The following is a 55,814-nucleotide window of genomic DNA, read 5'->3' on the forward strand; positions in this document are numbered from 1 at the left end:
TGGCCCGGCCCGACCTGTACCTGCGCCGGATGGTCACCAACGAGCACCTCTCCTGGCGCCGCCGGTGGCACGTCCGGACGATCCGCCCGGCCGCCGACGAGGTCCTCGCCGCCCACGCCGACTCCCACGGCGACCACGCCCACGGTGTCGTCGAGGAGGACGCGATGTGGGGACACCTCGAGACGCTGCCCCCTCGACAGCGGACGGTGCTGGTCCTGCGGTACTACGAGGGCCTGAGCGACGCGGAGATCTCCGAGGTCCTCGGCACCTCCCCGGCCACCGTCCGGTCCCACGCCAGCCGAGCGCTGGCCACCCTGCGTGACACCGACCTCAGCACCCGAACGGAGAAGCGATGAGCCACCACGACGACGAGCTGGTCGCTCGGATCACCCGCGCCCTCCACTCGCGGGACGCCGACCAGCCCGACCCGGCGGTCGTCGCGTCGCGGCTCCAGGAAGCGCTCGCGCATGAGCCGGAGGCGACCGTGACCACCCTCGTGCGCCGCGGCGCGAAGGTCGCGGTGGCCGGTGCGGTCATCTCCACCCTCGCCGTCGGCGGTGCGGGCGCGGCGGCCGCCGCGAACCCGTACTCCGAGGTCGCCCGCGTGGTCGAGGGCGTCGCGCAGACGGTGGGGCTCGAGTGGTCGGCGATGCCCGACGGGTACACGCGCGAGCAATACGAGGCGTTCTGGGGCGCGGGCTACACGATCGACGATGCGTGGGCGCTCGCGGACCTGTGGAACCTCGACGTGACCGCGACCAAGGCGCAGGCCGGGCAGCTCCTCCTCGACGGGCAGACGCCCCCCGTCGCGCCCGGTGGGACCGTGCCCGAGGTCCTGGCGCCGGACCCGCAGCAGGAGGCGTACGACGCGTTCTGGGCCGCCGGCCACACGGAGCAGGACCTCGCCGAGCTCGTGGAACTGTGGCACACCGACTCCGCCGAGGCGAAGGCCCGGGCGGGCCGGATGGTCCTGGACGGCGAGCCGCTACCCCTGGACTGAGGTCTGCCGACGCTCCACGACCAGGGCCGCGATCCCCAGCACGATCGCGCCGATCTCCGAGATCGCCGACAGCCACACCGGGATGCCCACCCACTGCTCGTGCACCCCGAAGAACCCGCCGGGTGTCGTCGAGATGACGAACGCCGTCAGGGTGGCGACGCCGAACCCGACCGCGCCCAGCAGCGGGAGCCAGTGCCGCCAGACGAGCACGAGGACGCCGAGGACCAGGCCGCCGACACCGTTGAGCAGGAACGCCGGACCGACGACGTCGAGGGTGTTCATGCCGTTGGCCCACAGGTCGAGGTGGACGACCGCGGAGAGCATCACGCACGCGGACAGCAGGGCCCGCAGGACGTCGGACGTCGCCTGGGTGCCGGTGTGCCAGCTCATGGTCAGGCCTTCCCGGCGAGCACGGCGCCGTTGCTGACGTGCACGTCGACCTCGGGCAGCGGCGACGGTGCAGGACCGGACACGTTGGCGCCGGTCAGGTCGAACACCGACCCGTGGCAGGGGCACCTCAGCTCGTCGTCCTCCGGCGCGACCGTGCACTGCTGGTGCGTGCAGACGGCCGACAGGGCGACCACCGTGCCCGCCTCGGGCTGCACCAGGATGATCGGCTTGCCGTCGGCGTCCTTCGCGGAGATCGCCCCGCCCACCGGGATGTCGGACACCTGTGCCAACGCACCCCCGCTCGCCGCCGCGGGCGCCCCGTCGGACGGGCTCTCCGAGCCGCCGCACGCGGCCAGCACGCCCGCCGCGGCGACCCCCATGGTGACCAGACCCGCCCGGACCAGCACCTCCCGCCGGTCCAGGCAGCCGTCGCAGGAGTGAGGGACTGTCTGTGCTGTCGCTGCTGTGGCAGACATCGGGACCTCCGGGTCGGACCTGGTGGGGCTGACACCTGTGTCACGGTGCCGGGCCCGTCGAGGTTCACCCGGGTGCGGCACCAGTTCCAGGGTGCCCGCTCGGGGCGGGTTCGTCCTGGGCGCGGGACACGGCGGCCTCGTCGGCGATGACGGCCGTGACCCCGCCGACGGCTGTGACTCCCGCGGCGGACGCGGCGGCGTCGTCGTCGAACCGCCCCTGGATGCCCGACACGTTCCGCAGCGGCAGCTCCGGCAGCATGACCGTGAGGATCACGCCGAACACCATGATGAACGCGGCCAGGAGCAGGACGGTGTCCACCGACTGCGCGAAGCCGTCGAGGAACGGCTGCGCGAGCCGCGGGTCGAGGTTGTTGATGAACGACGAGTCGTCCAGCGACGGCACCGCGCCGCCGCCCTGCAGCATCGCGAGGACGGGCGCGTTGGCCGGGTCGGCCGCGACCGCGGGGTCCGCGACGGCCGCCTGGAACTCCGGTGTCTGCGAGGCGGTCCGGAACGCGGCCGCGATGTTGGAGCCGACCGTCGAGAACAGCACCGACAGGAACACCGCGGTGCCCAGCGTGCCGCCCATCTGCCGGAAGAACAGCGACGACGACGTCGCGACGCCCATGTCCCGGACCTCCACGGCGTTCTGCACGGCGAGCACCAGCGGCTGCATCGTGAAGCCCAGGCCGAGGCCGAACAGGATGGACACCGCGAACACGTACGGCAGCGTCGTGTCCGCCTGGAGGCGGGAGAAGAAGAGCGCACCGAGGCCCATGAGGACCGTGCCGACCACCGGGAACGCCTTGTAGCGGCCGGTCCGCGACGTCGTCTGACCGGCGACGATCGAGCCCGTCATGATGCCCAGCGTGAACGGGATGAGCGTCAGACCGGCCTCGGTGGGCGACTGGCCCTTGACGATCTGCAGGTACAGCGGGAGCGTCGCCAGGCCGCCGAACATGCCCAGACCGATCACGGTGTTGGCGGCGGCGCCCACGGAGAACGTGCGGTTCCGGAACAGCGACAGCGGCAGGATCGCGTCGGCCTTCGCGTACCGCTCGGCCAGGAGGAACGACGCGACCCCGAGCACGCCGACGACGTAGCAGGCGATCGACCGCGGGGAGTCCCAGCCCCAGATGCGGCCCTGCTCGGCGACCACCAGCAGCGGCACCAGCGCGACGACGAGCGCGAGCGCGCCCGGGTAGTCGATCCGGTGCTCGACGCGCCGCAGCGGCGGCAGGTGCAGGACGCGCGCGACGACGACGATCGCGAGGATGCCGATGGGCACGTTGATGAGGAAGACCCAGCGCCAGCCCGTGATCCCGAGGATGGTCTCCGCCCCCGCGAAGAACCCGCCGACCACGGGACCGAGCACCGACGCGGTACCGAACACCGCCAGGAAGTACCCCTGGTAGCGGGCACGCTCGCGGGGGGCGACGAGGTCGCCGAGGATCGTGATCGCGAGCGCCATGAGACCGCCGGCGCCGAGGCCCTGGACGCCGCGGTAGACCGCCAGCTGGTACATGGAGTCCGCGGTGCCGGACAGCAGCGAGCCCACCACGAAGATCGAGATCGAGATCAGGTACAGCGGCTTGCGGCCGTAGATGTCGGAGAGCTTGCCGTACAGCGGCGTCGAGATCGTCGCGGTCAGCAGGTACGCCGTCGTCACCCACGCCTGCAGGGACAGCCCGTGCAGGTCGTCGCCGATGGTCCGGATGGAGGTCGCGACGATGGTCTGGTCGAGCGCGGCGAGGAACATGCCGAGCATCAGACCGCCGAGGATCGTGAGGATCTCCCGGTGCGTCGGAGGCACGAACGTCTGCGGTTCCGCCACGGGGGTGTGCTGGGGAGGCATGAGACCTTCTCGACGGGGAATGATTGCGCAGGACAACTAACGTGACGCAACAACCGTGCACCCACGACGTGTTCCCCGCCACAGAGGCTTCCTCCCCGCTGCTCCGACGCGGATAAACGCTTCAGCAGGGCGGACGCCGCTCACCCGTCACAGCTACGGTGTCGGGATGCCCACGCCCGCGACCGGCCCGCTTCGCCTCGCGCGCGGTGCCGTCGTCGCCGTCGTGACGGTCGCGCTCGCGGCCCTCGCGCACGTGCTCGCCGGGGGTGCCCTCCCGCCGTTCGTGGTCGTCGTCAGCCTGACCGCGATCGTGCTGGCCGCCGCCGTCGTGCTGACCGGGCGCCGGCTCGGCCCCGTCGGAGCGGTCGCGCTGCTCGGTGCCGGACAGCTGGCGGTGCACTCGGCGTTCAGCCTGTTCACGTCCATGGCCTGCATGCCTGGGCCGACCGACCAGGCGTCGATGTTCGGGCACCAGCACCACCCCGGCATGGTCATGCAGTCGCAGACCGCCTGCACGGCGGTCGACCCGGCGCTCGCGCAGCCGCTGCTCGGCGCCTCCGCGATGCTCGTGCTGCACATCGCCGCGACCGTCGCGGCAGCCCTCGTGATCGTCGGCGCCGACCGCGCCCTCTGGTGGCTCGCCGCCTGGCTGCGTCCTCTTGTCGGCGGACCCGCACCCGTCGTCGTCGTCCCCCGCCCCGCGCTGCCGACACCCGCCGAGGTCCCCTGGTCCGGCCGAGACTGGTGGCGTGACGTCGTCCCCCTCCGAGGACCGCCCAGCTGGCAGTCGCCCACGGCACCACCTCGCTGATCTGTGCTGATCGGTCGTTGGCACGGGGCTCGTGCGCGCGCGCCCACCCCTCGACCACCACCTCACCTCAGGGAACAGCCATGTCATCGATCAGCCGTCTCGGCGCGACCACCCTCGTCGCCGTTGCCCTCGCCGTCCTGCCCGCCGCCGCCGCGTCCGCGCACGTCCGGGTGGTCCCCGAGCAGACCACCGCGGGAGGATGGACCGTGCTCACCTTCCGGGTCCCCAACGAGTCGGAGACCGCTGCGACCTCGCAGGTGTCGGTCGACCTCCCGACGGACACGCCGCTCCTGTCGGTCTCCACCAAGCCGGTCCCCGGCTGGACGGCGACCGTCGAGACCGCCCCCCTGCCCGAGCCCGTCGACTTCTACGGGACCGAGCTGACCGAGGCGCCGTCGCGTGTCGTGTGGACCGCGCAGCCCGGCGCCGAGGTCGTGGACGGGCAGTTCCAGGAGTTCGAGGTGTCTGCCGGGCCCCTGCCCGACGCCGGCACCCGCCTCGTCCTGCCTGCGCACCAGACCTACACCGACGGCACGGTCGTCGACTGGGTCGACGTCGCGGAGGAGGGAGCCGAGGAGCCCGCGCACCCGGCCCCCGAGCTGACGACGACGGAGGGTGCCGACGAGCACGTCACGGACGACGCCGACATCGAGGACGCCGCAGCCGTCACCACCGCCGCCCCGACGCCGTCGGAACCCGACACCCTCGCCCGGGTGCTCGGCGCGGCCGGCCTCGCCCTCGGCGTCGTCGCGCTGGTCCTGGCCATGGTCGGTCGCCGTCGCCGGAGCGACGTGTGAGGCGCACGTTCGCCGCGGCGCTCGGCGTCCTGCTGGGCCTGGCGGCGGTCGTCCTCGTGGCGCCCGCCGCCCAGGCGCACAACGTGCTGCAGAGCACCGACCCCGCGGAGGGCTCGACCGTCCCCGTCGTCCCCGAGCAGGTCACGCTCACGTTCAACGAGCCCGTGCTGATGGTCGGCACCACGATCATGGTCCACACGGCCGACGACGAGATGGTCAACATCGGCCCACCGCTCCTCGTCGACAACACCGCCGGCATCGCGGTCACGGGCGAGCTCCCCGCCGGCGAGTACACGGTCATCTACCGCGTCACCTCCGCGGACGGGCACCCGATCGAGGGGCAGTTCCGGTTCACCGCGGCGGAGGCCACCTCGTACGGGGTCGCGACGGCCGCGCCGACGATGACACCCACGCCGACCACCTCCGCCGAGGTCCAGGCGAGCGAGTCGGCGTCGCCCGGGCCGTCGGCGACCGTGACCGCCCCGCCCGTCGAGGAGGAGCGCATCTCCGGGACCCTCCTCCTCGGGATCGCTGCGGCGCTCGTCGTCGTCGGTGGCGTCGTCGCGTGGCTGCTGCTGCGGCGGCGCCCGGCCGGGTCGCCGACGGACCCGCCGTCGGGAGGCGTGCCGGGGCAGTGACGGACGTGCTCCCCGGGGTGCGCGTCTGCGGGCTCGGTGACGGACCTCTCAGGCCCGACCTCGCGACGGCCGCTGACGTCGCACCGGACGTGACCGACGGCATGTCGGGCCGGTCGCCGAACCGACCTACGCTGGTCAGATGACTGCGCCGGTGACGAGCGCCGGCCGCAAGGACGCCGGTGGGCCGGGGGTCGACACGCGTCGGCCCCCGAGCCCCTGGCGCGTCCTGGTGCTGGTGCTCGCCGCAGTCGCGGCCGCGCTGCTCGGCGTCGCGTTCTCGGGCGCCGCGCTGCCGGCCCTGATCCGCGACCCGGGTGCGCTCGTCCGCTGGGGCCTGCCCGCGACCGAGGTCCTCACCGAGCTGGCCGGGTCGGTGACGCTCGGTGCGCTGGTCCTCGCCGTGTGCGTGCTGCCGCGCCGGGCCGCCGTCGCGTCGACCCGGTCCCCTCGCGCGGGCGTCGGGACCGCCGACGGGCGGGCGTACCCGCGCAGCACGCTCCTGGCCGGGTTCGCCGCGGGCACCTGGACGCTCCTCTCGATCGTGCACCTGGTGCTCACCTACGCGAACGTCGCCGGGCGGCCGCTGGACTCGGCGTCGTTCGGTGCGGAGCTCGGCGTCTTCGTCACGCAGATCGACCTCGGCCGCACCCTGCTGCTGATCACGACGGTCGCGGCCGTCGTCACCGCCCTCGCGCTCGTCGTCACCACGCCCACCGGCGCCGCCTGGACGGCTGCGATCGTGCTCGTCGCGCTGTGGCAGCAGGCGCAGCTCGGCCACGCCGCCGGGGCCTCCGGGCACGACATCGCGACGTCGTCGATGGTGGTCCACCTGGTCGGCGCCGCGATCTGGATCGGCGCGCTCGCCGCCCTCGCCCTCCTGGTCCGGCGGGTCGGCACCGACCTGTCCGCGTCCGTCGCCCGGTACTCGGTCATCGCCGGCTGGTGCTTCGTCGCCGTCGCGGTGTCCGGGCTGGTCAACGGGCTGCTGCGCACCACCGGCTGGAACGACCTGACCACCACCTACGGCCTGCTGCTGCTGGGCAAGGTGGTGCTGTTCGGGGTCCTCGGCCTGCTCGGGCTCGCGCACCGCCGGACCGTCCTGCCGCAGCTCGCGGCGCGCACCACCGACTGGCTGTTCTGGCGCCTGGTCCTCGTCGAGCTGACCGTGATGGGGGCCGTCTCCGGGGTCGCCGTCGCGCTCGGCCAGACCCCGCCGCCCGTCCCCGAGGAGCCGCCCGCCGACCCGTCGCCCGCCTACCAGCTCACCGGGCACCCGCTGCCGCCCGAGCCGGTCGGCCTGCGCTGGGTCACCGAGTGGCGCTGGGACCTCGTGCTCGCGTCCGCGGCCGTCGCGGGGCTCGTCGTCTACTGGCGGTGGGTGCTGCGGCTGCGTCGCCGGGGCGACTCCTGGTCGATGGCCCGTGCCGCGTCCTGGACCGTCGGGATGGTCCTGTTCTTCTGGGCCACCAACGGCGGACCCGCCCTCTACGGGCACGTCCTGTTCAGCGCGCACATGGTCCAGCACATGGTGCTCGCGATGGTCGTGCCCCTGTTCCTCGCGCTCTCGGCGCCCATCACCCTCGCGCTGCGCGCCCTGCCCGTCCGCTCCACCCAGCTGCGCGACGACGACTCCCGTGGCCCGCGCGAGTGGATCCTCACCCTCGTCGACAGCCACGTCGGGCACTTCCTCGCGCACCCCGTCGTCGCCGCCGTGAACTTCATCGGCTCGATGCTGCTCTTCTACTACTCGGGTCTGTTCGAGTGGTCGTTGCGCAGCCCCGTCGGGCATCTCGCGATGGTCGTGCACTTCACCGCCGCCGGGTACCTGTTCGTCAACGCGCTCGTCGGCATCGACCCCGGGCCTCGCCGGCTGCCCTACCCGCAACGGCTCCTCCTGCTGTTCGCGACGATGGTGTTCCACGCGTTCTTCGGCGTGACCCTCGTGTCCGGCGAGTCCCTGTTCGTGGCCGACTGGTTCGGGCTCATGGGCCGCCCCTGGGGTCCGTCGGCGATCGCCGACCAGCAGCTCGGCGGCGCGATCACGTGGGGCATCGGCGAGATCCCGACCCTGGCCCTGGCCATCGGCGTCGCGCTCGCCTGGTCGCGCGACGACGACCGCACCGCCCGCCGCCGCGACCGCCAGGTCGACCGCGACGGCGACACGGAGCTGGACGACTACAACGCGATGCTGGCGGGTCTGGCCGACCGCGACACCCGCCCGTCGGCCTGACCCCGAGGTGCCGAACCGGCGGTGAGTGACGTCACGGGTGGCGTTCGCGTCACGAGGCGCCGATTCGCCCGCGTTCACCGAGGCGACCACAGCCCTCGGAACGGTGTGACCACTCGCAGACGACGCAGCCGGTCGGTCGTGGGCGGCTATCGGCGGTGGACTTGACCTGTGCGAGCGCTCGAACCGATACCCCGGTCCCTCATGGCGCTCGCGTTCCGAGAGGAAGGCCTCCTGTCGGCGGTCCAGTGCGACGAGGTGGGGCTCGGCGCTGGGCGCCGCGGTCGACTGATCTCCCGGGGCGAGTGGTCTCGAGTGACCCAAGGTGTCTTCGACACCGCGCCACGGCGCGATCGGCGGCGTGATGCGGACCATCGACGCCGGCGCTCCGCTTGGATCGGGCTACTCGCCTACGGACCCGATGCCCTCGCTGTCGGCTCGTGCGCCCTCGTGCTCCTCGGCGCGGCTGGTCTGCCCACGGACATCACGCCCGAGGTCGCGCTGCCTGGAGGCTCGCGTCGACAATCTCGCGACGGCGTTCGCGTCCGTCACTTCGCTGGGATGGAGCTCGCCCACGTCGGGTCTCGATCCGTGGCGGCGCTGGAGTCCGCCCTCGTCCAGGCGTTGCCCGACCTCCCGCGTCGACATGGAATCGCGGTCCTCGACGACGTGCTGCGTCGAGGCATGCTGACGTCGAGCGGGCTCGTCCGGGTGCGCGACGGCCTGTGCGGCCGACGCGACGCTCGTCGTGTGCGCGGGTGGTTCGACCTCGTCGACGCACGATCCGAGTCGCCGCTGGAGACGTTTGCGCGGCTGGAGTGCGTGGACGGTGGGGTCCCGCCGGACGAGCTGCAGGTCGAGATCCGGTCGTCGAGCGGCGGATTCCTCGGTCGCGGCGACCTGGGGTGGCGCCTGCCGTCGAGTCGGTGGCTCATCGCGGAGATCGACGGCCGCGAGTTCCACGAGAGGACCGACGCGCTGTTGCATGACCGGCACCGCCAGAACGCACTCATCCTCAGCGGCCAGGTAGACCTGCTCAGGTTCACGTCAAGGGACGTGGCAACCCGCGGCGCACTCCCGACAGCGATCCGCCGTGCGCTCGCCCGGTGAACCGGCGATCGGTACTGCCTGAGCACCGTCTGACGACACCGAGCGCCGGTTCGTCACCAGGACATTGCGCATCGGTGGGTGATAGGACGTTGCGCATGACCTTTCTTGATCTTGAGCAGTACGTTGCCGTCCCTCGGGTGAGCGGGTTGGTGCTGTCGCCGGACGGGTCGCGGTTGGTGACGAGCGTCGCGACGCTCGATGCCAAGGCGACCAAGTTCGTGACCGCCCTGTGGGAGGTGGACCCGACCGGGGAGAAGCCGGCGCGGCGCCTGACGAGGAGCGCGAAGGGGGAGGCCAGCGCCGCGTTCACCCAGGACGGGGACCTGCTGTTCACCAGCGCGCGGCCGGACCCGGACGGCACGGCGGACGACGACGAGCCCGTCCCGGCGCTGTGGCTGATGCCGCGCGACGGTGCGGAGGCGCGCGTGGTCGCTGCCCGTGCGGCAGGGCTGGGCGGGGTGCAGGTGGCCCGCGACGCGGACGTCGTGCTGGTCGGCTCGGACGTCCTGCCGAGTGCGACCGACGCGGAGACCGACGAGAGGCTGCGCAAGGCCCGCAAGGAGAAGAAGGTCGCGGCGATCCTGCACGACGGCTACCCGGTCCGGTTCTGGGACCACGACCTGGGGCCGGAGTCGCCGCACTGGTTCGTCGCGGACATCGGCACGGACGTGGTCGCGCCCCTGGCCGGGGCGAGGGACCCGCGGCTCACGCTGACGGACGTGACACCGGGCGCCCGCTCGGCGCTGGTCGAGCAGGCCGCAGCGATCAGCCCGGACGGCCGCACGGTCGTGACCGGGTGGAACCAGCCGCTCGCGCGCGGGGCGCAGCGGGGACGCCTGGTCGCGGTGGACGTGGCGTCGGGCGAGCACCGGGTGCTCGTCGACGACCCCGTCGCGGACCTCTGGTCGCCGGCGATCAGTCCGGACGGGCAGTGGGTCGCCTACGCGCGCGAGTCGCTGTCGACGCCGCACGACGCCCCCCGCGTCACGCTGCAGCTGGTCGCGCTGGCCGGCGGGGAGCCCCGGACGCTCGTCGCGAGCTGGGACCGCTGGCCGCAGCACCCGGTGTGGCTGCCGGACAGCACGGGTCTGCTGGTCACGGCCGACGACGACGGCCGCGGGCCGGTGTTCCGGGTCGACCTGGCATCGGACGAGGTCACGCGGCTGACCAGCGACGACGCGACGTTCACGGACGTGTCGGTGAGCCCGGACGGGTCGGTCGCGTTCGCGCTGCGGTCGTCGTACGCGGCGCCGTCGCACCCGGTGCGGATCGACCTGGAGACCGGTGCGACGACGGCGCTGCGTAGCCCGGCCGCGACGCCCGAGCTGCCCGGCACGCTCACCGAGGTGGAGACGACCGTCGAGGACGGTCGGCGCGTCCGCGGATGGCTGGCGCTGCCCGAGGGTGACGGGACGGCGCCGCTGCTGCTCTGGATCCACGGCGGTCCGCTCGGGTCGTGGAACGCGTGGTCGTGGCGGTGGAACCCGTGGATCCTCGTCGCGCGCGGCTACGCGGTCCTGCTCCCCGACCCGGCGTTGTCCACCGGCTACGGGCAGGACCACGTGCAGGCCGGCTGGGGAGCGTGGGGCGCGGCGCCGTACACGGACCTGATGGCGATCACGGACGCGGTCGTGCAACGGGACGACATCGACGAGACGCGGACGGCGGCCATGGGCGGGTCGTTCGGCGGGTACATGGCCAACTGGGTGGCGGGGCACACGGACCGGTTCCGGGCCATCGTCACGCACGCGAGCCTGTGGGCGCTGGACCAGTTCGGGCCGACGACGGACGCGGCCTACTACTGGGAGCGCGAGATGACCGCGGAGATGGCGCTCGAGAACTCACCGCACCGGTTCGTCGAGAAGATCGTCACGCCGATGCTCGTCGTGCACGGCGACAAGGACTACCGCGTGCCCATCGGCGAGGGGCTGCGCCTCTGGTACGAGCTGCTCGCCAAGAGCGGCCTCCCCGCCGACGAGGACGGCAGGACACCGCACCGGTTCCTGTACTTCCCCGACGAGAACCACTGGGTGCTCACCCCGCAGCACGCGATCGTCTGGTACCAGGTCGTCGAGGCGTTCCTGGCGGAGCACGTGCTCGCCCGGACGGGTGAGAACGCCCCGGTCTACCCGGAGATCCTGGGGTAGAAGCGCTCTCAAGATGCGAGGTCGCGCGGTCGGGGCCAGACTCGCCGGTCGAGGCCGAGCGACCCGCGCCCGGCTCGACGGAAGGACCGACTCATGGGTATCGGAGGCGGAATCGCCCTCATCGTCATCGGCGCGATCCTCTCGTTCGGCGTCAGCGACGCCATCGACGGGGTCAACCTCACGGTGATCGGCTACATCTGCATGGGTGCGGGTCTCATCGCGCTCATCCTGGCGATCGTGCTCAACAACCAGCGGGCCAACACGTCGCACACCGCGGTCGTCGAGCAGCGCACCACGCCCAACGCGCCGCCGGCGCAGGCCGCCCCGGCCGCTCAGCCGGTCCAGCCGGTGCAGCAGCAGCAGCCGCCGGCCGCGCCGCCGGCCGTCTGACGCAGCACGCCGAGAACGCCCCCTCCCCTCGGGAGGGGGCGTTTCTCATGTCACGCCTCCAGCGGTCCCCGGACGATCGAGTCGCCGGAGTGCGCGGGGTCGCCGTCGAACTGCTCCTCCGACACGTCGACCACGGAGAACTGGTCGAGGTCCAGGCCCGCGGGCAGGTCGAACCGGCCGGACGCCCCGGCGAGGGTGCCCACGCTGACCAGGCCGCTGACGTCCGGCTTGAGCAGCCAGACCTCACGGAAGCCGTCCTCCGACGACTCGCTCTGGTCCAGGTCGACCACCAGCACGCGTGAACCGTCGGAGAGCGTCTCGACGACCGCGGACCCGGTCGCGTCCCAGCCGGGCAGCGGCTCGAGGACCGCGGAGGCGATCACCGTGACGGGGTCGGGCCGGTTGGCGACCCACCACGTCGCACCACCCCCGAGCACCAGGCCGACCGCGGCGGCCGCGGCGATCCAGCGGCCGGCACGCGGGCGACGCGAGTCGAGGGAGACGACGGGTGCGACGCCGTCCTCGGACGACAGGGCCGGCGTGACGGGAGCGGGCGACGCGACCGGCGATCCGGCTGCACCCGCCAGCCCCAGCTCTGCGGCGACCCGGTCCCACACCTGCGGCGCGGGCGCGACGAGTGCGATGTCGGCTCCGCCGGACCGGGCGAGGCCGACGACGTCGGTCAGCGACGCGAGCTCGTCGGCGCAGCGCTCGCACTCCTCGACGTGTGCGAGGTCGGCAGTCGTGCCGGCGGTCTCGCCGAGGGCGAGGAGCGCGAGCAGGTCGTCGTCAACGTGGGACTCATCGAACGGCACCGTCCACCTCCCATCGGGTCCGCAGCCGGGCAAGACTGCGCCGGACGTGGCTCTTGACCGTGCCCAGCGGCAGGTCGAGCCGGTGCGCGATCTGGTCGTGCGTCAGGTCGTCGTAGAACGCGAGCCGCAGGATGGTGCGCTGCGGGTCCCCGAGCCGGTCCAGCTCGTCGGCGACGACGACCCGGTCGACCACGCGGGTGTCGACGGACGGCACGGGCCGCTCGGCGGCACCGGCGACGGACTTGTCCCGGAGCCGACGGTCGCGGGCGCGCTTCTCGTGCGCGTCTGCGACGACGTGCCGGGTGATGCCGAGGATCCACGCGGGGAGCCGGGCCTTGTCCGGGTCGAACCGTTCGCGGCTGCGCCACGCCTCGACGAACACCTGCTGGGTCACGTCCTCCGCGTCGGTGACGCTGCCGAGCGAGCGGAGCGCGACGGTGTGCACGAGCGCGGACCAGCGCCGGTACGCCTCGGCGATCGCGGTCTCGTCACCCTGCGCGAACGCTGCGCCGAGCTCCTCGACGTTCTCGCCGTCGGGGTCGAGCCGGTGCGCGGGGCGCGACGAGTCAGCAGACCCGGGCGCGGGTGCGCTCACGGACGGCTCCTCCCTCGTCGGCTCCCCGATGACGGGGGCGCTCAGCAGCGTAGTCATGACTACCCACTGATCGGCTCGGCAGTGACGACGACGTTGTCCGTATAGTGCCCGATGTCGCGGCGGAACGTGCCGCCGCAGGTCACGAGCACGAGCCGCGGCGCGCCGGACCGGTCGAACCACTGGTCCACGGGCGCCCCCTCCTTGGCCATCTTCTCGACGGTGACGACCCGGTACTGGTGGGTGCTGCCGTCGGCGGCCGTGATCGTCACCGCAGCCCCGACGCCGACGTCGCGGAGCTTCGCGAACTGGCCGATCCCCGTCTGGACGCTGTCGACGTGCGCCGCGATGACGGTCGCACCGGCGGGGTCGGCGGGCGCGGGGCCGAACCGGTACCAGCCGGCGCGGTCGGCGTCCTCGGGGATCTCCATCTCGCCGTCGTCGCGCACCCCGACAGGGTCGACGGCCATGTCGATGCCGACGTCCGGCACGACGAGCTGCACGGGTGGCGGCGTGGCCGCGACGGCGGCGCCGAGCGTGGCGTCGACGACCGGGACCGAGGGGAGCACGGCGGTCGGTCGCGGCGTCGCCGTGGCGGACGGCGACGCCGCGACCGCCGGTCCGGAGGAGGGTTCCGGGCCGGTGCACGCGGTCAGCAGGGCCGTCGTCGTGCCGAGTGCGGCGACGGTCGCGAGCACGCGTGCCGAGACCCGGGAGCGCGCGGACGCACTCCCGGGTCGCGACGTGGTGGTCATGAGGACAGTCAGCTCCGCTGGCTCGCGGCGCGGCGGGCGAACCCGGCCCCGACCAGACCGGCGACGGCCAGACCGGCGATCGCGAAGGTCCACGCGGAGGAGCCGTTCTCGGAGACGAGACCGACCTCGCCGGCGTTCACGCCGGACGGGTTGCTGTGCAGGCCGGTGATGGTCTGCGTGGCGAGCGCGAGCGTGGCAGGCGACGCGGTCGCGCTGCCCCACGCGTACACGATCGTGCTGGTGCCCTCGGCGACCGGCACGTCGGCCGGGCCGAGCAGCGCGGGCGTCGTGGTCCCGGTGGCGGTGACGCTGGCCGAGACGGTGCCGGCGGGGAGGTCGAGCACCTCCTCGTCGGGGTTCGTGAGGTTGGTGATCACGGGCGTGGTGCCTGCGAGGACGTCGACCCCGGGAGCGGCTGCGACGTGCCGGACGGTGAGCCTGCCCTCGCCCGCGGCCGTGGCCGAGATGTCGTTGGTGAACAGGGTGGCGGTCGGGGCGCCCGCGGCGTCCAGGTGGGCGACGGCCGTGTAGTTCATGCCGGCCTCGAGCGGCAGGTCGACGGGGCCGATCGCGGGGGCGCTCGCGTCGGCGGCGTCGGCGGCCGTGATGGCGACCGTGTACGTGCCGGCGGGCAGGTCCAGCGGTCCGGCGAGCGTCCCGGGCGTGAAGTCGTCGAGCGTCCGCTCGCCGTTGACCCAGACGTCGACGGTGAGGCCGGGGACGCCGTGCAGGACGGAGAGCTTGGCGGGGTCGGCCACGGCCGCGGACGCGGGAACCGTGGCGAGGGTGACGAGGGCGAGGGTCCCGGCTGCGATGCCGGACAGGAGTCGTGCGCGCATGGTGCGTCCTTCGAGGACTGGCCCGGCGGGTACGTCGGGCGGCCGATGTGCTGACACCCCCTCTTCACCCGCCGGGCCGTTCTCGGATGCACCTAGGCGCGTGCGGCCTGTGCGATCGCCGTGGCGAGGTCGACGGGCCGCGAGAACATCGGCCAGTGTCCCGTCGGCAGGTCGACGTACGTCAGGTCGTGCGCGAAGCCCAGCTCGGTGTGGAACGGCGGGCCGCCGTGGGCCATGGGCTTGAGCTGCTCGGACGGCAGGCTGGTGCAGATCGCGGTCGCGGGGACGTCGAACCGGCGCGGGTCGGTGACGTGCACCGGGCCGCGCACGACGTTCGCGGGGTGGGGGACCGCGCGTCGTCGGAACTCCTCCAGGCGCTCCTCGGAGATGCCCTCGATGCTCGACCCCTGCGCCGCGAACTCCTCCCAGGTGGGCAGCGGGACCTCGACCGCCTCCGTCGCGGAGGCGTCGATGGCGCCGCCGTCCTCGAGCGGGCCCGAGTCGACGTAGATCGCGCGTCGCACCCGGTCGGGCCGCTCGTCGACGACCTCGCCGACGAGCGCGCCCCCGCCGCTGTGGCCGACGAGGACGACGTCGCCCTCGATGCTGTCGACGAGGTCGGTGAGCGCGCGGACGTGGTCGGCCCTGGTGATGCCGCCGCGGTCGGCGCCGGGCTCGAGGCCGGGCAGGGTCGGCGTGTGGACGTCGAAGTCGTCGGGGAGCGCGTCGACGACGGCGTCCCACGCCCAGCCGCCGAGCCAGAAACCAGGGATGAGGACCAGTGGTGTCGTAGTCATGGATCCAGGTTCCACCCGGTGCGGTGACATCCGTCTGTCACCTTCGTGTCACCATGCTGGGACCATGAACCGGACCGATCGTCTGTACGCCCTCGCCGAGGAGCTGCGCCGCGTCGGACACGCCGGCACGACGAGCACCCGGCTCGCGCGACTGTTCGAGGTGTCCCCGCGCACGGTCAAGCGCGACGTCTCCGCACTCCAGCAGGCGGGTCTCCCGGTGACCGCACAGGCGGGGCTCGGGGGTGGCTACGTGCTGGACGCGTCCGTCGGCCTCCCGCCGGTCAACTTCACGCCGGCGCAGGCGGTCGCCCTCGCCCTCGCCGTCCGGGCGCTGCCGGCGGGCAGCCCGTTCGGCACCGACGCGGAGGCGGCCCGCGCGAAGGTCCTCGACGCGCTGCCGCCCGCCGACCGCGCCCGCGCCGACGAGCTCTCGGGCCGGGTCTGGTCGCGGCCCGAGCGGGCCGGTGACGTGGCGACCGCCCAGGTGCTGCGCGCCGTCGAGGAGTCCCTCGGGCGGCACCGGGTGCTGGCGATCGAGTACCGCAGCGGCGACGGCACCGTCAGCCGGCGACGGATCGAACCCGTGCTGCTCGCCCGCACGGGGGGCCACTGGTACGTGGCGGCCTGGTGCCGGTGGCGCGAGGCGGTGCGCTGGTTCCGGCTCGCGCGCATCCTGCGGGCGGACCTGACACCGGAGCGCTACCTCCCGCGACCGCCTGCTGACGTGGGCGAGCCGCCACCGGACGCCCACCCCGTCTCGTCGCGACCGTCGGACTGACACCGGACCGAGGTCCGACCTCGACCGGCTGGGGGAAACCCGTGGAGCCGCCGCCGCTGACCCACTACCTTGAGAGCGCTCTCAGCCGGTCGAAGGAGATCTCGTGCGCCCAGCCCTGCCCCTGGCGGTCGTCCTGCTGCTGGCCACGGCGGTGCCTGCCGCCGCGGTGGACGGTCCCGAGCTGATCCCGAACGGGTCGTTCGACACCGAGGCAGCGCCGTGGTGGACGACGCCGGACATGGTCGCGGACACCTCGTCGGGAAGCCTCTGCGTCGACGTGCCGGGCGGGTCGAGCACGGCGTGGTCGTCGATCGTCGGGGTCGACGGCGTGCCGCTGGTGAAGGGGGAGACGTACCGGTTCGGCTTCACGGTCAGCGGGACGGCGGAGGTGCCGATCCGTGCGCTCGTGCAGATGAACACCGAGCCGTGGACGTCGACGTCCGAGGTGGGTCCGATCATGCAGGCCGAGCCGCAGCCGTACGAGGTGGGTTTCACGTCCACGATGGACTGGCCAGCGGGGCAGGTCGTGTTCCAGGTGGGTGGCGCGCCGGACGACTGGAGGTTCTGCGTCGACGACGTGTCGGTGCACACCGGTGAGCTGCCCGCACCGTTCGAGCAGGAGACCGCGACGCGCGTCCGCGTGAACCAGCTCGGCTACCTGCCGACGGGCCCGAAGCGCGCGTCGCTGGTGACCGAGGAGACGGACGCGGTGCCGTGGCACCTCCTCGACCCCGAGGGGGAGGAGGTCGCGACGGGGACGACGACCCCGCGCGGCGAGGACCGGACCGCGGACGAGAACGTGCACGTGATCACGTTCGACGACGTCGACGCGACCGGTGCGGGGTTCACGCTCGTCGCGGACGGTGAGACCAGCCACCCGTTCGCCATCGACGCGGACCTGTACGCGGACCTGGCGTCGGACGCCCTCGGCTACTTCTACTTGGCGCGCAGCGGCATCGAGATCGACGCGGTTCTCGTCGGCGACGAGTACGCGCGCCCGGCAGGGCACCTGGACGTCGCGCCCAACACGGGGGACACCGCCGTCGGGTGCCAGGCGCCGCGGCCCTGGTACGCGGGCTGGACCTGCGACGGCACGTTCGACGTGCGCGGCGGCTGGTACGACGCGGGCGACCACGGCAAGTACGTCGTCAACGGCGGGATCGCGGTGCACCAGCTGCTCGACACGTGGGAGCGGGCGCTCGTCGCGCAGGGCCGCGAGGATGCCGAGGCGGGTGCGCTCGCCGACGGCACCGCAGCGATCCCGGAGGCCGGCAACGGCGTGCCGGACGTCCTCGACGAGGCCCGGTGGGAGCTCGAGTGGATGCAGCGGATGCAGGTGCCGGCGGGTGTCGGGAGCGCTGAGTACGCGGGTCTTGCCTTTCACAAGGTGCAGGACGACGGCTGGACCGGGTTGCCGCTGCCGCCCGACGAGGACCCGCAGGCCCGGCAGGTGCACCGGCCGTCGACCGCCGCGACCCTCAACCTCGCCGCGGTCGCCGCGAAGGGAGCGCGGCTGTGGGAGCCGTACGACGAGGAGTTCGCCGCGAGCCTGCTGGCTTCTGCGCGGACTGCGTGGGCGGCAGCGGAACAGACCCCCGATCTCTACGCGTCCGCGCTCGACGGCAACGAGGGTGGCGGCCCGTACGACGACAAGGACGTGTCCGACGAGTTCTACTGGGCGGCCGCCGAGCTGTTCCTGACCACGGGTGACGACGAGTTCGCCGACGCCGTGACCGGCTCCCCGGTGCACTCCGCCGACCTGACGGGTGCGGTCGCGTTCGACTGGCAGCGCACCGCGGCCCTCGGCCGGATGGACCTGGCGCTGGTGCCCAGCGAGCTGCCCGACCGGGACGCCGTCCGTGACTCCGTGGTCACGCTCGCCGACTTCGCGCTCTACCAGCAGGGCAAGGCGTTCTTCGGGCAGCCGTACCAGCCGTCCGACGCCCGGTTCGAGTGGGGCTCCAACGGGATCATCCTCAACAACGCGGTGACCCTCGCGGCCGCCGCGGACATCACGGGTGACGACGAGTACCGCACCGCGGCGCTGGAGAGCCTCGACCACGTGCTGGGCCGCAACGCGCTCGACCAGTCCTACGTGACCGGCTACGGCACCGAGTTCTCCCGGAACCAGCACCACCGGACGTTCGCCGCCCAGCTGGACCCGACGCTCCCGCACCCGCCGGCCGGCACCCTGTCGGGCGGTCCCAACAGCTCGATCCAGGACCCCGTCGCCGCGCAGACGTGGCCGCAGGGGTGCGTCGCGCAGCGCTGCTACCTGGACAACATCCAGTCCTGGTCCACCAACGAGATGACGATCAACTGGAACTCGTCGCTGACCTGGATGGCAGTCTGGGCGTCGTCCGACGGGGGGCCGACGTTCTCCGGCGCGTCGTACGGGGTCGACGGGGTGGCGCTCGCCTGGATCCTGGCGGGCTCCCTGGTCGTCGTCGTCGGTCTCGCCACGTTCCTGCTCGCCCGACGGAAGAAGTCGTGATGCTCCGGTCCTGGTACCGCTCGGCGGTCCTCCCGCGCCGGGACATCGCGCGGCTGCTCCCGACCGCGGGCGCGGGCCTGGTGACCGGGCTCCTGGTGCTCGACCTCGTGCTCGGCCTGCTGCCGGTGGCGTTCGTGCTGGCCACGAGCGTGGTCGTCGGGCAGGTGCCTGCGGCGGTCGACGGCGGGACGGGGTCGGCGGCGTGGACCGACCTGGTCCGGACGTTCGTGCTCGCCGCGATCCTGTTCCTCACGCGGCAGGTGCTCGCGCCCGTGCAGACCGCGCTCGGCGTGCGGATGCAGCGGCGCATCGACGGAGCCCTGCGTGACCGGGCGGTCCGGGTGGCGCTGCGCTCGACGAGCATCGCGCCCATGGAGGACCAGGCCACCCTCGAGGCGCTGACGGAGGCGACCCGCGAGTTCGAGGCCGACTTCCGCAGCCCGGGGGCGTCCGCCGCGGGGCTGCTCGCGCTCACCGCGCGGTACGTGCAGCTGCTGGGGTTCGCCGGGATCATCGGCGCGGTCGTGTCCTGGCCGGCCGCCGCGGCGGTCCTCGCCGCGACCCTCGTGTTCCGCTACGGCCAGCGCGGAGGGCTGCGCCGGTACTCGCAGGTGTGGTCGGAGGTCGTCGGCTTCCGCCGCCGGTCGGTGTACCTGCGCGAGGTGGCGATGGGCCCGGGGGCCGCCAAGGAGATGCGGGTCTTCGGGCTGGCCGGCTGGTTCAGCGACGAGTTCACCGACGCAACCACGAGCATGCTCGACCCGGTGGCCGCGCGCCGCCGCCAGCTGTACCTGGTGCCGTACCTCGTCTACACCGCGATCGGGCTGGTGATCAGCGCCGCGGTGCTGGTGTCGATCGCCCGGTCCGCGTCGGCGGGCGAGATCACGTTGACCGCCCTCGCGCTGGGCATCCAGTCGGTCGTCGCCGCGATCGCGCTCGGCGAGTACTACCCGGAGTCGGACGTGCAGACCCAGTACGGGATGCAGGCCGTCGCGGCGCTGGCCGAGTTCGAGGCGCGGATGGCCGCGGCCGAGGCGCGGCTCCCGCAGCACGGTCCCGGCCGGCCCGTGCCGGAGGGTGCGCCGACGAGCGGGCTCCGGTTCGAGGACGTGCACTTCACCTACCCGGGGACCGGCCGTCCGGTGCTGGACGGCCTCGACCTGGAGCTGCCCGCCGGGCTGTGCACGGCGATCGTCGGCGTCAACGGCGCGGGCAAGACGACGCTGGTCAAGCTGCTCACCCGGCTGCACGAGCCCACCTCGGGCCGCCTGACGGTCGACGGCACCGACCTCGCCGACCTCGACGTCGCCGCGTGGCGCCGTCACGTCAGCGTCGTCTTCCAGGACTTCGTGCGGTACGAGCTCTCGGCCGCGGACAACATCGCCGTCGGCGCCGTGCACGCCCCGCGGGACATGGCGGTCCTGCGCGGTGCGGCCGAGCGCGCGGACATCGCGGAGGCCGTCGACGCGCTGCCGTCCGGCTTCGACACCACGCTGTCCCGCGCGTACGAGGGCGGCGCCGACCTGTCCGGCGGGCAGTGGCAGCGGATCGCCATCGCCCGGTCGCTGTACGCGCTCGAGGCCGGCGCTCGCGTCCTGGTGCTGGACGAGCCGACCGCCGCGCTCGACGTCCGGGCGGAGGCGGCGTTCTTCGACCGGTTCGTCGAGCTCACGCGCGGCGTCACGTCGGTGCTCATCTCGCACCGGTTCTCCAGCGTGCGGCGGGCGGACCGGATCGTCGTCATCGACGCCGGCCGGGTCGTCGAGCAGGGCACGCACGACGAGCTCGTCGCGGCCGACGGGCACTACGCACGGCTGTTCCGGCTGCAGGCGGAACGGTTCGCCGCGGGACTGGACGCCGACGGGAACGAGGTGGAGTCATGAGGCAGACCGTCTCCGGGAGCTGGGCGCTGTTCCGGCTGGCGGGGAGCATCAGCCCCGCCAAGCTCACGCTGTCCGCGGTGCTGATGGTGCTGCAGTCCGTGGCGCTGCCGCTGGCCGCGCCCGCACTCGCCGCCCTCACCGACGCGGCCGTCGCGGGGGACGCCCGGCGCGCGTCGGTCGCGGCCGTGCTCGTCGCGGTGCTGGTCGTGGCCGCGCTGACCGCCGGGCACTTCGCGCACATCTTCTACTTCGAGCTGGGCGACGCGGCGGTCATGCGTCTGGAGCAGGACCTCATCGCGCTCTCGCACGACTCGCCCGGCATCGAGCACCACGAGCGCCCCGAGTACGCGGACCGGCTGCAGGTGCTGCGCACGGAGCTGAGCCGGTCGGGCTGGGGGTCGATGCAGGCACTGCTGTCCGCCGTCGGGCTCGGGGTCGCGCTGGTCATCACGGGTGTCCTGCTCGCGCAGCTCAACCCGTGGCTCCTGCTGCTGCCGCTCGCCGCGGTGCCCCCGCTGGTGCTCGGCCGCCGGGCGGAGAGCGTCCTGGGCGCGGCGCGCGCCGAGGCGGCCGCCGACAACCGCCTCGCGCGGCACCTGCTCACCCTGTCGCTCGACGCGGCGGCCGCCAAGGAGCTGCGCACGTGCGGCCTCGCCGAGGAGACGCGGTCGCGGCTCGGCCAGTCCTGGGACGCCGCGACGGCGATCCTGTGGGCGGGCGAGGAGCGTGCCGACACCCTGCGCGCGGCGGGTCAGCTGGCGTTCGCGGTCGCGTACGTCGGCGCGACGCTCCTGGTGCTCCGCGACGCGGTGGCGGGGCAGCGGACGGTCGGCGACGTGGTGCTCGTCATCACGCTCGCGTCGCAGGTGAACCAGCAGGTCACCGCCGCCGTGACGATCCTCCAGCAGCTCCAGCGGGCGGCCCGGAGCATGACGGACCTGGCGTGGATGCGATCGCTGGTGCAGGCGCAGACGGTGCACGGCGCGCAGGTGGCCGCGCCCGACGCCCTGCGCGACGGGATTCGGTTCGACGGCGTCTCGTTCACGTACCCGGGCACGGACGCCCCCGTGCTGGAGGCGGTCGACCTGATGCTGCCGGCCGGCACGAGCGTCGCGATCGTCGGTGAGAACGGCGCCGGCAAGACCACGCTGGTCAAGCTCCTGTGCCGGTTCTACGCGCCGACGACGGGCACCATCACCGTGGACGGCGTCGACCTGCACGACCTCGACCCCGTCGGGTGGCGCGACCGAACGGCGGCGGGCTTCCAGGACTTCTGCCGGTTCGAGCTGCTGGCGCGGCAGAACGTCGGCGTCGGGGACCTGCCGAGGATCGAGTCCGACGAGGCGGTGCTCGGCGCCCTGGACCGCGCACACTCCGCGGACGTCCTGCAGCGCCTGGACGACGGGCTCGACACGCAGCTGGGCACCAGCCACGCGGACGGGGCGCAGCTGTCCGGCGGGCAGTGGCAGAAGCTCGCGCTCGGCCGGGCGATGATGCGCGAGCAGCCGCTGCTGGTGGTGCTCGACGAGCCGACGTCGGCTCTCGACGCCCAGGCGGAGCACGACCTGTACGAGCGGTACGCCGCGCACGCGAAGGCGGTCGGCGCGACGACCGGCGCCGTGACCGTGCTGGTGTCGCACCGGTTCTCGACCGTCCGCATGGCCGACCTCATCCTGGTCGTCGCGGACCACCGGATCGTCGAGTCCGGCTCGCACGAGGACCTGGTGGCGCAGGGCGGCCTGTACGCCGAGCTGTTCGGGATCCAGGCAGCCGCCTACCTCTGAGTTTCGCGTGTGGGTGCCGACCGGCAGACTGGCACCCGCTCGGGAGGAACCGGGCGAAGCGACAGGGGGATCTTCATGGACCACGGCACGGCACGCGAGACCAAGGCACAGGCGGTCGACTACGCCCGGGAGCTGTCGGAGCAGGTCATCCGGCCGTCCGACGTGGCCGACGGCGGTCCCGCGCTGGCCATCGGTCTCGCACCGCAGCCGGACGGGTCGTACGCGCTGGCGGTCCGGTACCGCCTGGGCCTGCCGTCGGTCCGGAGCATCGCGCGCAAGGTCGCCGCGGAGGTCGGCACGGACGTCGACATCCGCCGTACGGGCCGGATCTCCACGCTCGCGGACGACCCTGCGAAGGTCCGTCCCCGGCCGCCGGTGATCACCGCCCACGCCGTGGGGGAGACGGGTCGGACGCGCCCGTTGCGTCCGGGGATCTCCATCGCCCACGTCGACGTCACCGCCGGCACCCTGGGTGCGTTCGTGCAGAAGGCCGGTGTGGTCCACGCGCTGTCCAACTACCACGTGCTGGCGGGGTCGCCGCAGGCGAAGGTCGGCGACCTGGTCCTGCAGCCGGGTCCCGCCGACGGGGGGCGCGCCTCGCGGGACCGCGTCGGCACCCTGGCCGCCTGGGAGGAGCTCGACCCGGACCGTTCCGCCACGGTCGACTGCGCGATCGCGCTCCTGGACGACCAGGAGGTGAACCCCGAGTACCCGGTGGGCCGGATCACCACGACGGCCGTCGCGCTCGGCGGTGAGCAGGTGGCCAAGATCGGTCGCACGACGTCGGTCACGCGGGGGCGGGTGACCGCGATCGAGCTGGACAACGTGGTCGTCGGCTACGGCGAGGAGCTGGGGGAGATCAGCTTCGACAACCAGATCGAGGTCGAGTCCACGGGGTCGGGCCCCTTCTCCCGGGGCGGCGACTCCGGCTCGCTGGTGTACCGGGCGGACGGGGTCGCCCTCGGCCTGCTCTTTGCAGGCTCGGAGTCGGGGGGTGAGAATGGCACCGGGTTGACGTACATCAACCCCATCGATGCCGTTCTGGACGCTCTTGGGGTCACACTGGTCTGACGACCGTCGGACCAGCCGCCCCCGCGGCCGCGTCGCGGTCGGCGGGAGGCGGGACACCATGGCGGACCTCGAGCAGGCGCGGGCAGCGAAAGAGCGGCTGCGCATGACCTTGAAGGGGCGCTCGGACGTGCGCGGGATCGGGATCGCCCGGGCGGCCGACGGGTACCAGCTCCAGGTGAACATGTCACGGGACCCGGGCTCCGACCTGCCCGGCGCGGTCGACGGTGTCGACGTGCGGGTGCGGGTGGTCGGAGCGATCCGCGCGAGCGCCTGACGGCTACTGCTCGTCGAGGAACAGCTCGTCGACCCTGATCTCGAACAGCCGGGCCAGGCGGAACGCCACGGGCAGGCTCGGGTCGAACTTCTGCGTCTCGATCGCGTTGACGGTCTGCCGGGAGACGCCGATGCGTACCGCGACGTCGGCCTGCGTCCAGGCGCGCTCCGACCGGAGCTCTGCGATGCGGTTCTTCATCGGTACCGGATCTTCCCGGCCACGAACGCGACGAAGAAGACGACGCCCATGAGCACGGGGAGGAGCGTCGCGACGTCCACGTCGGCCACGAGCCCCGCGCGTTCCGCGACGACGTAGCCGAACCCGGCGACCCACCCCGCACCGAGCGTGATGCCGAGCGCGTCCAGCATGATCTTGCGCTGCAGCTCGTCGACCGCCCGCAGGAAGCGCGTGAACGCGACGATCCAGAGGACCCCGGCGACGAGGTTGGCGACGACGGCCGCCCAGGTCGCGACCTGCCGCGAGTCGCCCCAGAGCTCGGGGCCGAAGCGGGCGAGGGCGAGGGTCCCCACCCAGAGGAGCCCGGCGGCGACGAACACCCCGGTCGCCCGCATCTCCGCGCGGTACGCGTCTGTCTCCTGTGGTGCCTGCATGGCCCGTCCCTTCTCCTCCGAGTCAAGTTCACTTGACACGATAGGAACGACAGGCGGGTGGAGTCAAGTTCACTTGACACGACGAAGGGCCCGACCCGCGCAGGCCGGACCCTCCGTCGTCAGGTCACACCGTGGTGCAGGCGACCCCGTTCAGGGTCACGCCGGTCGGCTGACCGGGCGTCACCGTGCTGGTCCCCTGGAAGCCGAAGCTCACGGAGCCGTGGTGCGCGATGGTCCCGTTCCAGGCGGCGTTCTTCACGGTGACCGCCGTCCCGCTCTGGGTGGCCACGGAGTTCCACGCCTGGGTCAGCTTCTCGCCCTTCGTGAACGTCCACGCCAGCTGCCACGAGCTGATCGGCGTCAGGGAGTCGTTGTAGACGCTGACCTGCCCGACGAACCCGCCGTTCCACGAGTTCGAGACGTCGAACTCGACCTCGCAGCCCGCGTCCGGGACGGACCCCGAGCTGAACGTCAGCGTCGGAGACTTCCCGGAGGCGTTCCCTGCGGCGTCGCGCGCGACGACGTAGACCGAGTACTCGGTGCCGGCGGTCAGCCCGGAGACGGCGGCCGCGGGGCTGGTGGTGGTCGCCAGGACGGCGTCCGTCGCGGCGTCGTGCACCGTGTACGACGTCACGCCGACGGCGTCGGTCGACGCGGCCCAGGACAGCTGTGCCGCGGTGCCGGTGGCCGACACCAGGGACGGCTGGGCGGGGGTCGTCGGCGCGGTGGTGTCGCCGCCCGGCTCCGGCTCCTGCGTCGGGGTGGGGGTGGGCTCACCCGTCCCGCCGCCGAAGTCGACGTCCGCGCAGTTGTAGAACGACTCGGGGCTGTCCGAGCGCTCCCAGACGCTGAAGATGATGTGCCGGCCCGTCTTGGACGGCAGCGTCGCGTCCCAGTAGTACTCGGGTCCGGCGGGTCCGCCCGGGCGGATGGGCGGGTCGACGGCCGTGTCGAACGGGGTCGCCTCGAGGTCCGACCAGCCCAGCGGCTGCGTCGGGTCCCAGCCGTCCTTGGTGATGTACTGCATGAACTTGCCCGGGTGGGGCACCACGGCGGAGTACTGGATGTCGATCGTCGAGCCGGAGACCAGCGGCGTGGCCGGCCAGTCGGTGCTCGGGGTGTTGAAGTCGTCGAACTTCGAGTCCGGGCCGCAGAGCTTGCCGTCGGGGATGGTCGAGTGGCGGCCGGCGACGAGGCTGAGCAGGTTGCCGTACCAGTTGTAGAACGGGTAGTTGCTCGTGGCCAGCGCCGTCTTGCAGATGGGGTTGGTGGGCAGCATGTTCCCGCCCTGACCGGCCGCCTCGCCGCCGGCGAGCCCGTTCAGGTAGCACGCGTAGGTGCGGGTCTGCGGGTAGGTCAGGCCGCCGTGGGCGCTGGCGGGTGCTGCGGGGAGCGCGACGAACGCCGTGGCGACGAGCGCGGTGACGACCGCCAGGGTTCGTAGTCGGGGTGCTCGGGACATGGTGTGGTGCCTCTCCGGTCTGCGGCGTCGGGGCCGCGCGAGGGTGGCGCGGAGCGACGGCGCGCGCCGGGAGTGTCCAGGCTCGGGACCGGCGTCCACGCGGACAAGGTGCCGAAGCGATTCACCTGCACGGGTGATCAGGGTAGGCAAGCCTTACCTTCTCGGTTACAGTTTCCTGACATTGCGTCAGCACCTGAGGAGCCCTGTGACCGCCACGACCACCCTGTCCCCGCTCTCGGTCGCACTCCGCGAGGGGACGCGGGACGAGCACGAGACGGCGGAGCGCTCCGGGTTCGTCGAGCTGCTCCTCTCCGGGCGTCTCGACCGCGCGGCGTACGCCGACCTCGCCGCCCAGCAGCTCGTGATCTACACGGCGCTGGAGGCCTCCGGGTCCCGGCTCGAGGACGACGGCCACCTGGTCTTCGACGAGCTCACCCGCGTGCCCGCCATCGAGCAGGACCTCGCCCACCTGTACGGCGCGGGCTGGCGGACCGAGATCCGGGTGCTGCCCGCCACCGCGGCCTACGCCGACCGGCTCGCGGAGACCGCGGACTCCCTGCCGCGGTACGCCGCGCACGCCTACACGCGTTACCTCGGCGACCTGTCGGGCGGCCAGATCATCAAGCGGATGCTCCAGCGCCACTACGGCTTCACGTCCGAGGGCATCGCCTTCTACGACTTCCCCCAGATCCACAAGCTCAAGCCGTTCAAGGACGTCTACCGGGAACGGCTCGACGCCCTGCCCCTCGACGGGGCGGCCCGCGCGGCCGTCGTCGAGGAGGCGCGGCTCGCGTTCCGGCTCAACGCCGACGTCTTCGGCGAGCTCGGGGCGACGCACGTCCGATGAGCGCGGCGACGCCGGTGAACCCCTCGCCGGCGTGGGAACCTGTCAGGCAAGCGCTTCCGCTACGCCAGGACGGGTGATCTCATGCACCTCTCATCCGTCTGCGTCGCTGCATCCGGGATCGAGGGTCGATGATGGGCGACGTGACGCGTCGCGGTTCGGCCGCCCCGGGCGCGCGCGCGGACAGCAGGTCCGCCGCGGGCCTCGTCGGCGTGCGCGCGCTCGCCCTGGCCGCGCACCGCCTCGACCGCTGCCGGTCCATCGACGAGGTCGCGCACGTGGCCACCTCCACCGGCATCGAGGTGCTCGGCGCCCGGCACGTCGCGTTCTGCCGCATCGACCAGGACACGTGCCGGACGGTCGTGGTCGAGCCGCCGCCGACCGACCCGCGCGCCGTCTGGATGGCACGGGCCTCCTACCGGGCCGACGACCGACCGGCCCTGCGTGCCCTCATCCGCGACCGCGCCAGCTGGGTCGCCCACGCCCGGACCGTGCACGACGAGCCGACCGTCCCGGACGACCCCGACGCGGGTGACCCCGTCGAGGTCGACACGCTCCGTGAGCTCGACCTCGCGACGGCCATGGCGGCGCCACTGATGGTGAACGGCTCCGTCTGGGGTCAGCTCTACGCGGTCCGCGGACGCCCGGGCCCTCCCTTCCGGGTCGACGACATCGCCCGCGCCGAGGTGCTCGCGGCGCTCGTCGCCGGGGCGGTCGCCCGCGTCGACCTCGAGGCGCAGGTGCGTCACCTCGTCGCCGACGACCCGCTGACCGGCCTGGCCAACCGCCGCATCGCGGACGCGGAGGCGGAGGCGGCGCTCGAGTCCGGCCACGAGACGTGCATCGTCATGTGCGACGTCGACGGGCTCAAGCGGGTGAACGACGAGCTCGGCCACGACACGGGAGACGACCTGCTGCGCTCGGTGGCGGACGTCCTCGGTCGCGCGGCCGCCGCGCTCCCCGGGTCGACCGCGGCGCGCATCGGTGGCGACGAGTTCTGCCTCGTGACCGTGGGGCGGCGGCGCGCGGAGGTCGCGGACGTCATGGCGGCGACCATCGCGGCGTTCCCCCTGCCCCACGGCGCGGCGATCTCCTACGGCATCGCGTCGACGGCGGTGACCGGGTCGGTGTCCGCGCGGCACCTGTTCCGGCAGGCCGACACCGCCCAGTACAAGGCCAAGCGTGCGCGCGCGCGGGCGCTGCGCTCGCTCGTCCCCGCCGCGGCGGACCCGGCGGTCACGGCCGAACGCGTGCTCGTCGCCGCGACCGCCGCGATCGTTGCCGCGCAGTCCGGCGTCGTCCCGCGGCTCTGCGCGTTCGCGGCGGCGGCCACCGAGACCCTCGGCGGGTCCGCCTGGGCTGTCCTCACACGACGCAACGCCGCCGAGCCGCCCTCCGCGGTGGCCCGGGGAGGCAGCCCGGCGGAGCTCGGCGTGGAGTCGTCCACCGCCGTCGTCATCCACGACCTGTGGCAGGTCGAGATCGGCATGTCCGCGACGGCGGCCACGGGCGAGGTCGTCGCGACGTCGCTCGACGCGCTCGCGGCGGTCGCGATCCTCGGGGCCCGCTAGCCCGTCGGCGTCGACGTGCGAGTGCTGAGCGGTCTCAGCCGTGCAGCGGAAGCGTGAGGGTCGCCGGTGCGCCCTCGACGAGCCGGACGGGCACTCCCCAGTCCTGCGCGTTCAGATGGCAGGCCGGGTACTCGATCGCGGGGTCGGCGTCGCAGCTCGCCGCGTGCGCCGTGACGTGCAGGACACCCTCCGGCACGGCAGGGTCGAGGCGCAGCACCCGGTCGAGGGGCACGTCGTCGCCGGCGCCCTCCAGCAGCAGCCCGGGCGGTGTCGACGAGACCTGCAGGCGGGTGGACGGTCCGTAGCGGTCGTCGTACTTCTGCCCTGCTGCCGGGGTGAACACGACGTCGAGCCGCACCTCGCCCGGGGACAGCTCGGTCACCGGTCGCTGCGTGCGGTGGGACCCGGAGTCCAGGAGTCGGCCGACGAGCGTCGCGGGCAGCGCGATCCGGGTGAGCCGGTGCGCGGCGGACTCGACCACCAGCAGCGTCGACCCGCCGTCGAGCACGACGATCCCGCTGGGCTCCGCCAGGTCGGTGGCCAGCGTGGTGACCTCCCCGTCGGCGTACCGGCGGACGGCGCCGTTGTAGGTGTCGGCGACCACCACGGACCCGTCGGGCAGGACCGCGACGCCCAGCGGGTGCTGCAGCCGCGCATCCTGTGCGGGACCGTCGCGGTGGCCGAAGTCGAACAGCCCTTCGCCGACGACGGTGTGCACGGTCCGCTCGACCGGGTCGACCCAGCGCAGCGCCGACGTCTCGGAGTCGGCCAGCCAGATCCGGTCGTCGGCGGCCGCGGCGAGCCCGGACGGCTGCGCGAACCACGCCTCGTGCAGGGGGCCGTCGAGCAGCCCCTCGTTCATGGTCCCGCCGAGCAGCTCGATGCTGCCCTGCTCGTCGTCGAAGGCCCACAGCGAGTGGTTGCCCGCCATCGCGACGACGAACGCCCCGAGCGGCTGTGACCAGGCGACGTCCCACGGCGAGGACAGCTTCTGCCGACGAGGTCCGGGCAGGAACGTCGGCGGTGCGCTCGTGCCGCCGGTCGTCCCGGTCGTCAGCGTCGAGACGAAGGCGGCCGAGGCGTCGCCCGGGGTGCCGATCGCCGGCTCGTACGCGGACTCCTCGTCGGGCTCGTCCCACGGCTCCAGACCCAGGAAGTTGTCCGCCGCACCGACCATGTACTGCTCGCCGGTCCCCGCCACGGTGGTCACGGACCCGTCGTCCAGCCGGACCCCGCGCAGCGCGTGGTTGACGGTGTCCGCGACGAGCACGTCGTAGCCCAGGCGGGCGCGCAGCTCGTCGGGGACCAGGCAGAGGCCGTTCGGCTCGCTGAACCGTGCCTCGTCGGGACCGCCGTCGACCAGTCCGCGCTCGCCGGACCCGATGCGCCGGACCAGCGTCTCCCCGTCGGCCTCGAGCTCGGCCAGGCTGTGGTGGCCGGCGTCTGCGACGAGCAGGTGCCCGTCGGGCAGCACGACCGCCTTCGCGGGGAACCGGAGCGTCCCCTCGCGGGGCGCGGGCGGGACGTACGGGCCGTCACCCCGGTGCAGGGTGCCCTTCGCCTCGTGCTCCGCGATGAGCTCCCCGACGAGGATCTCGACGTTGCGCCGGTGCCCCTCGCCGGCCATCTGCGCGACGACGTAGCCCTCGGGGTCGACGACGACGAGCGTCGGCCACGCCCGCGCCGTGTACGCGGACCACGTCACCAGCTCGGGGTCGTCGAGGACCGGGTGGTGCACCTCGTACCGCTCGACGGCCGCGGCGAGCGCCACCGGGTCGGCTTCGTGCACGAACTTCGGCGAGTGCACCCCGACGATGACCAGCACGTCACGGTGCTGCTCCTCGAGCTCGCGCAGCTCGTCCAGGACGTGCAGGCAGTTGATGCAGCAGAACGTCCAGAAGTCGAGGACGACGATCTTCCCGCGCAGGTCCGCCAGGGTCAGCGACCGCCCACCGGTGTTCAGCCACCCCCGCCCGACCAGCTCGGACGCACGGACCCGCGGCAGTCGACTCTCACGCACGGGCCCATTCTCCCCTTCCCGGACGCTCGGTCCGGACGCGTCTCGGCGTCGGTTCGCGGGCGGTCGGCGTGCGCGTCGGTCAGGTGCGGTCCAGGACGTAGATGCGCGGGTGGTGGCCCTTGGCGAACACGCGCGTCGTGGAGCGGACGCGCCAGAGGGCGTCGGCGTCGCGCAGGCAGCGTTCCATGACCTTGACCTCGTGCGTGAGGACGACGAACCGGGCGCCGGGTGCGGCCACGTCGTAGGCGGCCTGCAGCATGCCCGCGTGGACCTCCGCGCTGGTGGCGTGCGTGCCGTGCAGGTCGCCCCACGGAGGGTCGGCGAGCAGCAGGTCCCAGCCGGTGCCGACGGCCTCGGTCAGCGCGGGGCCGGTGCAGTCGGCGTTCACCAGCGCGGCGTCGACCGCGGCGGCCCCGAGGTTCTCCGACGAGGCGGTCAGGGCGTCGGCGGAGAGGTCGACCCCGATCGCCTCGGCCGCGGGACCTGCGGACAGGCGCTCGACGAGGAGGGTGCCGGAGCCGCACATGAGGTTGAGCACCCGGTCCTCGGCCTCCACGCCACCGAGGCGCACCATCGCCGCTGCGATCGTTGCGTTCGCGGCGCCGGGGTAGTCCGCGACCCGCCACCGTCGTGCGGACAGGGGGCGTGCGCCGATGCGGACCAGCACGTCCCAGCCGGGATCCCCGGACGCGCCGGGTCGTGCCCCGCGTCGCACGCGCAGGACCAGCTCGCCCTGCGCCTCGTCGTACCGCAGGCCGGTGGCCTCCGCGAGCAGCTCCGCGAGCCGTGCGAACACCGTCGAGTCGGAGCCCGCGGCCTCGAACCGGAACGACGACGAGCTGCCGACGCGCAGCGAGGAGTACATGGCGTCGACGATGCGCTGGAGGTGGTCGCCGCTGGTCAGCGACTTGGGCCGGGGGACGTCGAACCGCAGGACGACGAACGCGGCGACAGCGGTGCGCAGATCCAGGACCGCGGTGAGCGGACCCCAGTGGGACACGTCGAGCGCGTCCTCGCGCCCGGGCACGGCGGTCGGGGCGCCGTCGAGCATGAGGACCTCGGACGCCTCGTCGGCGAGCACGTCACCGAGGCCGGGGAGGAACGTCAGCTCCAGGCTCGTGGACCGTCGGGCCGGCGGACGCGACCGTGGCCGGCGACCGACGGGATGGCTGCCGTGATGGGCGGGAGGTGTGCCACCGCGTGCGCGCTTCGCCACCGGGTCAGGCCGGCACGGGAGCGGGTGCAGCGGCGTCCGCTCCGACAGCCCTGAGCACGAACGCCTCGGTCTGGGCGATCGCCCGGTCGCGGGCAGGGCCCTCGGCGGGCACCCCGCGGCCGGAGAGGCAGGCGTTGATCAGCGGCACCGTGACGTCCAGGTCCTGTGACGGGAACGCGCCGGACTCGATGCCCGCGGCGAGGATCCGGCGCAGGATCTGCTCGACCACCATGACGTGCTCACGGACGCGCTGCTGGGTCCCGCGCGAGAGCACGGACCGCAGCTCCGGGCCGGGTGCCAGGTGGTAGACCTTCGTCAGCGCGGCCTGCTGGCGGACGTACGTCTGCAGCTGCTCGGTGGGGTCCTCGATGTCGTCGAGCGCGCGCTGCAACGTGGCCGCGTACTGCTCGGTCTCGTGCGTGATGAACCCGAGCAGGAGGGACTCCTTGTCGGGGAAGTGGTTGTAGACGGCGGTCCGTCCGACGCCCGCGGCGGACGCGATCTCGGCGAGCGTGATCGCGTCGAAACCCTGGTCGGCCATGAGTGCCGAGAGGGCCGCGAAGAGCTTCTGGCGGGTCTGCTCCCGGTGCTCGTGCAGGGACCCGCCGATGATCTTGGGCATCGTGACATCATCGCACGTTCTGTCACCAAATAGGTCCGGGCGGCGAGGGGCGCCCGATATGGGGCCGATGAACCGATATAAGTAGGGATTTCCGCGTGATCCTGCGGCAGAACGGCCGGAAATATACCCGCTTCGGCAGTTCGTGTTCGTACACTCGGACATGCGCGGGGGCCGGGCGGTCCTCGCGCGAACGTGCGTTCTCGACGGCGCGGTCGGGAAGGAGACGGGATGACGGAGATCGTGGACACCGCCCGTGTGCGCGCTGCCCACGAGCGCTTCGTCACCACGGGCCAGCTCTCCAGCCGCGCGGTCCGATCCGTCGTCGCGGACTCCTGGCGGCGCAGCCAGCGCAGCGGTGTCGACCCCGAGGTGCAGAACGCTCCCGTCGACATGGGCGGCAGCGACCTCACCGGCTACCGCAGCTCTCTCGCGCTCGCGGCAGCCATGCCCGTGGTGCGGGACCTGCTCGTCGCCCCCGGCTCCGACGCCGGGTGGGTCACCGCGCTGACCGACGACGTCGGCCGCATGCTGTGGGTCGAAGGTGACCATGCGCTCCGTCGCCGGGTCGAGGGCGTCGGCTTCGTGGAGGGCGGGGTGTGGCGCGAGGACTCCGCCGGCACCAACGCGCTCGGCACCGCCCTGGTCACGGACCAGCCCGTCCAGGTCGTCGAGGCCGAGCACTACGCCCGCAAGGTCCAGCCGTGGAACTGCACCGCCGTCCCCATCCACGCGGCGAGCGGACAGGTCCTCGGGGTCCTCGACGTCACGGGCGGCCCGATGGTGGCTTCCGGTCTCGTGATGTCGCTGGTCCGCGCGACCGTCGCGGCCGTCGAGGCGGAGCTCGCGCGCCTCGCGCCCCCGCCCACCGAGAAGCACCCGGTCATCGTGCTCAGCGGCACCTCGACCGCGCGCCTGCGGGTGCTCACCACACCGACGGTGCACATCAGCGGCACCGACGTCCGGTTGAGCCTCCGGCACGCCGAGCTGCTCCTGCTCCTCGCCCGGCACCCCGCCGGCCTGAGCGCCGACGAGCTCGCCGTGCTGCTCAGCGGGCACGAGCTGTCGGACGTCACCGTGCGCGCCGAGGTCTCGCGCCTGCGGCGGCTCGTCGGACCCTTGCTCAGCGAGTCCCGCCCGTACCGCCTCACGGCGCCGCTGCGGACCGACGTCGACATGGTCCACGCGCTGCTCGACACCGGAGACGTCGACGCGGCCCTCACCGCGTACCCCGGACCGGTCCTCGCCCGGTCGGTGGCCCCGGGGGTCGAGCGGATCCGTGACGAGCTCGCCTCCGACGTGCGTGCGGCCGTGCTGGCCAGTCCGCTGCCCGGCGTGGTGAGCCGCTGGCTGTCCACCGACGCCGGTGCCGACGACTGGCAGGCCTGGGAGCGGCTCGCCTGGTTGGCACCGAAAGGGTCGCCGGTGCACGTCCGCGCCGTCGGCCGGCTCGACCTGCTGGGGCACCGCCTCGGAGCGCCCCGGCACGCCTGACGAGCTCGTCCAGATCCGACGTCCCACCTGCAACCTTCCTGCAACGTGCTGCGCCCTACGTTTCCACACGTAGCGAGGCGGCCCTTGCTGGCCGGGGGGTAGACGAGCGGCGGCTGGGCGAGGATCGGAGGGGAACTTCGCCCGGCCGCAGCGCTCGCAGCAAGGGAACGACCAGGGGGTCACGAATGATCATCGACGCAGGAGAGCCCGGACGCGACGTCTGGCTCGACACGCGTGACGACGGCTGGATCGCGGGGGAGTTCGTGGCACCCGCAGCGGGGCGCATCGACGAGTCCCCCTACGGGCAGCGAGACCTGCCGGGAACGTCGTGGTTCCTGACGTACTCCGGGTACGAGGGCGACCACTAACCTTCCCTGCATGACGAACGACGAGATCCAGCCCGACACCAAGGACTGGACCTGGGTCCTGGCGCAGCGGTGCCCCGAGTGCGGGTTCACCGCCACCGACGTCGACGGCCCCGCCATCGCCGGCACCGTGCGCGACCTGTCCCCGCGGTGGGTCTCCGCGCTGCACCGGGTGGACGCGCGGCACCGCCCGGACCCGACCACCTGGTCGACGCTCGAGTACGGGGCGCACGTGCGCGACGTCATGCGGATCTTCGGTGCCCGTCTCGATCTGCTGCTGACCCAGGACGACCCCCTGTTCGAGAACTGGGACCAGGACGCGACGGCGATCGAGGACCGGTACGACCTCCAGGACCCGCTCGTGGTCGCCGACGAGCTCGCCGAGTCGGCGGACAGCACCGCAGCGCTGTTCGACTCGGTGGCCGACGACCAGTGGGACCGGTCGGGGCGGCGGTCCAACGGGTCGGAGTTCACGGTGCTGACGCTCGGGCAGTACTTCCTGCACGACGTGGTCCACCACCTGCACGACGTCCACGCCTGACTGGAGCGCTGAGCCGGAGTGCAGCGGAGGGTGGGGGCGCGCCAGCGCACCCGCCCGCAGCGAAACGCAGGCGCAGCGCGACCACGAGAAACTGTCCACAGGTTGTGTCCACAGGCGTGTGCAACACGCCGTAACCTGTGGAAAACCCGCTGACCAGGAAGGACTCGCCGGAACGGCGCGCCGAAACTTCACCCGCTCGCATCACAACCTGTGTACGGTCCTCCGGCATGAGCCTGCCGCTGGTCGACCTGCCCAGGGAGCTGGACGGGCGAAATGTCCTCGTTGTCCCGCACGGCGCGGACGTCGTCGTCCTGGCCACCGCCTGGTTCCCCGACGCCACCTGGGTGCGCGAGCCGGTGAGCGTCGACGACGCGGCGAGGTCCCGCCCGATGACCGGTGCCCGGTTCCGGGGCATCGCCTCGGCCGTCGCCGAGCCGAGCCCCGGTCTGCTGCGGCTGAACGGCGCCGCGTCCCTCGAAGGACCGATACCGGCAGGTCCGTCCACCGCGCGGACGACCGGTCTCGTCGTGCCGGCGGTCGACCTGTACGCACTGGTCCCCGCCGACCCCCGTGCGTCCCTCGACCTCGTCTACGGCTGGATGGCTGCGGCCGCGCGTCGGGTCGCCGGCAGCATCGTCCCCGCGGACCGGGCGCACGCCGTGGTGGTGCCCGACCCCGGGGCGGCGGTCGACCTCACGCTCTGGTCGGCCATGCCGCTGTCCGCGCAGGACGCCCTGCCGCTGGTGCGCCCGGCGATGACGGGTGCGCGCGTCGGACCGACGGACGTCCCGCACCCGCAGCAGTCCGAGGGGACCCCCGGCCCGCCGACGTTCTCCGTGACCGCGACGTTCGAGTACGACGGGGCGGTCACCGTCCGGACCGGCCGGTCGAGCGAGGTGCCCGTCGCCCTGTCCCGGCTCGACTGGCGGGAGTTCGGGCCGTGGTCGTACCACGTGACCTGGATCCCGCCGGAGCCCGAGGAGCTGCGCCAGGAGCACCCGTCGCAGCTGCACCTCATCGCACGGTCGCGGGTCGAGCCGTCGGTCGCGCGCATCGCCGCTGCCCTGTGGCGGGCGGTCGGCGGGACCGTCGTGGACAGCGGCGGGTTCATCGTCACGCCGGGCGAGCTCCAGGACCGGGCGACCGCGCGGCGCTAGGCGAAGGGCTCGCTGCCCGAGGGCACCAGGTCGACCGACACCGTGAGCCGGGAGCCGGAGCCCTCCGTGAAGATGACCCCGCGCAGCGGCGGGACGTCGTCGTAGTCGCGGCCCCAGCCCAGCAGCACGTACCGGTCGTCGACGAGCTGGTCGTTGGTCGGGTCGACCTCCACCCAGCCCGCCCCGGGCACCCACGCCGACACCCACGCGTGCGACGCGTCGGCGCCCCGGAGCTTCTCCCGGCCGGCCGGGGGGCGGGTCTCGATGTAGCCGCTCGAGTACCGCGCGGGCAGCCCGTGCAGGCGTAGCGCGGCGATCATCAGGTGCGCGAAGTCCTGGCAGACGCCCGCCTTCTGCGCGAGGAGCTGGGCCTGCGTGGTGTGCACCGTGGTGGAGCCCGACCGGTACGCCAGCTCGGTGCGGATCCGGTGCGCGAGCTCGACCAGCACCTCGACCATCGGGCGGTCCGTCGCGAACGTCGGGGCCGCCCAGTCGCGGACCTCGTCGGCGAACGTGACGTGCGGCGACGGCAGCAGGGTCTCGCGCAGGTCCACGATGCTCGGGTCCAGCCGGCCGACCTCGCCGGCGGCGACCCGTCGCGCCACCTCGTGCCACCCGACGGCGGGCAGGGTCGCGGGGTCGGGCGCCTGCCGGGTGACCTCGATCGTCGACCGGGACGCGACCACGAGCCGTGTGTGGGGTGTCGTGACGCCGAAGTACGTGGTGCGGTTGCCGAAGTAGTCGACCCACTGGTTGGTGTCCGCGGGGGCCGGCTCGATCTCGACCGACGTCGACAGGCACGACTGTCCGGGGACGTCGCGGGGCGTCATCGTCGTGCGGCCGTAGGAGTCGGTCACCACGTTCGCGTACGAGTACGTGGTGCGGTGGACGAGGTCGTAGGTGCGGCTCACTCGCCACCACCGTCCCGGGCGTCCCAGGGGTCCTCGAGCGCGCGGCTCGGGGAGAGCCGGACGAAGTGCACACGCTCGATCTCGTCGGCCGCGGAGTGCAGCCGCCAGAGCATCGACTCCAGGGTCTCGGCGAGCCGTGCGCGCCGGCCGTCGTCGGTGACGGCGGCGGCGATCGCGACGGGGTCCACCTCGGCCAGCAGGTCGACGACGTCGGACAGCAGGTGGTCGCGCTGGTCCGGTGCCCGGCCGGCCAGGGGGACGAGGGCGAGCGACTCCTGCAGCCGGTCGAGCTGGTAGGCCAGCGAGCGGGGGTTGGTGCCGTCGAGCAGCAGGAGGTCCAGCACCTCGGCCAGGCCGGCACCCGTCTGGTGACGGCGGCGGTACGTGATGGCCGACTCGTGCGCGAGCAGCACCGACTCCAGCACCACGGCGTCGACGTCGGCGGGCCGGCGCTGCACGACCGTCGCCAGCAGGCTCTCGACCAGGTGCTGCGCGCGCTCGATACGCCGGCCCGCGTCGAGGAACTGCCAGCCGACGTCACGCACCAGCCCTTCGGCGGTGATCCCGGCGATGGCCAGCAGCCCTTCGAGCACCTTGTCGAGCGCGGGCCGCAGGCCGGCCGTGACCGTGTTGCCGGCGACGACCCCCAGGTCGAGCGCGTCCCGGCCGTGCGTCCGGCCGCGCGTCTTGCCACGCTCGTCGCGCAGCGCCCGCTCGATGCGCGCCAGCGGACCGAACGTGTCGGTGGAGAGCTGGTCCCGCACGGCGGCCGCCGCGGCAGCGAGCCGACGGACCGAGCGCGCGACCGTCCCCGCCGTCCGCGGGTCGAGGACCAGGTCCCGGAACGACGGCGCGCCCTGGTCGGTGGGCGTCAGCGACGAGATCAGCACGTCGAGCGCACGACCGCCCGCGGACGCCGGCCGCCGGTGGAAGTCGTCCCAGCGGTCGACGACGACGCGCAGCACGCGGCTGGCGTCCTCGGCCCGCTCGGCGTAGCGGCCCATCCAGTACAGGTTCTCGGCGGTGCGCGGCGAGATGCCCGTCGCGGGGCGGCGCGGGGTCGCGACCTCGCCCGCCGCGGACTCGTCGGAGGGCACCGACGGCTCGACGGGCGCGTCCGGCTGCGTGGACAGCACCCAGACGTCCTTCGCGGCGGCGCCCAGGGCCGACGAGACGACGTGCCCCGGCGCGACGCGCGCGAGCCCGCCGGCCAGCACCGTGTACGACCCGCCGTGCGCGACCGCGTACGTCCGCAGCACCGCGGCCCGCGGACCGAGGTCGGCCGGACCGACGCCCTCCGCGGACGGCAGGTCGCTCCCGACGCCCACCGGCGTCCCGTCGACGGTCGGGCCGGCCGGGCCCACGGGCTCCTGGCCCACCCACTGCCACGGCTCCGCGCTGATCCGGGCGGCGAGCTGCTCGCGCTCGCGGTGGCTCAGGGTCCAGCCGAGGATCGTGCCGACGTCCGTCCCCCGGACGGTCGGCAGCACCACGAGCCGCTCGAGGTGCGTCACGACGTGCTGCAGCGACCGCGGCTCGCCGCACCACCAGGTGGGGGCCGACGGCAGGGCGAGGTCCTGGTCGAGCACCGCGTTCGCCAGCCGCGGCAGGTACGTGAGCAGCGCGGGGTTCTCCAGCACCGAGCTGCCCAGGGGGTTGACCACGCTCACGGTCCCGGCACGAACCGCCCGGACCAGCCCGGGCACGCCGAGTCGCGACCCCTGCCGCAGGTCGAGCGGGTCGCACCACTCGGCGTCGACGCGCCGCAGCACCACGTCCACCGGTTCGAGGCCCTCGACGCCGCGCATCCAGACCCGGCCGTCGCGGACCAGCAGGTCGGACCCCTCGACGAGCGGGAGGCCCAGCATCGAGGCGAGGTACGCCTGGTCGAACGCGGTCTCGCTGGACGGCCCGGACGTGAGCAGGACGACGCGCGGCTGCTCGGCGCGCCCGGGGGCCACGTCGCGCAGCGCGAGCCGCAACGCACGGAAGAACGGTCCGAGGCGCTGGATGGAGGCCTGCCGGTACACCCCCGAGAGCACCTGCGAGACGACGCGCCGGTCCTCCATCGCGTACCCGACCCCCGACGGCGCCTGCGTCCGGTCCGCGACCGCGCACCACCCGCCCGCGCCGTCGCGCACCAGGTCGGTCGCGGTGAGCACCAGCTCCCGCCCGCCGGGCAGCCGCAACCCGTCGACCGCCCGCACGAACCCGGGGTGACCGAGCACGACCGTGGGCGGCAGGAGCTTGTCGGTCAGGAGCAGGCGGTGGCCGTACGCGTCCTGCAGGATCGCGTCCAGCAGCTCCGCCCGCTGCACGAGTGCCGCGTCCAGGCGGGCCCACTCCGGCTCGTCGACGATGACGGGCAGGGGGTCCAGGTGCCAGGGGTGCTCCCCGTCCTCGGAGTCCGCGCCGTACGTGACGCCGTGGTCCGCGAGCAGCCGCTCGGCCTCGTCGCGCGCGCGTGCCAGCCCCGGTTCGGTCGGGATGTCCGCGGGGTCGGGGAGCCACGACCAGTCGGCGCGATGGTCGACCGCACCCGACTCGCCCTGCAGGCGGGGGGAGGAGAGCAGGTCGGTCACACAGAGGAGTGTGTCCTACGACGGCGCCGACCGCGGAGGTCGGCACGCAGGTCGGCGGCTACAGCAGGCGCGGGTCGGGGGTGACGTCCTGCACGGAGACGTCGACCCGGATCCGGTCGACGGGCGGGTCGGTGAGGCCCAGCGTCTCGGCGACGGCGGCGGCGGCGAGGCGGCGGACCTCGTCGGCCAGCGGGACCAGCGGGGTGCCGTACAGCGCGATGACCTCGACGGTCAGCCGGTCCAGGTCGTCGTCGGCCGTGGTGGTGCACGTGATCCGCAGGACGCCGACGTCCGGGACCGCGGCGAGCGTCGCACCCACGCGGGCCACGACGACCGTGGACGCCACGAACAGCTCCGCGCCCGGCAGCGAGCCGCGGACCGGGGCGGAGGGTCGGAACGCCCGGACGGCGACCGCGACGACGTCGTCGCGCAGGGCCACCCAGCCGCTGTCGGTGTGCTCGCGCAGCGTCCGGGCAGCCTGTGTGAGCCGCTGTTCCGCGTTCATCGCCACGCCTCCATCCGCTGGATCAGGTGCCCGCGCGCCCGGTGGAGCTGGCCGCGGACCGTGCTCGTCGTCGTGCCGGACACCTCCGCGATCTGGTCGTAGGACAGGCCTTCCACCTCCCGCAGCAGCCACGTCGAGCGCGGCCCCGGGGGGAGCTCGCGCAGCGCCGCGTTCAGCGCGTCGAGAAGGTCCGTGCCCTCGGCCGAGCGTTCCGGGTCGATCGCGTGGCGGTCCACCTCCTCGACCGGGACGAACGGCAGGGGAAGAGCGGTACGAGCCCGCCGGCGTTGCAGGGACCGCACCTTGTGCGCCGTGATGGCGAACAGCCAGGTGCGCAGCGACGACCGGCCCGCGAACTGCGGCAACGAGGTCCACGCGGCGGCGAACGCCTCCTGCACGCAGTCCTCGGTGTCCTGTGGATCATCGAGCATGCGGCGGGCATAGCGATAGAGCGACGGACCATGTCGGTCGACGATCACCCGGAACGCGGCGCGGTCGAGGAGCGCCGCCCGGCGGGCGAGCACCTCGTCCGGGATCTCGTCGGTGTCCATCCCGAGCAGCGTGCGTCCGGCGGCCTCCCGCCGCATCCCGACGGATGTGACCCAGGTCACATCGAACGCCCGTGACGAACCGGGAGGAACAGCGACCAACCCTGTGTACGCATCCGTCGAGAGAGGTCACCATGAGCGAGTCCGCCACGACCGTCACCGCCCCCGCCGCCCGCACCCGGCAGAGCGCGCTCGTCACCGCCGAGGGCAGCACCACGATCGCCGACACGGTGGTCAGCAAGATCGCCGGCATCGCCGCACGCGAGGTCAGCGGCGTGCACTCCCTGGGTGGCGGCACCGCCCGCGCCATCGGCAACCTGCGCGAGCGCATCCCGGGCGCCCGCACCAACCACTCGCAGGGCGTCTCCGTCGAGGTGGGCGAGACCGAGGCCGCCGTCGACCTGGACCTCGTCGCCGAGTACGGCGTGTCCATCGCCGACCTCGCCGACGGGATCCGTCGCAACGTCATCAGCGCCGTCGAGCGCATGACCGGCCTGCACGTGGTCGAGGTCAACGTGACCGTCAACGACGTGCACCTGCCCCAGGACGACGCGCAGCCGGCAGCCCCGCAGGAGCAGCGGGTCCAGTGACCGACGTCCCGGAGCACGTGCCGACGCCGCTGGAGGTCGCGGCGGACGTCGCGCCCCTGCCTGTCGTCGACCCGTCGCCCGCCGTCGACCCGTCGCCCGCCGTCGACCCGGCGCTCGTCGTCGTCATCGACGACGTCGTCCCGGACCCGGAGCCGCTCACCCCGGCCGAGGTCGTCGCCGCGGCCGTGCTGGCGGTCCCCGGCGTCGTCCGCCTGCACGGCGGCCGGTTCGGCGAGCTGGGCACCTACCTGCCCGGCCGCCGGGTCACGGGCGTCCGGATCGACGACGAGGGCACCGAGGTGCACGTCGTCGTCTCCGACCTCGTCCCCGTGCCCGACACGGCGGCGCGGGTCCAGCGGGCCGTCTCCGCGGTCGCGCCCATGCCCGTCCGAGTCCACGTCGAGGACATCGACACCATCGTCTGAGGAGCCACCGTGTCATCTGTCGCCATCGGGCTGTTCGCCGGCCTGCTGCTCGCCCTCGTCGCCGCCGTCGGCGGGTTCGACATGTTCATGCTCGCCCTGCTGCTCGGCGCCGTCGGCGTGGTCGTCGGCCTCGTCGTCGAGGGCCGGATCGACGTGACCAGCCTCGTCTCCGGCCGTGGCCGTGGCTGACGACCGCGGCACGCTCACCATCGCCGACCGCGCCCTCACGCGCATCGCCCGGCAGGTGACCCTCGACGTGCCGGGCGTCGCCCCCGAGGACTCGGCCGGCGCGGTGGAGCGCACCCTCGGCCGCGGGTACCCGCGGGTCCACTGGCAGCGCGCCGGCACGACGGCACGCGTCGAGGTCGAGGTGGCCATCACGTGGCCGTCGTCTGCCGCCCAGGTCACCACCGGTGTCCAGGCCGCCCTGCGCCAGGAGCTGGAGCGCCAGGCCGGGCAGGAGCTCGCCCACGTGAGCGTCGCGGTGCGCGAGGTCGTCCGCGGGCCGTCGGCGCGTCCGGTCGCGAGGGTGCGATGACCACCGTCGACACCCCCCGCGGGTTCGCGCCCGCCGCCGCCGCCACCCGCGCGGGCCGCGTCGCGTGGTGGAGCATCGGGCTCGCCCTGCTCGTCGTCGCCCTCGGCGTCCTCGTCCTGCGGGAGGCGCTCGTCGTCGCCGGCACCGTGCAGGGCGAACCCTGGCTCGCCCCGGCGGTCGACAGCGTCGACGGCGTCACGCCGTCCCCGCTGGTCGTCGTGATCGGCGTCGTCCTCGCTCTGCTCGGTCTGTGGCTCGTGGTCGTCGCGCTGGGCCGCCGGGTCCGCACGCGGCTCGACGTCACGTCCTCGACGGGGACGACGATCGGCATCGCCGACGCCGCCCGGCTCGCCGCGTCGGCCGCCGACGAGGTCGACCGGGTCCTGTCCGCCCGCGCGACCGCCACCCGCCGCTCCGTCACCGTCACGGTGACCACGCTCGAGGGCGACGACGTCTCCGAGGCCGTCCGCGCGGCCGTCACCGAGCGCCTCGCGCCGCTCGCGCAGCCGCTGCCCGTCAAGGTCGTCGGTCGCGTGACCGCCGGTCTGCACGCGGGAGGTGGCCGACGATGAGGCGCTCCGTCCTGGCGTTCGACCGGGTGCTCGTCCTGCTCCTCGGCCTCCTGCTGATCGTCGTCGGCGTCGCCGCCGTGGGCTGGCAGACCGGCTTCCTGGCGTCCGTGTGGCCCGACGTCCCCGACGAGGTCGCCGTCGACTCCGCGCAGGTGACCGAGGCGTCGAGCTTCGCGGTCCTGGCCGGCCTCGTCGGCGGGGCGCTCGTCGTCATCGGGGTCTGGTGGCTGCTGGCGCACGTGCCCCGGCGGTCCGTCGGGTCGCTCCGGCTGCCGTCCGGCGAGCAGCCCGGCAGGCTCGTCGTCGACCCCGGCCCGGCCGTCTCGACCGCCGCGGACGTGCTCGCCGACGATCCCCTGGTCCGCTCCGCGCGCGGCGCGGTGCTGGACGATCGCGGTGAGCTCGTCGTGCGGCTGCGCGCCACCGTCGACCCGGACGCGGACCTCGGGTCCGTGGTCGCCGCGTGCGACCGCGTGCTCGTCGACCTCGCGCACGTGCTGCCCGCTGAGCAGCTGCGCTCGCGTGTGGAGCTGTCCGTGCTCCGTCGCGGGGAGGTCGGGCCGAGAGTGCGCTGAGGTCGCGTCGGTGGTCGGGTGGAGACTCGGGGCCACAACCGAGCGGAGGAGCCACCGATGGGCCGGGATGCTGTCACGGGATGGGTCGAGCGGTACGAGGAGGCGTGGCGGGCGCAGGACGTGGACGCCCTGGACGGGCTCTTCGCACCGGACGCCCGCTACCTGCGCTCGCCGTACGACGCGGAGCCGCTGGAAGGGCTCGACGCGATCAAGGGGTTCTGGGTGGACCCCACGCCGTTCACCATGACCGCGACGGTGGTCGCGGCGGACGGTCCGGACGCGGTGGTCCGGGTGGAGGTCCGGTACGGCGGCGACGAGCCGCAGGAGTACCGGGACCTGTGGGTGCTGCGGTTCGGGCCGGACGGGCGCGCAGAGCTGTTCGAGGAGTGGGCCTACTGGCCCGACAAGACGTACAGCGCCTCGGCGTGAAGCCCGGCTGAGGTCAGTGCAGCAGGGAGATGATCTCCCACGATCCGGGGTCGGGCTGAGCGGCGATCTGCTCGCGGGCGAGCGCGAACGCCTCCTCAGGTGTCGGGACGACGACGCTCGCGTGGAACGTCGTCGCGCTGCTCAGCACGCTGTACAGCGGGCCCAGGGGGTTGCCGTCGTCGTCGCAGTTGCCGACGGCGACGATGAACGCCTGGTGCAGCAGGTCGGGGGCGGAGTCGGTGATGAGCGTCACTCCCTAGACATCGGCACGTCGGAGCCGATCCTGGAACCCGGATTGCTGTGAACGCGTGAGAAAGTCGTGTGCATGCCTGCCGCACCCGGGACGATCCGCCCGTTCCACCCGTCCGACCTCCCGGCGCTCTACCGGATCTGCCTGCTGACCGGCGAGGTCGGTGGTGACGCGACGAGGCTGTACCGCGACCCCGACCTGCTGGGGCACCTGTACGCCGGTCCCTACCCGGTGGCGGACCCGACACTGACGTTCGTGGTCGTCGACGAGCTCGGTCCCGTCGGCTACATCGTGGCGACGGCGGACTCGGCCCGGTTCGAGCAGTGGCTCGAGCGGCAGTGGTGGCCGACGCTGCGCGCCCGCTACCCCGAGCGCGTGGATCCGCACGACGGCACCGAGGACCATGTGGTGATCGGTCGGATCCACGAGTGGGCCGGCGCGGACGAGTCCCTGCTCGACCGGTTCCCCGCGCACATGCACATCGACCTGCTCCCGCGGGCCCAGGGCCTCGGCCTCGGTCGTCGGCTCGTCGAGACCCTCTCGGCGGCCCTGCGCGAGCGTGGTGTGCCGGGCCTGCACCTCGGCGTCGACAGCCGCAACGAGGGCGCCATCGCGTTCTACACGCGCACCGGTTTCGTCGAGGCCGCCCGCCACGACTGGGGCAGGACGCTGACGCTCGACCTCACGTGACGGGGCCGTCCCGGTGCAGGGCGAGCACGCGGTCGACGTCCTCGACGGTGACACCGGGCAGGGCGAGGACGTCCCGCAGCTGGGTCAGGGCGTCGACCGGTTCCGGCGCCTTCTTGTGCGGTGACAGGAACAGGTTGGCCAGGTAGCCGGTGAACGTCCCGAAGATGCCGACGCCGACGACGATGATCATCGCGCCGACCACGCGCCCCGCGTTGGTGACCGGGTACTGGTCGCCGTAGCCGACGGTCGAGATGGTGACGATCGTGTACCAGAGGGCGTCCGACGCGGTCGTGATGTTGGCGCCCGGGGCGTCGTCCTCGATGCGCAGGATCGTGAGGCTGCCGAACTGCAGGACGAGGATGCCCGTGAGCAGCAGGGTGTACAGCGCGCTGCCGGCGCGGTCGCGGATCAGCGTCCGCACGACCTTGCGACCACCGACCTCGCGCATGAGCCGTGCGACGCGGACGAGCCGGAAGATGCGCAGGAACTTGAGCTCGGCGATCGGCAGGCTGGCGAGCAGGTCCGCCCAGCCGAAGTGCCGGAAGAAGTAGTCCGAGCGCGACGGCGCCGTCGCCAGCCGGTAGCTGAAGTCGAGCAGGAAGATGACGCTGAAGATCGCGTTCATGATCAGCAGGACGTTCTGCAGGTCTTCGTCCTGCCGGGTGAGGACGACGAAGAACAGGTTGACGATCGACAGCAGCGACAGCGCGCCGATGAAGAGCTCGTACCCGATGCCCTTGAGCTCCCTGCGCGGCGCGGCCACGGCAGGAGTCTGGCACGCGGTCGTGGGCCCGTCGGGCTGTTCGCCGAGTGTGTCGTCAGCGGGTGGGTCACGGCATTCGTGTGACGATGGTCAATGACTACTTGACTCTGCCGGGTGAACGCGTCACCCTGTGTACGACGTCGCAGGGTCGGGACTCCCAGGAGGGTGGGGGATCCCGGCCCTGCGCGCATCGACCAGGGGCCGGCGCAGTAGTGTCGCGAGTCGTGAGCGACCGTCCAGACCCGTCCACCGCAGACCTCGTCGCCGTGGTCGTCGCACGCCTGATCGGTCCCGACTCGTTGCCCCTGCAGATCCGGGGCGGGCAGTTCGTCGACGAGCGCGAGGTGGCCGAGCTCCTCGACGCGATGCGCGCTCTCGTCGGCCGGTTCACGGACGAGTCGGCGGTGCCGAAGGAGCTCGCGCTGGCGACGGTCGGGACAGCGACGCGGTTCGAGAACGCCCAGTACCCGCAGGAGCAGCAGGACCGGCTCGAGGACCTCGGCGCGGAGGTCGAGCGGCTCGCGGAGGAGATGTTCGGCACCTGACGCGGTTGTTGCCCCGGACACGTGTCAACGACAGACGCACGGGGAATGGACACGTGTCACTCTTCCGGGTGGAGCCGAACGATTGTCGGATCTGTCCAGATCTTCCGTTGAGCCCGATGTGTCCCTACCGTGGTCCCGGGCCGCACCGCCGCGACCCGCTCGCCCGCCCTGGAGGGTCCCCTGCGATGCCCGACGCCACGATCGACCCCGTCTCCTCCCACCCCGCTCAGGCCGCGCTCAGCCGCCGGTCGTTCCTCGTCCTGACCGGAGCGGCCGCCGCCGTCGCCGCGAGCGCGACGAGCGCCACCGCGGGTGGGCTGCCCGCCGCCGGCCCGGTCGCCGCGCACGGAAGCCCGCACGGTCACCCCCACGGCAGCCCCGCCGCCGCGCGCCGGGCAGCCGTCGCGTTCCTGCAGAGCGCCACCGACGCGTACCCGACGCTCAACACCGGCGCCCGCCTGCCCCAGAGCTACGCCGACGAGCTCGGTCTGTTCAGCACCGCGTTCGTGTACGACAGCGCCCTCGCCGTCATCGCGCTGCTCGCCGACGGACGCCGCAGCGCGGAGCAGACGGCACGCACCATCGGCGACGGCCTGATCTACGCCATGGAGCACGACCCCGGCTACTCCGACGGCCGCCTGCGGCAGGGCTACAACGTCGGCCCGTACACGTTCTACGACGGCAACCCGCAGCCGTACGGGTTCGTCCTGCCGGACGGCTCGGCGAACATCGGCTGGCAGTTCGGGTTCCTCGGCACCGCCGTCGGCGACATGGCGTGGCCCGGGATGGCGCTCGCCCAGCTCTTCGCCCGCACCCGCGACCGCCGGTACCTCGACGCCGCCGTCCGCATCGGCACCTGGATCACCACCACCACGTGGTCCACGCAGCCGCTCGGCGGCTTCTCGTTCGGCGTCAACGGCGCGAACGAGCCGGTGCCCAACGGCTCGACAGAGCACAACATCGACTGCGTCGCCTTCTTCACCATGCTCCGCGAGCTCACCCGCAGCAAGGCGTGGTCGAAGGCCGCCGACCACGCGCGCGCGTTCGTGGACCGCATGTGGGACCCGGCCCAGGGCACCTTCTGGACGGGGACCAACGACGGCATCGAGATCAACAGGTTCCCGGTGCCGCTCGACCCGGCGACGTGGAGCTGGCTCGCGCTGCGCGAGAAGCGCTACGCGGGTGCGCTCGACTGGGCGGGGTCCGCGCTCGCCGTCACGGACGACGCGAGCTCTCCGACGTCCCAGCTGCCCGACGGCGAACGGCTCTCCGGCGTCACGTTCAGCACGGCGAGCCTCGTCTCGACCGCGCAGTACAACGGGATCACCGTCCACCCGCAGGGTGTCTGGCTGGAGGGCACCGCCCAGCTCGCGACGTCGCTGGCCGACCGCGGCCGCCGCGGCGACAAGCGCGCGGCGGACGGCCTGCTCGACCAGGCCCGGCACGCGCAGGACGTGCTCGGCGTCGGTCAGCACCTGGGGGGCGTAGAGGTCGACGGCGGGATCGTCGCGGCGTCCAGCCTCCTCGACTCCGGGTTCGGGTTCGGCTACTTCCAGGTCCAGCACGTCGGCGCGACGTCCTGGTTCGTCTTCGGGGACCTCGGCGCGAACCCGATGCGCCTCGACCGCCGGAGCTGACCGAGCGCCGGTAGCGCTCAGCACCTGACGTCGCAGGGTCGGCATCTCCAGGACTGTGGAGATGCCGACCCTGTGCGAGCGTCGGAGGTCGGGCTCAGTCGTAGGTGCGGAAGTACCCGAAGGCGTCGACCACCAGGTCGGTGTCCGACGAGGCGGCGTAGAACGTGTCCTTGCCCCCGGCACCCAGCCGCAGGACGGCGAGGTTGGCCTCGTCGCGGCCGGGCACCAAGTTGATGCTCGACACCTCCGGCAGCGTCGCCGGGACGGTGGTCGGGAACGCCCGCACGTGGGTGAGCCGCCTCGGGCCGACGCCGGCGATGTTCAGGACCGCAGCGGTCGCGTCGGCCGGCACCACGGCCCCGGTGACCTTCAGGTCCGCCGGCACGCCCGAGCGCAACGGGCCGGTGAACCCGAGCTCGGCACGCGTGTCCGCCAGCCGGGTCGGGGTGACCGGGACGAACCCGTTGTCGCCGGTCGCGGTGTAGTAGCCGGCGACGTCCGCGACCAGGTGGGTCGCCGCGGCGCTGACGTAGAACCGGACGCGGCCGCCGTCGCCGACCTTGACGGTCACCAGGTTGGCCTGGTCCCGGCCGGCGTACAGGTTGAGGTTGGAGACCGTCGGCGGGGTCGGGTCGGCACCGGGATCGGGCGTCGGGTAGGCGCTGACGTAGCAGCGGCCGGCCACGGACGTGCCCGTGACGTTGAGGACCACCGACGACGCGTCGACGGGGACGTCACCGACGCCCGCCACGCGCAGGTCGACCCAGTGACCGCCGGTCACCTGCCCCTTCGCCACGCCCGTTCCGTCGCGGGTGTCCATCACCCGGGTCGGAGCCAGCGGCTCGAACGCGGTCGCGCCGCCGGGGGAGTAGTAGCCGGCGACGTCGACGATCAGGTGGACGGTGGGGCCGTCGGGCATGAGGGTGACCGACCGGTCGGCGCCGACCTTGACGGTGACCAGGTTCGGCTGGTCGACACCGGGTACGACGTTGAGGTTCGACACCACGGGCGCCGCGCCCGAGCCGGTGGGGAAGACACGGATGTTCCCCATCGAGGCCTGACCGACCGACGTCACGGTCATCACCACGGACGTCGCGTCGGCGGGGAGCCAACCGAGATCCAGGCGCCGCTTCTCGCCGGAGCGCACGATGCCGTACGCGGCGGTCATCGGATCCCGGGTGTCCAGCACGCGCCACGGATCGATGGGCGTGAACCGCGACCCGCTCGCGGCCACCGTGAACCACGTCCGCGCCGGCGCAGGCTGGACCGTCCCGGAGGTGTCCACGAGACCGGAGACGACCACCTCGTAGTGCCCGCCGGGCACGAGGTCGGCCGACGGTGTCAGCCGGATCGTGCGTGTCCCGACGTCGTACGTGCGGCTGGACTGCACCGCTGCGCCGACGGCGTCGACGAGCCGGACGGAGGTCGGTGTCACGGACGACGCCTCGATCGGTGCCTCCAGCCTGACCGTCACCGTCGGACGGACCGCGACGCCCGACGCGTGCGGGGCGGGCGTCAGGCCTCGGACCCAGCCGTGGCCCGCGGTGTGGTCGGGATCGAGCTGATGCATGACGGACACCCCGGCGGCCACCGAGACGATCTCGGCCGTGCCGTCGTCGTCCAGGTCCACGACGGTGATCTGCTCGCGGTACGGGACGGATCCGCCGCTCCAGTGCGCAGGAAGCCCGAACCGGTCGGGTGAGGTCAGCGTGCCGTCGGGCTTCTGGTACCAGATGTGGACGATGTCCTCGTCGACGTTGTCGACGACCACGTCGGCGAGGCCGTCGCCGTCCACGTCGGCCACGGTGAGGGGCAGGGCGTCGACGCTCGAGCTGCCGACGCCGTAGGACGCGGGCGGACCGAATCCCCCGCCGGGGACACCGGGGTGGACCCACAGCAGCGCACGTCTCCGGTCCGTCCGCACGACGTCGGGGTGCCCGTCCCCGGTGAGGTCGGCGACCGCGACGTCACCGTCCTCGACGCTCACCGCCGGCAGGTCCTGCGACTGGTAGGTCCCGTCCGCGAGCTGGCGGTGCCAGGTGCTCGACCCGATGACGTCGACGCGGCCGTCGGCGTCGACGTCCCCGGCCCTCGCCCACCGCCAGGTGTGCTGGAAGGCCGGGCCGGACGTGAAGTGGCCCGCCCCGTCGTTGAGCGCGACGGTCGTGCTGTAGGTCGGGTAGGGGAACGGGGCGGTCGACGGGAGGAGGCTGGTGAGCACGAGGTCGACGTGCCCGTCGTCGTTCATGTCCGCCGCGACGACGTCCTCGCCCTTCCCGCCTCCACCGACGACGTCACCCGGTGACAGGTGGCCGTCCGACTGCAGGAACGTCCGGAATCCCTCGTCCCACGACGTGAAGCCGCGACTCCGGGCGTAGACGAGGTCGTCGTCCCCGTCGCTGTCGAGGTCCGCGACCGCGACGGCCCACAGTGCGCCCTCGCCGGTGGGCAGGGGGTCCGCTGCCGTGGTGCTCTCGGGCCCGAGGCGTCCGTCGCCGAGCCCCGGGAGCACCACGATCCGGGCGGGGGTGCCGGCGGTCGAGGCCACGTCGAGGATGCCGTCGCCCGTCAGGTCCCCGACGCCGAACTTGCCCGTCATCCGCTCCACCTGCACGGACGACGAGACGAACGCCGTGCGCGCAGGGGTGTCGCTGACGGCGATGCGATAGCTCAAGGGAACGGCTGCTCCGCCCGCTGTGGACACGCCGATGTAGAGGGGCCCGGCCGCCGCCGCGGCCATCGTGATCGGTGTGCCCGGCACCCGACGGTCGATCGAGCCGACGATGCTGCCGGACGCGTCGCGGACCTCGACGGTCGGCTCGAACGCCGCCCCGGCCACGGTGAGCGAGTACAGGCCGCGGGCGGGTGCGTCGAACCGGTACCAGTCCACGTCGCCCTCGGGGGCGAGGGTGGCGTCCGCTCCGGATGCAGGCAGCGCCCGCGCTGTGTCTCGCGTGTCGTCGCTCGCGCCGGGGTCGCCCGCGACGCGGACCAGCGGGACGCGGGGTGCGGCCGGGGCGGCGTCGCCGAGCGTGATCGCCGCCGCAGCGTCCACGATGCCCGACCCGAACCACGGGTCCTGCCCGCGGGGGCCGGCGTCCTGAGCGGTCTGCACCAGCCGTTGCTCGACCTCCGCCGGGGTCAGTGCCGGGAACCGGCCACGGACCAGGGCGGCGACGCCGCTGACGACCGCCGCCGCCGACGACGTGCCCTCGAGCCCCAGGTGCTGGCCCGGTGCGGCGAGCGTGACCGAGTCGCCCCAGCTGGTCGACGGGAGGGACATCGCGTGGTTGCTGGCGGAGACCGACAGCAGGCCGGCGATCTCGGGGGCGTAGGCCGCGGGGTACTGCGGTGCCTCGGTGCCCTCGTTGCCCGCCGCGGCGACCACCACGACACCTGCCGCCGTCGCGGCCGTGATCGCGTCCCGGAGCACCGGCGACGTGGCCGGGCCGGCGATCGACACGTTCACGACGTCGGCCCCCTCCGTGACCGCGCGGGCGATGCCCTGGGCGAGCCGGGAGTCCGGCGTGCGCCGCTGCTGGTCCAGGACGCGAACCGGGAGGACCCGCGACCCGTGGGCGACACCCGCCGAGCCGATCCCGTTGTCGGCGCGGGCGGCGACGATCCTCGAGACGGCCGTGCCGTGATGGGACTGGGTGAGCTGGGGATCCGGCTCGGCGGGCACGAGGTCGATGCCCGGCAGCACCGCCTCGGCGAGGTCCGCGTCCGTGGCGTCGGTGCCCTCGTCGACCACCGCGACCACCGTGCCCACTCCGCTGCCCGCGTCCCACGCCCGCGGGAGGCGGACGGACTCGACCTGGGCACGCGTGTACGTGAACGAGCTGAAGGCCAGCTCGGGGTCGGACGGCCAGCCGGCTGCCTCCCGCACGTGGTCCAGCTGCACGGCCGACACGCCTGCCGCCCCCCGCAGCTCCGCGGCGACCGCGGACAGGTCGGTGCGGGTGACGGTGAGCAGGCGCCAGGTGGTCGCCCCGACGGCCCCCGCGTCCGTCGCGCCGACGGCCGCGCGGGCGGCTGACGTCTGGTTCGCGGTCGCGCCGTCGGCGAAACGGACGAGCACCCGACCGGCCGCCTGCTCGCCGACGGCGTCGTCGGAGGCCTCCGCCGCGGCAGGCACGACAGCCGCCGGCAGCCCGGCGACGTGCGCAGACGCGGGTGCCGGCACGAGCGCCCCGACGAGCACGAGGGAGCCGACGAGCGGACGAGCGACGCGTGCGTGCATAGGTGGTCTCCGTGCTCCGTGCTGCGCGGTGACCACGACACGGTCCGCGAGGGTGGCGCCAACCTAGCGCCGGACACGAGCCGTCCGTGGGCGCTTCACCCGATGGGATGAGCGCGCGGTCGGCGTCGGTGCCGATCGTGTTCCGCCGACAACCACGCTGGTGCCGATGGCGAGCCCACTAGCCTCGCGTCCATGAGGGCTGCGGTGCACACCAGGTACGGACCCGTGCGCGACGTCGACGCACCGGTCCCACGCGAGGACGAGGTGCTCGTCCGGGTCCACGCCACCACGGTGAACCGGCCAGAACCCGCTCCTCGCGCTCGTCACCAGGCTGCTCCCCGGCAGGACCGTGGTCTGCCCCCTGCCGCTGGACAGCCAGGCGGTCGTGAACCACCTGAGGCACCTGATCGAGTCGGGGACGTTCCGGCCCGTCGTCGACCGGTACTACCCGTTGGACCGGATCGTCGAGGCCTACCGGTACGTCGAGACCGGGCAGAAGATCGGCAACGTGGTGATCGAGGTCGCGCCGGTCCACGGATGACCGTCCGCGCGACGTCGGTGGGGCGATGGGAGCGGGTGACGAGAATCGAACTCGCGCTATCAGCTTGGGAAGCTGAAGTTCTGCCACTGAACTACACCCGCGTGGACCGACGGATCGGTCCGGAGAGAGAGCATACCCGGATGGCTGGGACGAGCGAACTCAGGTCCGCACGGTCAGCGTGAACGCCCCGCAGCGCTCCTCGCCGGGCTCGAGGACGAAGACACCCGTGCCCTGCACCCCGGCGTCGTGCAGCGCGAAGCCGTCGTTCACGTTGGTGACGGGCTCCACCGCGAAGTACGGGCGCTTGCGGGGCGCGTACAGGACGAGGTGGGCGTACACGGGGTCGACGTGCAGGTCCACGTTCACGCCGAGGTCCTGGTAGCTGATCCGCACCGGTGCGCCGGGCTCCCACGCGGTGAGCACGTCGTCGATGAAGGACGAGGTCAGCGGTCGGGCCACACGGAAGTCGGCGCGCTGCGGGACGGTGCCCGCCGGACCCGACGGGAGGGCGTTGACCAGCGCGTAGCCCTTCTGCGCGGGGACCTCGAGCACCGGCTGGCCCGGGGTCGGGGGCGCCGACGTGCCGAGCGGCGACAGCGTGCGCTGCAGGTACGGGTGGTGCCCGAAGCCGGCGGGGAACGGTTCGAGGTCGACATTGCGCACCGCCGTGCCGACGGTGAGCTTGTGACCGCTGAGCGCGTAGGTGATCTGCGCACGGAACCGCCAGGGGAAGTTCACGCCGACGAGGCCGGTGGTGTCGAGCTCGAGGACCACGCGGGTCTCGGTCAGGTCGGTGACCGTCCACGCCGAGTGCCGCGCGGCGCCGTGGATGGCCGTGCCGTCCGCACCGTTGCGCTGCAGCTGCCAGGTCCGGCCGCGGAACGGGAGCACCCCGTCCCGGATCCGGTTGGACCACGGGACCATCGGGAAGCTGGAGCACTTCTCCGCCTCGCCCGTCGCGGTCGGCCGGGTCGGGCGCAGCAGGTCGCGCCAGACCCCGTCGGACGTGCGGATGCGACCGCCCGCGAGGGCGCCGCCCGTGGCGGGGAGCACGTCGAGCTCCCACCGGTCGTTGCGGAGCGTGATCAGGCGCGTGTCGACGTCGAGAGGCGACGTAAGCGCTTCGACTTCCTGGAGCGCAGTCATCAGAGCATCCCGTCAGCCCCCTGCGGGGTCAGACGGTGACCTCGACGCGGACGACCGAGCCCTCGGCGGCGTACGGGACGAGGTTGCCCTCGACCGGGGTGCCGTCGACGGTGAGGCGCCCGCGGGCGCCCTCGGTGCCGGAGTTGGTCACGTGGATCTCGTACGTGGCGCCGCGGGCGACGCGCGTGACGGTGAACGACGGGACGTCCGGGCCGATCTGCGGGTCGACGACGATGCCGTCGTAGTCGGGCCGCACGCCGAGCAGGTACTGGGAGACCGCGACGAAGTTCCACGCCGCAGTACCGGTCAACCACGAGTTCTTGGCCTCGCCGGCGCGCGACGCCTCCTTGCCCGCGATCATCTGCGCGTACACGTACGGCTCGAGCTTGTGCGTGTCCGAGATCTCCTCGCGGTACGCCGGCGTGATCCGCTTGTAGTAGTCGAACGCCTTGGCGCCACGGCCGACCACGGTCTCGCCGATGATCACCCACGGGTTGTTGTGGCAGAAGATGCCACCGTTCTCCTTGTACCCGGGCGGGTACGTGGAGACCTCGCCGAGCTCGATCTGGTACGTGGTGTACGCCGGGTACTGGAGCACCAGGCCGTGCGGGGTGCCCAGCATCTCGCCGACGGAGTCCAGTGCCTTGATGGCGGGGGACTCGTCGTTCAGGCCGTCGACACTGTCCACGCCAATGCCCGCCATGACCGCGAAGCCCTGCGGCTCGATCCAGATCTTGCCCTCGGGCTTGGCGTCCGTGCCGATCGGGTTGCCGTAGTAGTCGTACGCGCGCAGGAACCACTCGCCGTCCCAGCCGTGCTCGAGCACCGCGGCCCGGACCTCGTCGACGACCTTGCGGGCCTGCGAGGCCACCTCGGTGAGTCCCCGCCGCGACGCCAGCTCTGCGAACTCCGCGCCGTACAGGACGAACTGGGCGGCGATGAACACCGACTCGGCGTGCCCGCCCGCCTGGTTCTCGGTGGTCTGGAACGACTCGCCGGGGGTGGTCGAGAAGCAGTTGAGGTTCAGGCAGTCGTTCCAGTCGGCGCGGCCGATGAGCGGCAGGCCGTGCGGACCACGGTTGTCCACCGTGAACTGGAACGAGCGGACCAGGTGCTCGAACAGCGGGACCTCGGAGCCGGGCTCGTTGTCGAACGGCACGGGCTCGTCGAGGATCGCGACGTCGCCGGTCTCCTTGATGTACGCGGCCACGCCCGCGATGAGCCACAGCGGGTCGTCGTTGAAGCCCGAGCCGATGTCGTTGTTCCCACGCTTCGTCAGCGGCTGGTACTGGTGGTACGCCGAGCCGTCCTCGAACTGCGTGGACGCGATGTCGATGATGCGCTCGCGCGCACGCTCGGGGATGAGGTGCACGAAGCCCAGCAGGTCCTGGTTGGAGTCGCGGAAGCCCATCCCGCGGCCGATCCCGGTCTCGAAGAACGACGCCGAGCGCGACATGTTGAACGTGACCATGCACTGGTACTGGTTCCAGATGTTGACCATCCGGTCCAGCTTCTCGTCGTCCGACTTCACCGAGTACGTGGACAGCAGGCCGGTCCAGTGCGCGCGGAGCTGCTCGAACGCGGCGTCCGTCTGCTCCGTGGTCGCGAAGCGGCCCAGCAGCGCGTGCGCGCGCTCCTTGTTGATCACCTGGTGGGCGTCGTCGGCCCACTTCTCCTCGTCGGGGTTCTCGACGTAGCCGAGCACGTACGTCAGCGCGCGGGACTCGCCCGGAGCCAGCGTGAGGTTCACCGAGTGCGAGCCGATCGGGTACCAGCCGGAGGCCACCGAGCCGGTGGACGCGCCGCTGCGGGGGACGGTCGCCTCGCCGAGGCCGTTGTAGGCGCCCACGAACGTGTCGCGGTCCGTGTCGAAGCCGTCGGCCCGCGTGTTCACGCCGTAGACGGCGTAGTGGTCGCGGCGCTCGCGGTACTCGGTCTTGTGGAACACGGCCGACCCGTAGGGGCCGTCCTGCTCGACCTCGACCTCGCCGATCGACAGGTTGCGCTGGTAGTTGGTCTGGTCGTCCTGCGCGTTCCAGAGGCAGAACTCGACGAACGAGAAGAGCGTGATCGTCTTGCTCTCGTCGGAGGTGTTGGTGACCGTGACCTTCTGGATCTCGGCGGTCTCGCCGATGGGCACGAAGAACAGCGTCTCGACGGAGATCCCGCGGCGCTCACCCGTGATGCGCGTGTAGCCGAGGCCGTGCCGCGTCTCGAAGTGGTCCAGGTCCGCCTTGACCGGCAGCCACGACGGGGTCCACACGTCGCCGCCGTCGTTGACGTAGAAGTACCGGCCGCCGGCGTCCGCGGGGATGTTGTTGTACCGGTAACGAGTGAGGCGGCGCATCTTCGCGTCGCGGTAGAACGAATAGCCACCGGACTGGTGCGAGATGAGCGAGAAGAACTGCTCGGACCCCAGGTAGTTGATCCACGGATAGGGCGTGTGAGGCGTCTCGATGACGTACTCGCGTGCCTCGTCGTCAAACTGGCCGTACCGCATG

At 73.1% G+C, this 55,814-nt stretch carries 55 protein-coding genes and 1 tRNA gene (1 of these 56 running past the window's edge); 32 read left to right on the forward strand and 24 right to left on the reverse strand.

The features are described 5' to 3' along the window. Both ASF78_RS09945 and ASF78_RS09950 read left to right on the forward strand, forming a co-directional pair. On the forward strand, positions 1 to 356 hold the 3' portion of the coding sequence (locus ASF78_RS09945) for an RNA polymerase sigma factor (protein ID WP_200940537.1). 196 nt of this gene lie to the left of the window's left edge; only the last 356 of its 552 coding nucleotides appear in the window; its start codon lies beyond the left edge, outside the window; it ends in the stop codon at positions 354 to 356. Continuing rightward, complete coding sequence (locus ASF78_RS09950; protein WP_056587532.1) at positions 353 to 1,000, forward strand: hypothetical protein; 648 nt, start codon at positions 353 to 355, stop codon at positions 998 to 1,000. Before ASF78_RS09945 ends, ASF78_RS09950 begins: the two co-directional genes overlap by 4 nt. Here ASF78_RS09950 and ASF78_RS09955 read toward each other — a convergent pair. From ASF78_RS09955 to ASF78_RS09965, 3 genes are all read right to left on the reverse strand, one after another. Further along, positions 986 to 1,390: a hypothetical protein gene (locus ASF78_RS09955; RefSeq protein ID WP_056587534.1), complete on the reverse strand. Its 405-nt coding sequence runs from the start codon at positions 1,388 to 1,390 to the stop codon at positions 986 to 988. The genes ASF78_RS09950 and ASF78_RS09955 overlap by 15 nt on opposite strands. A gap of 2 nt (positions 1,391 to 1,392) precedes the next feature. After that, positions 1,393 to 1,866, reverse strand: coding sequence for a ubiquinol-cytochrome c reductase iron-sulfur subunit (locus ASF78_RS09960; RefSeq protein WP_082494895.1), 474 nt, complete (start codon positions 1,864 to 1,866; stop codon positions 1,393 to 1,395). A gap of 64 nt (positions 1,867 to 1,930) precedes the next feature. Next, positions 1,931 to 3,721: an MDR family MFS transporter gene (locus ASF78_RS09965; RefSeq protein WP_082494896.1), complete on the reverse strand. Its 1,791-nt coding sequence runs from the start codon at positions 3,719 to 3,721 to the stop codon at positions 1,931 to 1,933. A gap of 166 nt (positions 3,722 to 3,887) precedes the next feature. On the opposite strand from ASF78_RS09965, the gene ASF78_RS09970 reads away from it, so the two are divergent. The 7 genes from ASF78_RS09970 (at position 3,888) to ASF78_RS10005 (ending at position 11,841) form a co-directional block, all read left to right on the forward strand. Further along, entirely contained in the window at positions 3,888 to 4,532 is a 645-nt protein-coding gene (locus ASF78_RS09970) for a hypothetical protein (protein ID WP_056587537.1), read from the forward strand. 80 nt (positions 4,533 to 4,612) lie between these two features. After that, positions 4,613 to 5,329: a YcnI family protein gene (locus tag ASF78_RS09975; RefSeq protein WP_056587538.1), complete on the forward strand. Its 717-nt coding sequence runs from the start codon at positions 4,613 to 4,615 to the stop codon at positions 5,327 to 5,329. Next, positions 5,326 to 5,967, forward strand: coding sequence for a copper resistance CopC family protein (locus ASF78_RS09980; RefSeq protein WP_056587540.1), 642 nt, complete (start codon positions 5,326 to 5,328; stop codon positions 5,965 to 5,967). The genes ASF78_RS09975 and ASF78_RS09980 overlap by 4 nt, the downstream gene beginning before the upstream one ends. Before the next feature lie 139 nt (positions 5,968 to 6,106). Continuing rightward, entirely contained in the window at positions 6,107 to 8,197 is a 2,091-nt protein-coding gene (locus ASF78_RS09985) for a cytochrome c oxidase assembly protein (protein ID WP_082494897.1), read from the forward strand. Between the two features lie 588 nt (positions 8,198 to 8,785). Continuing rightward, positions 8,786 to 9,304: a hypothetical protein gene (locus ASF78_RS09995; RefSeq protein WP_156374097.1), complete on the forward strand. Its 519-nt coding sequence runs from the start codon at positions 8,786 to 8,788 to the stop codon at positions 9,302 to 9,304. Positions 9,305 to 9,399: 95 nt separating this feature from the next. Beyond that, positions 9,400 to 11,451, forward strand: coding sequence for an alpha/beta fold hydrolase (locus ASF78_RS10000; RefSeq protein ID WP_056587549.1), 2,052 nt, complete (start codon positions 9,400 to 9,402; stop codon positions 11,449 to 11,451). 93 nt (positions 11,452 to 11,544) lie between these two features. Further along, positions 11,545 to 11,841, forward strand: a complete 297-nt coding sequence (locus tag ASF78_RS10005; RefSeq protein WP_235518465.1) for a DUF6458 family protein — start codon at positions 11,545 to 11,547, stop codon at positions 11,839 to 11,841. A gap of 50 nt (positions 11,842 to 11,891) precedes the next feature. On the opposite strand, the gene ASF78_RS10010 is transcribed toward ASF78_RS10005, so the two are convergent. The 5 genes from ASF78_RS10010 to ASF78_RS10030 form a co-directional block, all read right to left on the reverse strand. After that, a complete protein-coding gene (locus ASF78_RS10010) occupies positions 11,892 to 12,656 on the reverse strand; it encodes an anti-sigma factor (protein ID WP_056587552.1) in 765 nt (254 codons plus the stop codon). Further along, the gene (locus tag ASF78_RS10015; RefSeq protein WP_369816314.1) at positions 12,643 to 13,251 is read right to left on the reverse strand and encodes an RNA polymerase sigma factor; all 609 of its coding nucleotides are present in this window, start codon (positions 13,249 to 13,251) and stop codon (positions 12,643 to 12,645) included. Before ASF78_RS10015 ends, ASF78_RS10010 begins: the two co-directional genes overlap by 14 nt. Positions 13,252 to 13,310: 59 nt before the next feature. Next, positions 13,311 to 14,003, reverse strand: a complete 693-nt coding sequence (locus ASF78_RS10020) for a class F sortase (RefSeq protein ID WP_082494898.1) — start codon at positions 14,001 to 14,003, stop codon at positions 13,311 to 13,313. An 8-nt stretch (positions 14,004 to 14,011) separates the two neighbouring features. Continuing rightward, positions 14,012 to 14,842, reverse strand: a complete 831-nt coding sequence (locus ASF78_RS10025; protein ID WP_056587559.1) for a DUF4397 domain-containing protein — start codon at positions 14,840 to 14,842, stop codon at positions 14,012 to 14,014. Between the two features lie 92 nt (positions 14,843 to 14,934). Next, complete coding sequence (locus ASF78_RS10030; protein WP_056587562.1) at positions 14,935 to 15,639, reverse strand: alpha/beta fold hydrolase; 705 nt, start codon at positions 15,637 to 15,639, stop codon at positions 14,935 to 14,937. Positions 15,640 to 15,703: 64 nt separating this feature from the next. Between ASF78_RS10030 and ASF78_RS10035 the strand changes: the two genes are divergently transcribed. The 6 genes from ASF78_RS10035 to ASF78_RS10060 all read left to right on the forward strand — a co-directional run bounded on the left by ASF78_RS10035 (position 15,704) and on the right by ASF78_RS10060 (position 23,923). Next, a complete protein-coding gene (locus tag ASF78_RS10035; protein WP_056587565.1) occupies positions 15,704 to 16,417 on the forward strand; it encodes a YafY family protein in 714 nt (237 codons plus the stop codon). 103 nt (positions 16,418 to 16,520) lie between these two features. Continuing rightward, positions 16,521 to 18,911, forward strand: a complete 2,391-nt coding sequence (locus ASF78_RS10040) for a glycoside hydrolase family 9 protein (RefSeq protein WP_200940538.1) — start codon at positions 16,521 to 16,523, stop codon at positions 18,909 to 18,911. Next, positions 18,911 to 20,794, forward strand: coding sequence for an ABC transporter ATP-binding protein (locus tag ASF78_RS10045; protein WP_056587568.1), 1,884 nt, complete (start codon positions 18,911 to 18,913; stop codon positions 20,792 to 20,794). The genes ASF78_RS10040 and ASF78_RS10045 overlap by 1 nt, the downstream gene beginning before the upstream one ends. Beyond that, positions 20,791 to 22,578, forward strand: coding sequence for an ABC transporter ATP-binding protein (locus ASF78_RS10050; protein ID WP_056587569.1), 1,788 nt, complete (start codon positions 20,791 to 20,793; stop codon positions 22,576 to 22,578). Before ASF78_RS10045 ends, ASF78_RS10050 begins: the two co-directional genes overlap by 4 nt. Before the next feature lie 75 nt (positions 22,579 to 22,653). Next, entirely contained in the window at positions 22,654 to 23,649 is a 996-nt protein-coding gene (locus ASF78_RS10055) for a hypothetical protein (RefSeq protein WP_056587573.1), read from the forward strand. A gap of 58 nt (positions 23,650 to 23,707) precedes the next feature. Next, entirely contained in the window at positions 23,708 to 23,923 is a 216-nt protein-coding gene (locus ASF78_RS10060) for a hypothetical protein (RefSeq protein WP_056025227.1), read from the forward strand. 3 nt (positions 23,924 to 23,926) lie between these two features. Here ASF78_RS10060 and ASF78_RS10065 read toward each other — a convergent pair whose 3' ends face one another. From ASF78_RS10065 to ASF78_RS10075, 3 genes are all read right to left on the reverse strand, one after another. Further along, complete coding sequence (locus ASF78_RS10065; protein WP_056587576.1) at positions 23,927 to 24,121, reverse strand: helix-turn-helix transcriptional regulator; 195 nt, start codon at positions 24,119 to 24,121, stop codon at positions 23,927 to 23,929. Next, positions 24,118 to 24,534, reverse strand: a complete 417-nt coding sequence (locus ASF78_RS10070) for a hypothetical protein (RefSeq protein WP_056587586.1) — start codon at positions 24,532 to 24,534, stop codon at positions 24,118 to 24,120. Before ASF78_RS10070 ends, ASF78_RS10065 begins: the two co-directional genes overlap by 4 nt. Before the next feature lie 124 nt (positions 24,535 to 24,658). Further along, the gene (locus tag ASF78_RS10075) at positions 24,659 to 25,996 is read right to left on the reverse strand and encodes a lytic polysaccharide monooxygenase (protein ID WP_082494900.1); all 1,338 of its coding nucleotides are present in this window, start codon (positions 25,994 to 25,996) and stop codon (positions 24,659 to 24,661) included. Positions 25,997 to 26,201: 205 nt separating this feature from the next. On the opposite strand from ASF78_RS10075, the gene ASF78_RS10080 reads away from it, so the two are divergent. Together ASF78_RS10080 and ASF78_RS10085 are read left to right on the forward strand one after the other, a co-directional pair. Next, complete coding sequence (locus ASF78_RS10080) at positions 26,202 to 26,843, forward strand: heme oxygenase (biliverdin-producing) (protein WP_235518466.1); 642 nt, start codon at positions 26,202 to 26,204, stop codon at positions 26,841 to 26,843. 131 nt (positions 26,844 to 26,974) lie between these two features. Then, on the forward strand, positions 26,975 to 28,411 hold the full coding sequence (locus ASF78_RS10085; RefSeq protein ID WP_056588479.1) for a diguanylate cyclase: 1,437 nt from the start codon (positions 26,975 to 26,977) through the stop codon (positions 28,409 to 28,411). A 34-nt stretch (positions 28,412 to 28,445) separates the two neighbouring features. Here ASF78_RS10085 and ASF78_RS10090 read toward each other — a convergent pair whose 3' ends face one another. The 3 genes from ASF78_RS10090 to ASF78_RS10100 all read right to left on the reverse strand — a co-directional run bounded on the left by ASF78_RS10090 (position 28,446) and on the right by ASF78_RS10100 (position 32,269). Then, positions 28,446 to 30,431: an NHL domain-containing thioredoxin family protein gene (locus tag ASF78_RS10090; protein WP_056587590.1), complete on the reverse strand. Its 1,986-nt coding sequence runs from the start codon at positions 30,429 to 30,431 to the stop codon at positions 28,446 to 28,448. A 79-nt stretch (positions 30,432 to 30,510) separates the two neighbouring features. Next, on the reverse strand, positions 30,511 to 31,647 hold the full coding sequence (locus tag ASF78_RS10095; RefSeq protein WP_235518468.1) for a methyltransferase: 1,137 nt from the start codon (positions 31,645 to 31,647) through the stop codon (positions 30,511 to 30,513). A gap of 4 nt (positions 31,648 to 31,651) precedes the next feature. Beyond that, entirely contained in the window at positions 31,652 to 32,269 is a 618-nt protein-coding gene (locus tag ASF78_RS10100; protein ID WP_056587593.1) for a TetR/AcrR family transcriptional regulator, read from the reverse strand. Between the two features lie 228 nt (positions 32,270 to 32,497). On the opposite strand from ASF78_RS10100, the gene ASF78_RS10105 reads away from it, so the two are divergent. The 4 genes from ASF78_RS10105 (at position 32,498) to ASF78_RS10120 (ending at position 35,823) form a co-directional block, all read left to right on the forward strand. Further along, positions 32,498 to 33,760, forward strand: a complete 1,263-nt coding sequence (locus ASF78_RS10105; protein ID WP_056587595.1) for a GAF domain-containing protein — start codon at positions 32,498 to 32,500, stop codon at positions 33,758 to 33,760. A gap of 185 nt (positions 33,761 to 33,945) precedes the next feature. Further along, entirely contained in the window at positions 33,946 to 34,128 is a 183-nt protein-coding gene (locus ASF78_RS10110) for a hypothetical protein (protein WP_056587597.1), read from the forward strand. A 10-nt stretch (positions 34,129 to 34,138) separates the two neighbouring features. Further along, the gene (locus ASF78_RS10115; protein WP_056587602.1) at positions 34,139 to 34,666 is read left to right on the forward strand and encodes a DinB family protein; all 528 of its coding nucleotides are present in this window, start codon (positions 34,139 to 34,141) and stop codon (positions 34,664 to 34,666) included. Positions 34,667 to 34,893: 227 nt separating this feature from the next. After that, on the forward strand, positions 34,894 to 35,823 hold the full coding sequence (locus ASF78_RS10120; RefSeq protein WP_056587606.1) for a hypothetical protein: 930 nt from the start codon (positions 34,894 to 34,896) through the stop codon (positions 35,821 to 35,823). On the opposite strand, the gene ASF78_RS10125 is transcribed toward ASF78_RS10120, so the two are convergent. Genes ASF78_RS10125 through ASF78_RS10140 form a run of 4 tightly spaced genes read right to left on the reverse strand, consistent with a single transcriptional unit; the run spans position 35,820 to position 40,372 of the window. After that, positions 35,820 to 36,734 (reverse strand): transglutaminase family protein, encoded by a 915-nt coding sequence (locus ASF78_RS10125; protein ID WP_056587610.1) that lies wholly within the window; start codon positions 36,732 to 36,734, stop codon positions 35,820 to 35,822. The two genes, ASF78_RS10120 and ASF78_RS10125, sit on opposite strands and share 4 nt — an antisense overlap. Further along, positions 36,731 to 39,316: a circularly permuted type 2 ATP-grasp protein gene (locus ASF78_RS10130; RefSeq protein WP_056587613.1), complete on the reverse strand. Its 2,586-nt coding sequence runs from the start codon at positions 39,314 to 39,316 to the stop codon at positions 36,731 to 36,733. The genes ASF78_RS10125 and ASF78_RS10130 overlap by 4 nt, the downstream gene beginning before the upstream one ends. A gap of 58 nt (positions 39,317 to 39,374) precedes the next feature. Further along, positions 39,375 to 39,821 carry a hypothetical protein gene (locus ASF78_RS10135; RefSeq protein WP_156374098.1) on the reverse strand — a complete coding sequence of 149 codons (447 nt, stop codon included), beginning with the start codon at positions 39,819 to 39,821 and terminating at the stop codon, positions 39,375 to 39,377. Next, on the reverse strand, positions 39,818 to 40,372 hold the full coding sequence (locus tag ASF78_RS10140) for an RNA polymerase sigma factor (RefSeq protein WP_056588488.1): 555 nt from the start codon (positions 40,370 to 40,372) through the stop codon (positions 39,818 to 39,820). The genes ASF78_RS10135 and ASF78_RS10140 overlap by 4 nt, the downstream gene beginning before the upstream one ends. Positions 40,373 to 40,503: 131 nt before the next feature. Here ASF78_RS10140 and ASF78_RS10145 point away from each other — a divergent pair, with 131 nt between their 5' ends. From ASF78_RS10145 to ASF78_RS10175, 7 genes are read left to right on the forward strand one after another with little or no spacing between them, the layout of a single operon-like run. Then, positions 40,504 to 40,959, forward strand: coding sequence for an Asp23/Gls24 family envelope stress response protein (locus tag ASF78_RS10145; protein WP_056587621.1), 456 nt, complete (start codon positions 40,504 to 40,506; stop codon positions 40,957 to 40,959). After that, entirely contained in the window at positions 40,956 to 41,384 is a 429-nt protein-coding gene (locus ASF78_RS10150) for a hypothetical protein (RefSeq protein WP_200940539.1), read from the forward strand. The genes ASF78_RS10145 and ASF78_RS10150 overlap by 4 nt, the downstream gene beginning before the upstream one ends. Before the next feature lie 9 nt (positions 41,385 to 41,393). Further along, the gene (locus tag ASF78_RS10155) at positions 41,394 to 41,573 is read left to right on the forward strand and encodes a hypothetical protein (RefSeq protein ID WP_056587624.1); all 180 of its coding nucleotides are present in this window, start codon (positions 41,394 to 41,396) and stop codon (positions 41,571 to 41,573) included. Beyond that, the gene (locus tag ASF78_RS10160) at positions 41,560 to 41,922 is read left to right on the forward strand and encodes an Asp23/Gls24 family envelope stress response protein (RefSeq protein WP_056587626.1); all 363 of its coding nucleotides are present in this window, start codon (positions 41,560 to 41,562) and stop codon (positions 41,920 to 41,922) included. The genes ASF78_RS10155 and ASF78_RS10160 overlap by 14 nt, the downstream gene beginning before the upstream one ends. Continuing rightward, positions 41,919 to 42,494 carry a DUF6286 domain-containing protein gene (locus tag ASF78_RS10165; RefSeq protein WP_056587629.1) on the forward strand — a complete coding sequence of 192 codons (576 nt, stop codon included), beginning with the start codon at positions 41,919 to 41,921 and terminating at the stop codon, positions 42,492 to 42,494. Before ASF78_RS10160 ends, ASF78_RS10165 begins: the two co-directional genes overlap by 4 nt. Beyond that, positions 42,491 to 43,069, forward strand: coding sequence for a hypothetical protein (locus ASF78_RS10170; protein ID WP_056587631.1), 579 nt, complete (start codon positions 42,491 to 42,493; stop codon positions 43,067 to 43,069). Before ASF78_RS10165 ends, ASF78_RS10170 begins: the two co-directional genes overlap by 4 nt. A 57-nt stretch (positions 43,070 to 43,126) precedes the next feature. Further along, entirely contained in the window at positions 43,127 to 43,498 is a 372-nt protein-coding gene (locus ASF78_RS10175; protein WP_056587634.1) for a nuclear transport factor 2 family protein, read from the forward strand. Between the two features lie 13 nt (positions 43,499 to 43,511). On the opposite strand, the gene ASF78_RS10180 is transcribed toward ASF78_RS10175, so the two are convergent. Beyond that, on the reverse strand, positions 43,512 to 43,751 hold the full coding sequence (locus ASF78_RS10180) for a hypothetical protein (RefSeq protein WP_056587636.1): 240 nt from the start codon (positions 43,749 to 43,751) through the stop codon (positions 43,512 to 43,514). A 72-nt stretch (positions 43,752 to 43,823) separates the two neighbouring features. Between ASF78_RS10180 and ASF78_RS10185 the strand changes: the two genes are divergently transcribed. After that, positions 43,824 to 44,438 (forward strand): GNAT family N-acetyltransferase, encoded by a 615-nt coding sequence (locus ASF78_RS10185; protein WP_056587638.1) that lies wholly within the window; start codon positions 43,824 to 43,826, stop codon positions 44,436 to 44,438. Here the strand turns inward: ASF78_RS10185 and ASF78_RS10190 are convergent. After that, complete coding sequence (locus ASF78_RS10190; RefSeq protein ID WP_056587641.1) at positions 44,431 to 45,201, reverse strand: ion transporter; 771 nt, start codon at positions 45,199 to 45,201, stop codon at positions 44,431 to 44,433. The two genes, ASF78_RS10185 and ASF78_RS10190, sit on opposite strands and share 8 nt — an antisense overlap. A gap of 224 nt (positions 45,202 to 45,425) precedes the next feature. Between ASF78_RS10190 and ASF78_RS10195 the strand changes: the two genes are divergently transcribed. Continuing rightward, positions 45,426 to 45,746: a hypothetical protein gene (locus ASF78_RS10195; protein ID WP_056587643.1), complete on the forward strand. Its 321-nt coding sequence runs from the start codon at positions 45,426 to 45,428 to the stop codon at positions 45,744 to 45,746. Positions 45,747 to 45,931: 185 nt separating this feature from the next. Continuing rightward, on the forward strand, positions 45,932 to 47,383 hold the full coding sequence (locus ASF78_RS10200) for a hypothetical protein (protein ID WP_056587647.1): 1,452 nt from the start codon (positions 45,932 to 45,934) through the stop codon (positions 47,381 to 47,383). Positions 47,384 to 47,477: 94 nt separating this feature from the next. Here the strand turns inward: ASF78_RS10200 and ASF78_RS10205 are convergent, their stop codons facing one another. Then, the gene (locus ASF78_RS10205) at positions 47,478 to 51,626 is read right to left on the reverse strand and encodes a S8 family serine peptidase (protein WP_056587648.1); all 4,149 of its coding nucleotides are present in this window, start codon (positions 51,624 to 51,626) and stop codon (positions 47,478 to 47,480) included. Positions 51,627 to 52,011: 385 nt separating this feature from the next. Here ASF78_RS10205 and ASF78_RS10210 point away from each other — a divergent pair, with 385 nt between their 5' ends. Then, the gene (locus tag ASF78_RS10210) at positions 52,012 to 52,167 is read left to right on the forward strand and encodes a zinc-binding dehydrogenase (protein WP_200940540.1); all 156 of its coding nucleotides are present in this window, start codon (positions 52,012 to 52,014) and stop codon (positions 52,165 to 52,167) included. Positions 52,168 to 52,197: 30 nt separating this feature from the next. Here ASF78_RS10210 and ASF78_RS10215 read toward each other — a convergent pair. From ASF78_RS10215 to ASF78_RS10225, 3 genes are all read right to left on the reverse strand, one after another. After that, a tRNA-Gly gene (locus tag ASF78_RS10215) sits at positions 52,198 to 52,268 on the reverse strand. 58 nt (positions 52,269 to 52,326) lie between these two features. Continuing rightward, entirely contained in the window at positions 52,327 to 53,313 is a 987-nt protein-coding gene (locus tag ASF78_RS10220) for an aldose epimerase (RefSeq protein ID WP_056587654.1), read from the reverse strand. Between the two features lie 28 nt (positions 53,314 to 53,341). Further along, positions 53,342 to 55,813: a GH36-type glycosyl hydrolase domain-containing protein gene (locus tag ASF78_RS10225; RefSeq protein ID WP_056587657.1), complete on the reverse strand. Its 2,472-nt coding sequence runs from the start codon at positions 55,811 to 55,813 to the stop codon at positions 53,342 to 53,344. Between the last annotated feature and the right edge of the window lies 1 nt (position 55,814).

This window comes from Cellulomonas sp. Leaf334 (assembly GCF_001424195.1).
Lineage (GTDB): Bacteria > Actinomycetota > Actinomycetes > Actinomycetales > Cellulomonadaceae > Cellulomonas.

Bases quoted from the DNA above. Each gene is read 5' to 3' on its own strand.
- ASF78_RS10030 (WP_056587562.1), bottom strand. From the start codon at position 15,639: ATGACTACGACACCACTGGTCCTCATCCCTGGTTTCTGGCTCGGCGGC.
- ASF78_RS10135 (WP_156374098.1), bottom strand. From the start codon at position 39,821: ATGAACGCGGAACAGCGGCTCACACAGGCTGCCCGGACGCTGCGCGAG.
- ASF78_RS10185 (WP_056587638.1), top strand. From the start codon at position 43,824: ATGCCTGCCGCACCCGGGACGATCCGCCCGTTCCACCCGTCCGACCTC.
- ASF78_RS10110 (WP_056587597.1), top strand. From the start codon at position 33,946: ATGATCATCGACGCAGGAGAGCCCGGACGCGACGTCTGGCTCGACACG.
- ASF78_RS10105 (WP_056587595.1), top strand. From the start codon at position 32,498: ATGACGGAGATCGTGGACACCGCCCGTGTGCGCGCTGCCCACGAGCGC.
- ASF78_RS10120 (WP_056587606.1), top strand. From the start codon at position 34,894: ATGAGCCTGCCGCTGGTCGACCTGCCCAGGGAGCTGGACGGGCGAAAT.
- ASF78_RS10050 (WP_056587569.1), top strand. From the start codon at position 20,791: ATGAGGCAGACCGTCTCCGGGAGCTGGGCGCTGTTCCGGCTGGCGGGG.
- ASF78_RS09975 (WP_056587538.1), top strand. From the start codon at position 4,613: ATGTCATCGATCAGCCGTCTCGGCGCGACCACCCTCGTCGCCGTTGCC.
- ASF78_RS10035 (WP_056587565.1), top strand. From the start codon at position 15,704: ATGAACCGGACCGATCGTCTGTACGCCCTCGCCGAGGAGCTGCGCCGC.
- ASF78_RS10065 (WP_056587576.1), bottom strand. From the start codon at position 24,121: ATGAAGAACCGCATCGCAGAGCTCCGGTCGGAGCGCGCCTGGACGCAG.
- ASF78_RS10005 (WP_235518465.1), top strand. From the start codon at position 11,545: ATGGGTATCGGAGGCGGAATCGCCCTCATCGTCATCGGCGCGATCCTC.
- ASF78_RS10175 (WP_056587634.1), top strand. From the start codon at position 43,127: ATGGGCCGGGATGCTGTCACGGGATGGGTCGAGCGGTACGAGGAGGCG.
- ASF78_RS10140 (WP_056588488.1), bottom strand. From the start codon at position 40,372: ATGGACACCGACGAGATCCCGGACGAGGTGCTCGCCCGCCGGGCGGCG.
- ASF78_RS10060 (WP_056025227.1), top strand. From the start codon at position 23,708: ATGGCGGACCTCGAGCAGGCGCGGGCAGCGAAAGAGCGGCTGCGCATG.
- ASF78_RS10070 (WP_056587586.1), bottom strand. From the start codon at position 24,534: ATGCAGGCACCACAGGAGACAGACGCGTACCGCGCGGAGATGCGGGCG.
- ASF78_RS10055 (WP_056587573.1), top strand. From the start codon at position 22,654: ATGGACCACGGCACGGCACGCGAGACCAAGGCACAGGCGGTCGACTAC.
- ASF78_RS09985 (WP_082494897.1), top strand. From the start codon at position 6,107: ATGACTGCGCCGGTGACGAGCGCCGGCCGCAAGGACGCCGGTGGGCCG.
- ASF78_RS10220 (WP_056587654.1), bottom strand. From the start codon at position 53,313: ATGACTGCGCTCCAGGAAGTCGAAGCGCTTACGTCGCCTCTCGACGTC.
- ASF78_RS09950 (WP_056587532.1), top strand. From the start codon at position 353: ATGAGCCACCACGACGACGAGCTGGTCGCTCGGATCACCCGCGCCCTC.
- ASF78_RS10045 (WP_056587568.1), top strand. From the start codon at position 18,911: ATGCTCCGGTCCTGGTACCGCTCGGCGGTCCTCCCGCGCCGGGACATC.
- ASF78_RS10170 (WP_056587631.1), top strand. From the start codon at position 42,491: ATGAGGCGCTCCGTCCTGGCGTTCGACCGGGTGCTCGTCCTGCTCCTC.
- ASF78_RS10025 (WP_056587559.1), bottom strand. From the start codon at position 14,842: ATGCGCGCACGACTCCTGTCCGGCATCGCAGCCGGGACCCTCGCCCTC.
- ASF78_RS10205 (WP_056587648.1), bottom strand. From the start codon at position 51,626: ATGCACGCACGCGTCGCTCGTCCGCTCGTCGGCTCCCTCGTGCTCGTC.
- ASF78_RS10085 (WP_056588479.1), top strand. From the start codon at position 26,975: ATGGGCGACGTGACGCGTCGCGGTTCGGCCGCCCCGGGCGCGCGCGCG.
- ASF78_RS10115 (WP_056587602.1), top strand. From the start codon at position 34,139: ATGACGAACGACGAGATCCAGCCCGACACCAAGGACTGGACCTGGGTC.
- ASF78_RS10000 (WP_056587549.1), top strand. From the start codon at position 9,400: ATGACCTTTCTTGATCTTGAGCAGTACGTTGCCGTCCCTCGGGTGAGC.
- ASF78_RS10020 (WP_082494898.1), bottom strand. From the start codon at position 14,003: ATGACCACCACGTCGCGACCCGGGAGTGCGTCCGCGCGCTCCCGGGTC.
- ASF78_RS09965 (WP_082494896.1), bottom strand. From the start codon at position 3,721: ATGCCTCCCCAGCACACCCCCGTGGCGGAACCGCAGACGTTCGTGCCT.
- ASF78_RS10200 (WP_056587647.1), top strand. From the start codon at position 45,932: ATGCCCGACGCCACGATCGACCCCGTCTCCTCCCACCCCGCTCAGGCC.
- ASF78_RS09960 (WP_082494895.1), bottom strand. From the start codon at position 1,866: ATGTCTGCCACAGCAGCGACAGCACAGACAGTCCCTCACTCCTGCGAC.
- ASF78_RS10100 (WP_056587593.1), bottom strand. From the start codon at position 32,269: ATGCCCAAGATCATCGGCGGGTCCCTGCACGAGCACCGGGAGCAGACC.
- ASF78_RS10075 (WP_082494900.1), bottom strand. From the start codon at position 25,996: ATGTCCCGAGCACCCCGACTACGAACCCTGGCGGTCGTCACCGCGCTC.
- ASF78_RS09970 (WP_056587537.1), top strand. From the start codon at position 3,888: ATGCCCACGCCCGCGACCGGCCCGCTTCGCCTCGCGCGCGGTGCCGTC.
- ASF78_RS10145 (WP_056587621.1), top strand. From the start codon at position 40,504: ATGAGCGAGTCCGCCACGACCGTCACCGCCCCCGCCGCCCGCACCCGG.
- ASF78_RS09955 (WP_056587534.1), bottom strand. From the start codon at position 1,390: ATGAGCTGGCACACCGGCACCCAGGCGACGTCCGACGTCCTGCGGGCC.
- ASF78_RS10225 (WP_056587657.1), bottom strand. From the start codon at position 55,813: ATGCGGTACGGCCAGTTTGACGACGAGGCACGCGAGTACGTCATCGAG.
- ASF78_RS10165 (WP_056587629.1), top strand. From the start codon at position 41,919: ATGACCACCGTCGACACCCCCCGCGGGTTCGCGCCCGCCGCCGCCGCC.